Here is a 55,861-nt window from a genome sequence, read left to right on the forward strand (position 1 = left end):
CGCAAGCGCCATCATTTGCTTGTGTCGTCAATGAGTCGTTGGCTTTCTGAGGCAGTAATACCAAGCTCCAGAATTCACTGGTAGAATGGAGGGAAGGTGTTGTGGGGAAGAGGCGCTGAAGCGCGGGGAAGGGAGAGCCGGAGTCTTTCGAGCCAGCCCTGCGTTGCTCCTCGGTTACGGTGCCTGCACCACCACGAGGCAGCCGAGGGAGGACGTCTTGATCTTCCTCGCGCTGCCATCCCGAAACCGAAATTCTGAGACCCGATCGCCCATCCACCCAACCATTCTCCTGCTTGATCTGGCAACTTCGTTTCAAGTCAGAATATCCCTTACCCTTTCTTGCAATTTTCCCTCGCTCGGGAGAGGGGCGTAGGATGAAGGTCTTCACCAAAACCGGCTGCCCGTGGTGCCTCGATGCCATTGCTTGGCTGAAGGAAAATGACTACGACTTCACTGAAGTCAATGTCAGCCGCGACCGCGCGGCTTTCGAGGAAATGCATCGCCTGAGCGGCCAGACCAAGGCCCCCACCCTCGTCCTGGAGGACGGCCAAGTCCTGGCTGATTTTGGAGTCGCGGAACTCAAGCCCTTCCTGGCCTCCCTCTAGACCTCCCTGCCCCGTGTCCACGATTGCCGCCAACTTCGCCGAGGTTCGCCAGCGCCTGGCTCAAGCTGCCCAGCGCTCCGGCCGCGACCCGCAGGAAATCGAACTGTGCGCCGTTTCCAAGACTTGGCCCGCCCTTATCCTCCACGAAGCGGTCGATTGCGGCCAACGGCTCTTTGGCGAGAACAAGGTCCAGGAAGCGGAAGCCAAGCAGCCCGAGCTCCCGGGCCACTGCCGCTGGCACTTCCTCGGCCATCTCCAAAAAAACAAAGTCAAGAAGGCCCTCCCGCTCTTTGAGTGCTTTCATGGAGTCGACTCCTTGGAGCTGGCCGAGCGCTTCAATCGCCTAGCCGGCGAACTCGGCCTCCATCCTGAGATCTACCTCCAGGTCAATCTGGCGGACGAAGCCAGCAAGTTTGGCTTCTCGCCCGCTGGCCTTCGCGCGGTCTTTGAATCGATTCTGGAAATGGACCGGCTTTACCTTCAGGGGCTGATGGTCATTCCCCCGCCGGTCGAGACTCCCGAAGAGCAGCGCCCTCGCTTTGCCCAGACCCGAGAACTGCGCGACGCTCTCGTGAGCGAGTTCGGCGTTCCCCTGCCCAAACTCTCCATGGGAATGAGCGGCGATTTCGAGATCGCCATCGAAGAAGGCGCCACCCTGGTCCGGGTGGGCACCACTCTTTTCGGCCAGCGCAATTATAGCCAGCACCGCCGCGAAGCGGGCTAGTCAGCTTCGTCGCAGGAAGGTCGGCACGTCGAGGTCCTCCCCATCCACTATGGTCGGCTCCACCTCCTTAAACCGACCTCGCTCCTTGGCCTCGAAAGAAAGCTCTTCTTGCAACTCGTCGTCCTTGCGAGCGCTCGGCTCCGGCTCCACTACCGGACGGGGTGCGGGAGCCACCGCGGCCTCGGGCTCCGTGACCGTCTCGACCTTTTCAAAGGGAGGCTCAATTCTGAAGGGAGGCTTGTCCACTGGGTCGGCGGCCAGTGGTTGAAGAACCGGGCGGGGGGGAGCCTTTTCTTCGATTGGCGGCCCTTCTGCGGCCCTGGCCCGAGGGCGAACAGGGCTGGCACTCGGTTCCTCGACTTGGGCGACCGGTGCCGCCGTCTCTTCCAAATCCAATTCCACCCGGAGAGGAGCCGTTCGCCTGCGCGCGGCTGGTCGCGGGGTCGAGAAAAGATCGAGGTCTTCGCTCTCATCGATTTCGACCCGGCGGGGGGCCCGGCGCGGGGTGACCGCCTCCAGCGGCTGGCAGCTCGGCAGATCCTCCACTACGGGCTCCTCGGCAAGAGGCCCTTCTCCCCGCAGCTCTTCGGCGAGCGGCTCTTCGGCGAGCGGCCTTTCCGCAGAAGGCTCCTCAGCAACCGGTTCTTCAGAAAAAGGTTCTTCCACTATGGCTTCCTCCACCACAGCCTCTTCCGCAAAGTCGGGCTCGACCTGCGGGATGCCCTTCGACTCCTCCTCCGTCTCTTCGACGATCTCAGCCACCGCTTCCTCAGCAGGTCTTTCCTCTTCCCCTGGAATCTCCACCGCCACCCCTTCCTCCTCGGGAAGGGTGGTGGCGATTTCTGGTTCCAGCATTTCCTCGACTGGTTCGGCAAGGCAGGTTTCCTCGTCCAAGCTCTCCTCCTCGAGCGCCTCCACTTCTTGGGCGAGCCCTTCCGAAGTCTCAGGCTCCTCGCGAGCCTCCGCCGTCTCCAAGGCCACCTCTTCGGCGACGCTCTCCTGCTCGACTTCCCGAAGCGCCTCCGGCTCCGAGGTCTCGACCGGAAGAGAGGAGATGACGGTCAGTTCAAGCATCGGCTCGTTGGTCTTTTTGTGGCCGGTTCCGAAATGAACTTGGGTCTCTTCTCCGCAGTGTTTCGCAATCGACTTCATGACCGATTGCACTTCGTGGAAAGTGAGGTCGTCTCCCCCAGAGATGTGCACCACCACGTCACGGGCTTCTTTCAGGACGGCACCGCCATCCAGCAGCGGGTTCTTAAGCAGTTGACGCAAGGCATCGTTGGCTCGGTTCTTTCCTTTGGAGCGACCAAAACCAAAGATTGCTCGGGAATCCGGTTGGCGGAGGGCCGACAGCAATTCGTCCAATCCGATCCGGATCAAGCCAGGGCGCGAAATGATGCCGGTGACCGCTTGAATGCTCTCGCTCACAATGCGGTCGGCCGCCGAGAGCGCTTCCTGAAGCCCCTGCTTCGCGAGCACCAGCTCGCCCATGCGATCATTCTCAAAAGTCACCGTGAGATCGGCGATCTCATCCAACTCCCCGAGCGCCTCCTCGGCTTGGCGCAAGCGACGCGCCCCCTCGAAGGAAAAGGGCATGGCCGCCACCACCACCACAAAAGCCTTTTGCGCCCGGGCGAGGCGTGCAATCTCAGGCGCCGCCCCCGAGCCCGTGCCTCCACCCAGCCCCACGCAGATGAAGACCATATTGTAATGGCGAACGGCGTCTTCGATTTCCTCTCTCGACTCCCGGGCCGCCTCCCGACCCAGAGCGGGATCTCCCCCGGAACCCATTCCTTTGAGAAACTCCTTTCCAATCTGGATCTTCTTGGTCGTAACGCAGCTGGCGAGGTCCCGGACATCCGTGTGCAAGGCGAGCAGCTCTCCCGAAGTGACTTCTTCCAAGGCCAGTCGATCCACAATGTTGGCCCCTGCCCCCCCCACGCCGATGATGCGAATGGAGTCGCCTGAGCCCTGCGGAATTTCCTGCTGCACTTCGCGGGTGTATTCGATCATAGCCTACCGTTTCCAGGTTCCGCTCACCTTGACACCCCTTGATTATTAAGAAAAGCGAAATTTAAGACGGGCTACCCTTGCCCAAAGGCTCCGGATCCCCCAGAAAGCGGGGCTGCACCCCCAAGAGGTGCACATCCAAGAGCATTTTCACCCGGGCCAATTGCTCTCGCAGATGAGTCGAAAAGCCTCGCGCCACCCCCACTCCCTGCGCGTGAAGGGCCACCGCTTGCTCCAGCCCGAAATGCTGGGCCAAGTAGAGCGCCCGTTTGTTATGGAATTCCTGAGAAACGATGATGGGATCGTCCACCCCGAAGATCTCCCGTGCCCGCACCACCGAGTCGAGCGTGCGGAGCCCGGCATAATCGAGAACGATCTGCTCGCTGGGCACGCCCAGCTCCACCAAGCGACGCCGCATGGCCTCGGGCTCGTTGTAAAAGCGATCCGGATTGGCCCCACTCACTAGCAGCCACTCCACTTTCCCGGCCCGCCAAAGCGCGGCGGCCGCTTCCATGCGATAGCGAAAAAAGGCATTCTCGCGCCCGTTGGCCACTAAGGGCGAGCAGCCAAGGACAAGCGCCGCCCGCCGTGCTGGCACCTCCTCGACTCTCGAGAAAGCGCGCTCGGCCGCCTGGAGCGAAACTAGCAAGTTGGCAGAGAGAATCGCCAACAGCGGGCTGAGCAGAAGCCCCAACCCGGACCACAGGAGCCAGCGCTTGCCGCGATTCACTGGGACCTCGGGCGTTGGCGAATCCAAGCTTCCCGCTCCTCGCGCAACCGAGCGAAGCGCTTTCGCATCTCGATTTCACGCAGCTCCTTCATTTTCACGAAATGGTTGTTCGTCCCAAATTTCCCCCACGGTCCATAGGGGATTTCGTGCAGCTCGACGAAGCGCCAATCGCACTCCTCTCCGCTCTGGAGCCCCAGGTAATCCCGGACCGCAGGGGAGATATCGATGCCGGCGCCCCCGTTTTTGCTCTGGTTCTTCGGTCGCTTCTCGCCGAAGACATACTCCCAGTCGTCAGTGTGGAAAGGTCCACAGTCAGACCATTGGGCATAGCAAATTTTTCCCGCATGCCGGATCGCGACCCAGCGATTGTGGAGAACCGATCGCCCGGGCCGTCGAAAGGTCGCCTCGAACCAGGGAATCTCCTGGTAGGCCTCGGACTTGGTGCGGGCCCAGCCCGCCAGGTCATTGTAGGGGAGGGCAATGTAAAAAGGATTCTCCTGCGGCTCGAAGGCGCGTGGCCGGTAGTCCCAAGCCCGCGCGGCCGGGTCGGGATCATCGTAGCCGCCAAAACTCTCCTCCCACCACTGGTCCCAGGAACTGGCCCGATTGTGAACCGGATTGTTTTGAGTCGCGTCCTCCCCCACCCAGAAAATGGTGGCCACGATCTTCTTTTTCCACGGATAAACCGGTGAATCGGAGAGCGAGGGCCCGGCCACCTCGCCCACCCCAAAGATCCTCGAGGGCAGGAGATGATTCTTGTAGCGCTTGTTGCTGAGCGGTCCCTCAGGCTGGCCCGGCGTTTCTTCGCCTCCCAAGGAAACGGGGCCCCAGAGGAGCAGGGCCACTAGGCCAAGGCGCGAAGGGAGGGAGGAGATCACGGTCTTTCGATCGACGCCAAAGCGTCGGAGGGGTGGAGAACAGTGCCTGATTCTACTCTGCTTTCGAGAAAAGGCCAAGCCAGGGCCTGCCTTCTCATTATACCAAGCTGCAGAATTGGCTGGTAGAATGGCCGAGTGGATTTCGGGCCAGACCAAGGCGCGACGAGGGCGCGGTGCAGGCACCGCAACCGAGGAGCAACGCTGGGCTGGCTCGAAAGACTCCGGCTCTCCCTTCCCCGCGCTTCAGCGCCTCTTCTCCACAACACCTTCCCTCCATTCTTCCAGTGAATTCTGGAGCTTGGTATTAGGCGGGCTTAGCGCCGGACCACCGTGGGACGGCCATAGCCCGGTTCGGTCTCGGGGGCATCCAGGGTGAAGTGGAGACCACGGCTTTCCCGACGCCGGGCCGCGCTTTCCACGATGATGGCAGCCACGTCCACCAGATTTCGCAACTCCAGCAACTCCGAGGTCACCTTGAAGTTCCAATAAAATTCCTGGACCTCCTGCCGCAAATTGCGCAGGCGGGTCGAGGCCCGTTGCAAGCGTTTGTCGGTCCGCACGATGCTCACGTAATCGGCCATCGTTTTGCGGATCTCGTCCCAGTTGTGATAGATCACGACCAGCTCATCCACATCGGTGACCTCGCCCGCTCGCCACTCGGGCAAGGGCGCAGGCTCGCTTCGCTCGGGAGGGACCTGCCGTAGCAACTCTTCCGCCGCCCGATGGGCCATGACGAGCGCTTCCAAGATGGAGTTGCTGGCCAGGCGATTGGCTCCATGCAGTCCCGTGCAGGCCGCTTCCCCAATGACAGAGAGGCCCGTCAGCTCCGTCGCTCCATTGACATCGGCCACCACCCCGCCGCATTGGTAATGGGCCGCCGGAATCACTGGGATGCGCTCCCTCGTGATGTCGATCCCGCAGTCGAGACAATGCGCATAGATATTGGGAAAGCGCTCGCGGATGAAGTCCGCCTCGCGGTGGCTGATATCGAGATAGACGCAAGGCTCCCCCGTCCGCTTGAGATGGGAATCGATGGCCCGGGCCACAATGTCCCGGGGAGCGAGAGAGCCGCGGGCATCAAACGGCTTCACAAAATCCTCGCCCTTGGCATCCAACAAAATCGCCCCCTCCCCCCTCATGGCCTCGGTGATGAGAAAGGACTTCCGGGCACTGTGGTAGAGGCAGGTCGGGTGAAACTGGATGAACTCCATATTGGCCACCGGCAGGCCCGCCCGCCACGCCATGGCCACCCCATCGCCCGTGGCAATGTCGGGGTTGGTCGTGAACTGGTAGACCCGACCACATCCCCCCGTGGCCAAGACCACCCGCTCGCAAGGGAGGGCCACCACCTCCCCGCTCTCCTCGTTGAGAGCGTAGATGCCGAGGCAACGATTCTCGGTCACGTAGCCCAGCTTGAGGGTCGTGATGAGGTCGATGGCATAATGGTTTTCCAGGAGGTCGATCTTGGCCTCCGCCTGGACGGCCGCGAGCAGTTTGCGACTGACCTCCCGGCCGGTGGTGTCACGATGATGCAGGACCCGCCGTCGCGTATGCCCGCCTTCCTTGCCCAAGTCCAACTCCTCCCCTCCGTCATCGGTGGCTCGTCGATCAAACTCCACCCCGATCTCGATCAACTCCTGGATACAGGCCGGACCCTCTTTCACAATCAAGCGGACCACCTCCTCGTCACACAAACCGACCCCGGCATCGAGCGTGTCCTCCACGTGTCGTTCAAAGGAATCCTCCGGACTCATGACGCACGAAATGCCCCCTTGGGCCCAGCGGGTGTTGGAATCCTTGCCCCGACGTTTGGTGAGGACCCCGACTCGTCCCTGCTTGGCCGCTTTCAGCGCGAAAAACAGGCCGGCCACTCCGCTCCCGACCACGATGAAATCATATTGAACCATTTTTCCCGTAACCGCGTCTTGGCCTAAAACAGGCTCCTTTCCCGCGTAAGCTGACAGATTGGGCACTTTGAACTTACAAAAATTATAGAAAGTAATGATTGAAATATTCCGCTGTATGGAAATAATCATCGTAAGTAGCAAAAACAACTCGCAATTCTGCCATGATTCTCCGTTTCGCGTCCTTGGGACTCCTTCTCCTTGTCAGCACCACGGCCCGCTCGTCGGCTCAGGGGGACATCCAAACTCTCCTGGATACTTTCAACGTCATCACGGGCGACTACTCTCTCCAAAGCAACGAAACGGAGGGCGCTACCTTCGTCTACGGCAGCTACATGCCGAGCAACAACGTCCGTTTTGGCTTCAACAGCGGGACCGCCGCCAATGATAGTGACAACATGCTCTGGCTGAACAACGGCCTGAGCGGCTCGGGCACGACCACTCTTTTGAGCGGCAGCCTTGTGACCCGCATTGACGTGGAAAACACCAAATTCGCCCTCAACGGAAACGCACCTGGCACCCCCATTCTCCGTGAGGGAGTCACCCTCTGGGACGCCGCCGTCAATAGCCTGGGCTTCAGCGATGCCTTCGAGATCCAGAGCACCTTGCAAGCGGCTTCCAGCCAGTGGGCCGCGCTCACCACCAACAGCTTCACGAGCACCCCGGGCAATGGCTCCCTCACCTTCAACGCCAGCCCCACCCTCATCGATGGCTTTCAAGTGGCGGTCTTTGACATCGATGGCGAGAGCGCCTTCGGCTCCGCCAGCAATGTCTACGACCGACTCGAACTCCAGTTCAACGGCGCCGAAACCGTCCTCATCAACGTGGCGGGCCAGAACATCACCATCAATGACAACTTCACCAACGGCTTCGTAAACAACGAATCCAAAATCCTCTTCAACTTCTTCGAGGCCGAGACCGTCACCATCAATCGCAACATTCGGGCCGGCATCTTTGCCCCCAACGCGACCGTCAACCAAGGCGGCTCGAACTTCGACGGCACCGTGGTCGCCGCCGTGCTCAATCAAAACGCGGAAATCCACAACGAGAAATTCGAAGGACCCCTCCCCTTCCAGCCCATCCCCGAGCCCAGCTCCGCCCTCCTCCTTCTAGGAGGCGCTACGCTCCTCCTGCGGCGTCGCCGCTAGCCCGCGGGCGGGAAAAGCTCGACGTTGTCAATGAGGCGCGCTTCGCCAAAAAACATGGCCACGGCCAAAAGCGAAGGGCCCGCCAAGCGCCTGACGGGCTGAAGCGACTCGGCCTCTACCAACTCCAGATAATCCAAGCGACCCAGCGAAGCGCGGGCCAACTCGGCCCTGGCCGCGCTCAGAATGGGATCCGCCGCGCTCTCTCCTCGGGCCACCCGTTCCTCCGCCGCGCCGAGAGCCCGGCGCAAGCAAACCGCCTCCTTTCGCTCGGCCGGAGACAGATAGCGATTGCGGGAACTCAAGGCCAAGCCATCCGCCTCCCGGACCGTCTCCAGCCCATGCAAAGTCACGGGCAGATCCAGATCGCGCACCATCCGTCGAAGAATCGCGAACTGCTGGAAATCCTTCTTTCCAAAAACCGCCTCCTGGGGCTGGACCAAATGAAACAGTTTCAAAACCACCAAACAAACCCCCGCAAAGTGCCCCGGACGGCTGGCCCCGCAGAGGGTCTCACTCAGGAGCGTCTCGGAAACTTGGAGAGAGGCGTCCTCAGCATAAAGCTGGCCCGCGCTGGGAGCGAAGACCCCCTCCACCCCTGCCGCCCGGCACATGGCCAAATCCTCGGCCCAGCTCTGAGGGTAGCTTTCAAAATCCTCTCCCGGCCCGAACTGAGTCGGGTTCACGAAAATCGACGCCACCAGATGGCCGCCGTCCCCGGCCAAGCGACGTCCCGCCTCCAGCAGCGCTTGGTGGCCCCGGTGGAGTGCCCCCATTGTGGGCACCAGCACGACCGGGCCGCTCACCTGCCCCCGCCAAGCTCGCAGGGACTCCTTGGACTGGAAAACCCTCATTTCTTACGACGCCACCAGCGCAGGACCTCGGAAAGAGAAACCACCCGGAAAAGCATGGTCCAGATGGCATAGACCGTCATCCCGAACAGCACCACCCCCGCCAGCGAAAGCGCTCGCTCGAGAAAGGTCCCCTCCAGCCACCCCGCCGCAAAGCGGAGCGCCCAGGCCAAGCCCGCGCCCATGAGACCACTGGCCAAAAGCATTCCGAAAATTCTCCCCCAGCGCTTCGGGCCGAGCTGGAGTTTGTCCCGGGCTCCGGCAAAAAGGAGCAAGACATTGACCCAGCCCGCGAAGGAGGTCGCCATCGCGATTCCCTCATGGCCGTGCCGCCGAAATAGCCAGAGGCTCAAGCCCACGTTCACCAAGACCGTCACCACCGCGAAGACCATCGGCAGCTTGGTATTCTCCCGCGCGAAATAAGTTGGCTGCAAGACTTTGACTAGGACATAGGCCGGCAAGCCGGTCGCAAACCAGAACAGGGCGGTGGCCGTTTCTCGCGTGCTCACGGCCGTGAATAGGTTTCTCTCAAAGAGAACTCTCAAAATCGGTTCGGCCGCCAGGCAGAGCGCGACCGCCGCCGGGATGGTCAGAAAAAGAGCGTTCACGATCCCATCGGCTTGCGTCTGGAGCGCTTTGGCCTCCTCCCCCTTTCGCAGGGCTCGCGTGATCTCGGTCAGGAGCACGGTGGAGAAAGCGATGCCGATCATCCCGAGCGGAAGCTGATTGAGTCGATCCGCGAAGTAGAGGTAGGAAAGGGCGCCTACCTGTTCCGAGGCAATCATGGTGCCCACCAGCAAATTGACCTGCTGCACCCCCGCGCTCAGCACCCCCGGACCCATCAACACGGTCAAGCGCTGCATCTGCGGCCCCCACTTCGGCCAGACCACCCGGACCGGCATGCCTTTCTTCCAACAGGCCACCCAGAGCACCGCCAGTTGAGCAAAGCCAGCCACAAAGACACACCAGACCGCCACGTAGCCAGCCTCAATCGGGCTTTGGGAAAAGCCCAAAAGGGGCACCACCACTCCCAAGCCCGTCAGAAAGACGAGATTCAGCAAGACGGGGGCCAAAGCCGGCATGGCGTAGACCCGCAGGGTATTCAGGACCCCGCTGAGATGGGCGGCCAAAGCCATGCAGAGAAGATAGGAGAAGGCAATCCGGCCGTAGGCCACGGCCAAGGCCATGGTTTCGGGTCGCTCGCGAAAGCCTTGGGTGAAGATCGCCATGATCCACTCCATCCCTGGCAGAGCCAGGGCGGTCCCCACCAGCAAGACCCCGCCCAGGTAAGTGAAACTGCGGCTGGCGAAAAGCTCTGCCTCCCCCGCTCCTTTCTCTTCCAATTCCCGGCCAAAGAGCGGGACGAAAGCGGCACTGAAGGCTCCTTCCCCAAAAATCCGGCGGAACATATTGGGGAAACGAAAGGCCGCCACGAAGGCATCGGCCGCCATCTTGGTTCCCAGGAAATTGGCCAGGAAAATGTCCCGGACAAAACCGAGCACCCGGCTCATGGCGGTGAACCCGCTCACAGTGGCCAAAGAACGTAGCATGGCTTCAGTGGTTGAGGGAGGCCCTTCGCAGCCGGTCCATCATGGCCACCCCCAAGCCCTTCTCCACGATCGGCTCGGCGATGATTTCATCCAGGCCCGCGGCATCCAACTGCCGCAGCACGAAAAAGAAGCGCACCGCGGCCTCCGCCAGCTTGCCAACCGTCGGGCTCAGCTCCGAAACGAGCGCCCAATCGGTCTTGTCCAGCAGGCCTGCCTTGGGATCCCCTTTGTAGCTGAGGAGTCCATAGCGTTTACCTGGCTCCGGCTGGAACTCCTCCGGGGTCTCTACCAAGCGGAGCGGGGTCCGGGGAGCGTAGTGGCTAGCCAACTGCCCAGGTGCGAGGGCGGCTTCCCCGGAACCGGACCGCTTTCGGGGCAGCTCCACCTTGCAGAAGCGCTTCAGGTCTTCGGGCGTGACGGGTCCCGCCCGGAGAATTCGGGCGAGCGGCTTGGTCTTGGGGCCGGGCTCGAGCTGGATGATGGTGGACTCGAGCCCATGGGAACAAGCACCCGCATCCAAAATGAGCGGGAGACGTCCCCCCAGTTCCTCCAGGACATGGGGAGCGCTCGTGGGGCTGATTCTTCCGAAGCGATTGGCGCTGGGAGCAGCAATCGGGCGACCCAGTTCCTTGAGCACCCGCCGCATGACCGGATGGGAGGGCGCTCGGACCGCCACCGTGGGCAAGCCCGCTGTCACGAGATCGGGAATGATCGGCTTCTTGGGCAAGAGAAAGGTCAGGGGCCCGGGCCAGAATTCCGAGAGCAAGAGGACCAAGGCTTCCTCGACCTCGGGCGGGACCTCGGCCACCTCCCGCAGCTGAGCCTCATGGCGCACGTGCACGATGAGCGGGTCAAAGGTCGGCCGTTCTTTGACCGCGAAGACTTGGGCCACGGCCTCCTGGTTGAGCGCGTCGGCCGCCAGTCCGTAGACGGTCTCGGTGGGAAGAGCCACCAATTCTCCGGCCGCCAAGAGCCCGGCTGCCCGAGCCGCCAGCAGCCCGTAGTTCTCTCCCTCTGGATCGATGGCCGCGACCTCGGTCTTGCTGCTTTCAGGATTCTCCACCATGGGCTAGTCTCAACGAACGTGGCTCTTAAACCAACAACGCCTCCGGTCCAAGGAAAACCCCATCTCATCCTGATCGGATTCATGGGCTGCGGCAAGACCACCCTCGGCAAACGAGTGGCCGAGACCCTCGGCTGGCCTTTTCTCGATACCGATGCCCTCCTGACGGCCGAGACCGGGCAATCCATCCCGGAGATCTTCCGGGAGCGAGGCGAAGCGGCTTTTCGCGATTTGGAAGAAGGGGTCTTGGCCGGTCTGCGGGATCGACCGGCCAGCGTCATCTCGACCGGGGGCGGCCTGGTGATCCGGGAAAGCAATCGTTCCCTTCTCCGGCAAATCGGCTATGTTGTCTGGCTCACCACCCATCCGGAAATCCTTTGGCAACGCGTCTCCCGTAATCAAAATCGTCCCCTGGTGCAGGGACCGGACGGACGCCAGCGGTTCGACGAACTCCTGGCCACCCGGCGCCCCCTCTATCATGAAGCCGCTGATCTTGCCATCGACACTGCCGAGCTCTCCCCCGAGGAGACGGTTGCCGGAATCGTCGCGAGCGCGGAATACCACTTCGCCAGCCGAGCTTGACCCCAAGGAACGGGTCCGCGAGTTGGCCCAAGCGCACGGCTTCGATGAATGCCGCATCGCCCGGGCCGCTCCCGCAGCCCATGCCGAGGCCTACCAAGAGTGGCTTGCGGAAGGTCGGCACGGGGACCTCGACTGGATGGCCCGCGACCCCAAGCGGCGGAGTGACCCTCGTCTCGTCTTTCCAGCCGCCAAAAGCGTCATCGTCCTGGCCACCAATTACTTCCAAGGCCGCGCTCCCAATCCCGAGTTCAAAATCGCCCGCTACGCCTGGGGGGATGACTACCATGATCTCGTGAAAAAGCGGCTCAAAGCCATGGCCCGGGACCTCGAGTCTCTCGGCGGCCAGCAGCGGGTCTATTGTGACACCGGGCCCATCCTCGAGCGGGACTTCGCGAACGAAGCCGGTCTCGGCTGGAGCGGCAAATCCACTCTCCAACTGCACCGCCGCCTCGGCACATGGTTCTTCCTCTCGGAAATCCTGACCTCCCTGGAGCTGGCCCCCGACTCGCCCGAGCGAAACAAATGCGGCAAGTGCACCGCCTGCATCACGGCTTGTCCCACCGGCGCCATCACTGAGCCTCACAAGTTGGATGCACGCCGTTGTCTCAGCTACTTCACCATCGAGCACAAGGGCCCGATTCCGGAGGAATTTCGCCGGGCCATGGGCGACCGCATTTACGGCTGCGATGACTGCCTGACCGCCTGCCCTTGGAATCGCTTTGCCCAAGCCAGTCGGGAGGCCTCCTTGCAAGCTCGCGAATATGTTCACGATTGGAAGCTGCGAGACTTCTTGGCCCTGAGCGATGCCGAATTCCGAACCCTCTTCCGCAAGAGCCCGATCAAACGGACCAAGCGCTCCCGCTTTCTTCGCAACGTCTGCGTGGCCCTCGGGAACACCGGCCGCGCCCAAGATCTCCCCGCCTTGGAACGGGCTGCAGCCGAGCCCGATCCACTGATCGCCGAACACGCTCGCTGGGCCATCCAGGAAATCCAGAACCGTTGCTCGGACTCCTCTTCTCATACCAAGCTCCAGAATTCACTGGAAGAATGGAGGGAAGGCGGAGTGGAGAAGAGGCGCTGAAGCGCGGGGAAGGGAGAGCCGGTGTCTTTCGAGCCAGCCCTGCGTTGCTCCTCGGTTACGGTACCTGCACCGCGCCCTCGTCGCGCCTTGGTCTGGCCCGAAATCCACTCGGCCATTCTACCAGCCAATTCTCCAGCTTGGTATTAGACCAGCTGTTCTGGATCGGGCTCGATCATGGGCTCGGGCTCGGGCACGCCCGTGGGGCGGGTCATGCGGCGGGGACGCGGGGTCAGGATTTCGGGCGCGTCTTTGCCGACCAGCACCATGTGCTCGAAGTGGGCCGAGGGCCGGCGGTCGAGCGTCTCGACCGTCCAGTTGTCGTCCAACATGCGGACCCCGGCCGTCCCCATGTTGACCATGGGTTCGATTGCCAAAACCATCCCTTCCTTGAGGCGCGGTCCGGTTCCCGGGGTCCCGTAGTTGGGGACTTGCGGCTCTTCGTGCAAACGACGGCCCACCCCATGGCCCACAAACTCACGCACCACGGTGTAGCCATATTGCTGCACCAAATGCTCGACCGAAGCGCAGAGATCTCCCAGCCGGAAGCCTTCGCGGGCGTACTCAATGGCTGCGTAGAGGGACTCCTCGGTCGCCCAGAGGAGCTTCTCCGTTTCGGCGTCGATCTCCCCCACGATGACGGTGACCGCGTTGTCACCGATCCAGCCATTGTGGATGATCCCGACGTCGATTTTCACGATGTCCCCCGGCTGGATTCTCCGCTTGCCTCCAATCCCATGGACCACCTCTTCATTGAGAGAAATGCAGACCTGTCCGGGAAAGCCGCGGTAGCCATAAAAGGCGCTTTTGCAGCCGGCTTCATTCATGAACTGGAGGGCCGCGTCATCGACCTCCTGGGTGGTCCGGCCCGGCTGGATTTCCTGGGCGACTCGGCGGAGAATCTCCGCCCCCAAGCGACCGGAAGCACGCACGTGCTCGATCTGCCGACCTCGCTTGATGGGTATTTTCTCTTTTTTCATGCCGTCTCGCTGGCCGCGGCCAACACTTCCCGAAGCTGGGCAAAGACCTCGTCTGCTTCCCGCGCTCCCGCAAGCACTCGCAAAAGCCCTCGCTCACGATAAAAGCCGATCAGCGGTCTGGTCTTCTCTCGGTATTCGCCCAAGCGCCGCTCCAGGGTTTCCCGGGTGTCATCTTTTCTGCGGAGCAAGCGCCCGCCACAACCTGGCCGAGGGCAGGGGCCTCCTTCAGCGATCGGGTTTTTCTTTTCAGAGAAACTCCTCCCACAGCCCGGGCAACCCACTCGATGGAGGACGCGATCGAGCAAGACCTCCTCCTCGACATCGAGGTGGAAGACGTGATCGAGCGGCTGGCCAGACTCTTCCAAAAGCCCCTCCAAGGCCTCGGCCTGCGGGAGGGTCCGGGGGAAGCCATCCAAGACAAAGCCGTCCGGCAGCTGGGCCAAGCGGGCCGCGATCATCTCCCGAACCAAGTCATCCGCCAAGAAGGCCCCGGCCTCGATTCCGGCCTGCGTCGCTCGCCCGATCTCACTTTGGCGCCGGATCTCTTCCCGGATGAGTTCTCCGGTCGAGACGGTGGGCAAATCGAAGTGCTCCTTGAGAAACTGCGCTTGGGTGCCCTTCCCGGAAGCGGGCGGGCCCAAGAGAATGACACGCACCTTCACTGGAGGGGGAGAAGAAGGCCTCAGTTGGCGAGGTAGGCCACCATCCCAAAAATCGAGAGAATGGCGATCGTGACCCAGAGCGTGATGAGGGTGCGGGAGCTGGCCGCTTGTCCCGAGGCCTGCTTCCGTTCGAAGCGGCCCCGAATCTTGCCCTTGCGCAGGAAGCCATCGTAATTTTTCTGCAAGAGGTGGGTCTCGATCTGACGCATGATGTCGAGCACCACCCCCACCAGAATCAAGATGCTGGTGCCCCCGAAGAGCTGGCCCGCGAGGTAGGGCACGCCCATGACGTAATTGAGGGCGGCCGGGAGCGCATAAATCAGGGTCAGGAAGAGGGCTCCGGCGAAGGTCAAGCGCCCCATGGTGAAGTCGAGGAAATCAGCGGTCGGCTTGCCAGGACGAACTCCCGGGATGTAGCCGCCATTCTTTTTGAGATCGTCGGCGATCTGGGTCGGCTGGAACATGGTGGCGACCCAGAAGTAGCTGAAGAAGAAGATCAAGAGCGCCGAGACCACATAGTAGACCCAAGAGGCGGGGCTGAGGTGGAATTGCAGGCTTTGCGTCCAATCGGCGTTCCGCGCCACCATCCCCAAAATCTGGGCCGGGAAGACCACAATGGCTTGGGCGAAGATGATCGGCATGACCCCGGAGTAGTTCACCTTGAGGGGCATGTATTGGGTCTGGCCCCCGTAGACCTTCCGGCCCACCACCCGCTTGGCATACTGGATGGTGATCCGCCGCTGGGCTTCGGTGATGGCGATGACTGCCGCCACCACCGCCACCAGGAAGACGATCAAGAGGACCAGGAGGGCGGGGTCGAAGGGGTTGAATTCCATGCCCTCGGCCGGTTTCAGGTAGGTATTCCAGAGGATGACGAGAGCCCCCGGGAGGGCCGAGATGATATTGATGGCGATGATGAGGGAGATCCCATTGCCGATCCCGCGTTCGGTGACCTGTTCCCCTAACCACATCAAAAGCATGGTCCCGCCCACGATGGTGGTCACGGCTACCAGGTAGAACCAAAAGTCCGGGTCGGGGACCAAGGGCCCGAACTCTTCCACGCTGTAGCCTGAAAGGAAGGGGTTGGTGGAGGGGTTTTCCAGAGACCGCACCAGCATGAAGCCTTGAAAGAGGGCCAGGATGATGGTGACGATGCGGGTGTACTGCGTGATTTTCTGACGCCCTCCGTCCTCCCGGGAGAGCTTGCCGAGCTGCGGAATGACGGCAGTGCCCAGCTGTAGCATGATCGACGCGCTGATGTAGGGCATGATCCCGAGCGCGAAGATGGCGCAGTTCTGGAGACCGCCCCCGCTGAACATCGTGAGAAGCGCGTTGATGGCGGCCGCCCCACTAGTGGCATTCTGTGCCTCGAGGGAGGCATCCACGTATTTTTGAAGGTTGATGGAATCGACGCCCGGCAGGGTGACGGCTGCGCCCAAGCGCACCACCACGATGATGGCCAGGGTGAAGAAGATGCGTTGCCGAAGCTCGGGAACCTTGAGGCAGTTAGCGAAAGCGGAGATCATTCGAGAAGGGAATCAGCGAGGGGAGCGTGGGAATAACACAGTTTCGCTGCTCTTCAAGCCTCGCCCTGGGGGGCGACCGCCGGGGCCTCGAGGGAGCCTCCCGCTTTCTCGATTTTCTCCTTGGCTCCCGCGGAAACCTGGTCGACTGCCACCACCAGTTTCTTGGTGAGTTCGCCTTTGGCCAGGACCTTGATGCCATCGCAGACCCCACTCACCAGTTGGCAGGTGCGCAGGCTGGCTTCGTCCACCCGGGCGCCCTCGGCGAATTTGGCTTCCAGCTGGCTGAGATTCACAATGGCGATCTCCTTGCGGAAGCTGCCATTGGTGAAACCCTTGCGGGGCAGGCGGCGGTAGAGCGGCATCTGACCCCCTTCGAAGCCGGGCCGGAGCGAGCCGCCGGAACGGGATTTCTGTCCTTTGTGACCTTTCCCAGAAGTCTTGCCCAGGCCGGAGCTTTCTCCGCAGCCGAGACGTTTTTTGCGGTGCTTGGCTCCCTCGTTCGGTTGCAGATTGTGTAAGCGCATGATGTGACGAAGTGAAATGAAGTGGATTTAGATGGCCTTTTGTTCCGCCATCTTTTTGCCGCGTAGTTTGTAAACCTGCTCGCGGGTGCGGAGGGATTCGAGGGCGTTCAGGGTGGCTTTGACCACGTTGGCGTGGTTGTTCGAGCCGAGCGATTTGGCGAGGACATCACGCACGCCAGCGGCTTCCACCACGGCTCGCACGCCGCCTCCCGCGATGACGCCCGTTCCTTCAGAAGCAGGGCGGAGGAGGACCTTTCCCCCTCCGTGCACGCCAATGACTTCATGGGGAATGGTGTTGTCCTTGAGAGAGACCGGACGGAGCTGGGTTTTGGCCGATTCGCTGGCCTTGCGGATGCAGTCGGCCACCTCATTGGCTTTGCCGAATCCATAGCCGACCTGACCTTGCTGGTCGCCGCAGACGACGAGGGCACTAAAGCTGAAACGGCGCCCGCCTTTCACGACTTTGGCGCAGCGATTGATGAAGACGACCTTTTCGGTCAGTTCGGGGCCGTCTCCCTCACCGCCGGGCGCATCCCGTCGGTCGCGGGGACCGCGGTCACGTCGATCCGAGCGGGGACGATCTCCTCTCTCTTCCTTGGACTCGACCGGCTTGGGGCCTTCGGCGGCGGAAGCGTCTTCGACCGAGATTTTCTCGGGGACTTCTTCCGGTTGCGATTCGTTTTCAGTTACCATGGTGATCAGAATTGGAGTCCTTTTTCGCGGGCGGCGTCGGCCAGCGCCTTGACTTTGCCGTGGTAGAGAAAGCCGCCTCGATCGAAGACGACGCCTTCGACCCCGGCTTTCTTGGAACGCTCCGCGATGAGCGCGCCGATTTTGGAGGCGGTGGCGACGTTCGCTTTGCCCTCCTGGCCCTTTTCCATGGTGGAGGCGGCGGCCAAGGTCTTGGCGGCCACGTCGTCGATGAGTTGGGCGGAGATGTGCTGGTTGGAGAAGTGGACAGCCAGGCGTGGGCGTTCCGCGGTGCCTGAGACCTTGCGGCGGATTCGGAAATGGATCCGGTTACGGACCTTCTTGCGGTGGAGGGTGGTGGCCATGTCGGAGAAAGTGGGTGTGGGCTGAGGTGGTTACTTGACGGCCTTGCCTTGTTTGCGCTGCACGTGTTCGTCGCTATAGCGGACGCCTTTGCCTTTATAGGGCTCGGGGGGATAGAAGGCCCGGACGTCGGCCGCGAATTGGCCGACCAGTTGTTTGTCGATCCCCTCCACCTTGATTTTGGTGTTTTCGCTCACGGTCACCGTGAGGCCTTCGGGGATGTCCATGATGGTGGGGTGGGAGTAGCCGAGGATGAGGTCGAGCTGCTTGCCTTTGACGGCAGCCCGGAAACCCACTCCGTGAATTTCAAGCTCTTTGGAGAAGCCGGCCGAGACGCCTGCGATGAGGTTGCTCAGAAGGCTGCGAGTGGTGCCGTGCATGGCCTTGAAGTAGCGCTCTTCACTTTGGCGCTGGACGCTTAAGACGCCCTCCTCCTGCTCGACCGTGATTCCTTCGGGAAGCTGCCATTCGAGCGCGCCCTTGGGGCCCTCGACTTTCACGGCTCCCGAATCGGACACCGCCACGGTCACCTTCTCAGGAAGCTGAATACTTTTGTTTCCAATTCGTGACATGGTTTGATTTGGTTTGCGTTGGATCGGGAGGGGTTACCAGACGAGGGCGAGAAGCTCCCCGCCGAGCCGTTCCTTGCGGGCGCGGTGGCCGGTCATGAGCCCCCGGGAGGTGGAGAGGATGGAGATGCCGAGTCCGTTGAGCACCCGCGGAATCTCGTCCGCACCGACGAACTGCCGGAGGCCCGGCTTGCTCATGCGCTTGACGTCGGAGAAGGCGGGGGTGGCGGAGTCGCTGTATTTCACTTTGACCTTGATTTCAGGGAACTTGCCCTCGGTCACGACGTCATACTGCCAAATATAGCCTTCCTCTTGAAGGATGCGTGCGATGTTTTCCTTCATCTTGGAATGAGGGGCCAGGAAGCTTTCCTTACCGGCGCGGCTGGCATTTTTCAGCCGGATGAGGAAGTCGGCGATGGGATCAGAGATATTGCTCATAGCGGATGGGTCAGGCGGCGGCTTTGGCAGGGTTGGCGGGCTTGCGGAAGGGCATGCCCATGAGGCGCAGCAGGGCGCGGGCGTCCTCGTCTTGGTCGGCCGAGGTCACGATGATGATGTCAAAACCGATCTGGCGCTTGATCTTGTCCAGTTCGACCTCGGGGAAGATGCTCTGGTCATTGATTCCCAGGCAGTAGTTCCCGCGTCCATCAAAGCTCTTGGGCGAGACGCCGCGGAAGTCGCGAATCCGGGGCATGGCCGTGAACATGAAGCGCTCCAGAAATTCATACATCTGGCGGCCGCGGAGGGTGACCTTGGCCCCGATTTGCTCGCCTTCGCGCAGCTTGAAGTTCGCCACGCTCTTTTTGGCCACGGTGGGGACGGGCTTCTGCCCGGTGATGAGCGCGATCTCATCGAGAACATCTTCCACCGCTTGCTTGCGATCGGGTTCCCGACCGACGCTGCTGTTGAGCACGACCTTTTCGAGCCGGGGGATCTGGTGAACATTCTGGTAACCGAGTTCTTCCTTGAGGGCGGGAACAACCTGTTCGCGGTAGTGAGTGAGGAGGGCAGGTGCCGACATGACGAATCCTTTCTGAGTGCTTCTGGTGGCCTTTAGGAGCCGAGGCGTTGGACTAACTTGACGTTGGAAATGTGGATGGGGCCCTCCCGCTCTTCGATGCCGCCTTCCGGCTTTTCCTGGGTGGGCTTGATGTGCTTTTTGATGAGACGAACGCCGGTGACATAGACTTGGTCTTTGCCGACATCGACCCGCTGGATGGTGCCGCTGGCTCCCTTGTGGTTGCCAGCAATGACTTCGACGGAGTCGCCTTTGCGAACGTGGGTTTTGCTTTTCATCTTCAGAGGACCTCGGGGGCCAGGGAAACGATTTTCATGAAGTTTTGCTCGCGCAGCTCGCGGGCGACGGGGCCAAAGATACGGGTGCCCTTGGGGTTTTTGTCCTTGTCGATGATGACGATGGCATTGGAGTCGAAGCGCAGGATGCTGCCGTCTTCCCGGCGGATGGGAGCAGCCGTTCGCACGACCACGGCCTCGACGACCGAGCCTTTCTTGACGGCGGCGGTCGGTGAGGATTCGCGCACGTGGGCCTTGATGATATCGCCCACCCCAGCACTCCGGGTGCGCTTTCCGAGGACGCCGATCATCTTGGCCATCTTGGCCCCGGTGTTGTCGGCCACGTCCAGTTTGCTTTCCATCTGAATCATTTGAGTGAGTTCCCTCGGTTGAAAGGTGTCGGTAAAGGTCGGTGGTCAGTGGGCGAGGACTTCCGTCAGCTCCCAGCATTTGGTTTTGCTCATGGGGTTGATCTCGCTCACGCGGACCTTGTCCCCGATGGCGGCTTCGCCTTTTTCATCGTGGGCGTAGACCTTCTTCGTTTTGCGAATGATCTTGCCGAACTTGGGGTGGGGCACGCGACTCTCGATGGCCACCACGATGGTTTTCTCCATCTTGTCCGAGACGACGACGCCGACCCGGGTTTTGCGGGTGGCAGTTTGAGGTGTTTCAGTAGCTTCGCTCATGGTTCACAAGGGGAAGTCAGTTAGGTGGCGGCAGCGCGCTTCTTTTCGTTTATGAGGGTCTCGATGCGGGCGATGTCTCGGCGCACCAGCTTGAGGCGGGCCGGGTTTTCCAGTTGCCCGGTTTGTTGCTGGATTCGGAGGTTCAAGGACTCCTCCTTGAGCTCACGGCGTTTCACGGCCAGCTCTTCAATGGTGTTTTCACGTAATTCCTTGGCTTTCATGGGAGAGTCGCGGGCGAGATGGTTCAGTTGCGGGTCACGAATCGACAACGGATGCCGAGCTTGTTCGAAGCGAGGCGCATGGCTTCGCGGGCGGCGCTTTCGGAGACGCCGGATACTTCAAAAAGCATGTTGCCAGGGCGAACCACGGCCACCCAACGGTCGAGCGGCCCCTTGCCCTTCCCCATCCGGGTTTCCGGCGGACGGGCGGTCACGGGCTTGTGAGGGAAGATGCGAATCCAGACTTTCCCGCGTCGCTTGAGGTAGCGGTTGATCGCGATCCGGCAGGCTTCGATCTGATTGTTGGTGACCCAGGCGCGACCGAGCGATTGCAGCCCGAAGTCTCCAAAGCTGACTTTCGTCCCGCGCTGGGCCGTACCTCCGCGATTCCCCCGTTGGGTTTTGCGGAACTTCACTCGTTTCGGCATCAAAGGCATGGCGTGTCTTCTCTCGTGTTAAAATTAGGTGGCAAGCAAATCGGTCTCAACGGCGGCCTCCTCCACCACCACCGGGGCGGCGTCGGCTATTTTCCGCACCCGGCTTGGGCTTGGCGTCGTCGCGCTTGTTGATCCAGCATTTCACGCCGATGATGCCGTAGACGGTCCGGGCTTCCGCGAATCCGTAGTCGATCGGCACCCGCAGGGTCTGCAAAGGGACTTTGCCTTTCCGATACCATTCGGCTCGAGCGATGTCGGCCCCGCCGAGGCGACCTGCGCAGCGGAGTCGAATGCCATCCGCGCCGAAGTCCATGGTGGTCTGGACCGAGCGCTTCATGGCACGACGGAAGGAAACCCGGCGTTCCAGCTGCAAGGCCACGCTTTCAGCGACCAGTTGGGCGTCCAGCTCAGGAGACTTGATCTCCACGATGTCTAGCTTGACGGCGCTCTCGCTGATTTTGCTCAGCTCCTGGGTCATGCGCTCGATTTCCGCGCCTTTGCGACCGATGACCAGACCCGGGCGGGCGGTGTAGAGGGTGACGCGGACGCTGTTCCAAGCCCGCTCGATCATGACTTTGGAGACGGCTGCAAAGTGAAGTTCCTTGCCCAGCCAGCGGCGGATCCGAAGGTCCCCGTGGAGGTGCTTGGTGAACTCCTGCTTGCCGGCGAACCACTTGGAGCGCCAGTCCTTGTTGACGGCCAGGCGGAAGCCGATCGGATTTACTTTTCTACCCATGGTCGATTCAGTTGGCGGATTCTTCGGTTTCGGCGGCCACCGGTTCTTTCGAGGCGGCTTTCTTGGAGGGCTTGGGGGGGCTGGCTTGGGCCGACTGGGCGGCCTCGCTGAGGTCGAAAGAAGTGCGCTCCTCGGCCTCGGGCGCCTCATCGCTCAAAACCACTTTCAGGTGGCTGGTGCGTTTGTGAATGGGAGAGGCGCCGCCGCGGGCGCGAGGTTTCCAGCGCTTGAGGACGGGGCCACTGTCGACCACGGCTTCCTTCACGATGAGGCTGTCTCCATCCAGTTCGTGGTTGTTCTCGGCGTTGGCGACGGCCGACTTGAGCACCTTGTTGAGCAGCTGGGCGGCTTTCCGCGGAGTGAACGTCAAGACGTCGATGGCAACCGAGGCCGGCAGGCCCTGGATTTCGCGCGCGACGTCTCTCGCCTTGAGGGGCGAGATGCGCGCGTATTTGTGAATGGCTCGGACTTCCATGGTGGTGTGTGAAGAGTGGTTTAGAAAATCTGTTCCACGGAGACTTCCGCGAGGTCGTTGTGGGCGATGGCGACTCCGGCCAAGCGGTCGACGATGATGCAGCCGGCAATGTTGTCGCGGACTTCCACCGCCAAGACCTTGGCGATGTCCCTCCCATCCCGCTTGATGGTGAAAGGGATATTCGGGGAGACGCCGTCCAGTCGTCCTGTGCCGACCACGACCACTCCCAACTCGCGATTGACGCCCAGCACCCGGGCCTCGCCCCGGCGGCGCGCCGTGGCCTCCTCGGGCTGCAAGGTTCTTTCCAAAAGGGCCTCGCTCTCAATCAGCTGGACTTGCAGGCGCTCTTTGGCGTCGTCTCGCAGAACCGGCTCAGCCGCCCGCAGGTAACCAAAGACCGCTTCGCTCAAGGCCAGGAGCTGCTCGGCGAGAAGGTCACTCTCGGATTCCTCCTCCATGACCCGGGCCAAGGATTGCAGGAGACGCTCTTGCAAGGTCTCCAATCCCTCGCCCGACGCCGCCAAGCCGAGGGCTTCCATCCGCAGACGGAGAGCCGTGTAGCGCTCGGTCATTTCTTCTTTCTGGAGGTTGGCCGCGGCCAGGGATTCGCCAAAGCTTTCCAGCCTCTCCTGGGCCTGTTGGAGTTGCCCCCGGAGTTCGACGTTTTTGCGGAGCGCGTCTTCCACCACCATGTTGAGATCGGCGATCTCTTGGCGCAAGAGCTCCGTGCCTCCCGCCTCCTGAGCACCCGCCTGCGCCACCGCGACCACAAGGGCGGTCGAGGCGAGAGCGAGGGCTCTGGAGAACGAAAGGGTCATCGGAACGATTGAAGGAAAGTTATTTCTTGGTGTGGGATCCGTGGGTCAGGAACTTCCGCGTGGGGGAGAATTCGCCCAGTTTGTGACCGACCATGTTTTCAGAAACATAGACGGTCACGAAGTCTTTCCCGTTGTGGACCATGAAGGTGTGGCCGACGAAATCGGGCGTGATCATGGAGCGGCGCGACCAGGTCTTGATAGGCCGTTTCTGCCCCGAGTCGGTCATGTCCTCAATTTTCCAGAGGAGCTTTTGATCGACGAAGGGACCTTTTTTCAGTGAGCGTGGCATGAGAGATCAGGGTGTCAGCGGTTAGCGCTTCTTGGTCTTGCGGCCTTGCACAATGAAGGCTCCAGAAGGTTTGTATTTCTTGCGGGTCTTCTGCCCCTTGGTGTGGCCCCAGGGGCTCTTGAGGTGCTGGCGTCCCCCACCCGATTTCGATTTGCCTTCCCCACCGCCGTTCGGGTGATCGACCGGGTTCATGCACATGCCGCGCACGGTCGGGCGGATGCCCTGCCAGCGGGTGCGCCCGGCTTTGCCCGAGACTTCGTTCATGTGATCGCGGTTTCCGACCTGGCCAATGGTGGCGAAGCACTCGACGCGGATCTTGCGGATTTCTCCGGACGGCAGTTTCACGAGGGCGTAGCTGCCTTCGCGGTTAGAGAGGATGGCCTCTTGCCCGGCGGCGCGGGCGATTTTTCCACCACGACCCGCGGTCAGCTCGACGTTGTGAATGGAAGTTCCCAAGGGAATGAGAGAGAGCGGCAGGGCATTCCCGACCTTGGGCTCGGCCTTTTCGCCCGACTGGACCTTGGACCCCACCTTGATGCCAACGGGAGCCAGGATGTAGCTTTTCTGGCCGTCTTCGTATTCGATGAGCGCGATGCGGCAAGTCCGGTTCGGATCATACTCGATGGCGATGACCTTAGCGGGGACGTCGTGCTTCTGACGCTTGAAGTCGATGAGACGATACTTGCGCTTGTGACCACCGCCGATGTGGCGGCAGGTGATGCGTCCGGTGTTGTTCCGGCCACCGCTTTTTTTGATGGGCTCAGTGAGCGACTTTTCGGGATCCTTTTTGGTGATCTCCTCAAAGGTCGGCCACGCCTTGTAGCGGTTGGAAGGGGTGACGGGATTAAAACGCTTGGTAGGCATGATGGAATCTCCTTGCGTGTTTCAGGAAAAGTTCAGAGGGGCTTAGACCAGTTCGAGGCTCTCGCCTTCTTTCAGTTTGACGATGGCCTTCTTCCACTTGGCGGTGGTGCCAAAGGCTTGACGGTTACGGCGTTTTTTCTTGCCGGCGTAATTGCAAGTGCGGACGCCATCGACTTGTTTGCCAAAGAGCTTCTCGACCGCTTGCTTGATCTCCAGCTTGGTGGAGCGGGGATCGACCTTGAAGACATACTCATTATTCAGCTCGCTCAGGAGAGTGGCCTTTTCGCTCAGCTGGATGGTCTTGATGACTTGAAAGAGGTCCTTCATGATTTCTTGCTCCTTTCGACGAGAGCGGTCAGGGCGCCCTGGGTGAGGATGATTTGGTCGGAGGCCAACAACTGCTCGACATTGACCTCGGCAGAAGTCATCAGCAGCACGTTGCCCACATTGCGCCCCGCTAAGTAGGTGGCCTCTTCAAAGCCCGTCGAGACGATCAGGACGGTGGCGGCCTTTGTCAGGTCGCTGACTGCGCTCACAAACTGTTTGGTCTTCGGCTCGCGCACCCCAAACTCGTCCACCAGGAGAATGTCTCCGGCAGCGATGCGCTCGGTGAGCACTTTTCTCAGGGCCAGACGGGCCGTGTTGCGGGTGACCTTTTTCGAGTAATCGCGGGGACGAGGGCCGAAAACCACGCCCCCACCTGTCCAGATGGGAGACTTTTTGGAACCAGCCCGAGCCCGACCCGTGCCTTTTTGCTTCCAAGGCTTTTTGTCGCTCCCGCGAACTTCGCCACGGGTCTTGGTGTTGGCGGTTCCCGAGCGTCGATTGGCGCGGAGAGCCACCACCACGTCGTGCACCGCCTGGGACCCTTTGTCGCCTTCCACGACCTCGAGTTGGGCCGACTTGGCGTCATCTAAAGTAAGAACGTTGGCTGCCATGATTTACAATTCCTTCCTATTTCAGGCCTTGGCGGCGGCGGGTTTTTTCTTGGCCGGGCGGACGATGACGTAGCTGCCGCGAGAGCCGGGGACGCAGCCGCTCACCAGAATGACGCCGTCCTCGGGGCGGGTTTCCACGATCTTCAAATTTTGCACGGTCCGGCGAGCGCCACCGTCCCGACCTGGCATTTCCTTGCCTTTCCAGACCCGACCCGGCCAAGCACAGCCACCGATGCCACCTGGGCGACGATGCATCATGGAGCCGTGGGTCATCCGTTGGCCTGCGAAGCCGTGGCGCTTGACCACTCCTTGGAAGCCTTTGCCCTTGGTCGTCCCGATGACGTCGACCCATTGGTCTTTCTGGTAGAGCGCGGCCCCGGGATTTTCGGCCCCTTTTTCGGGCAGCTCCTCAGCGTTCACCCGAAACTCGCGCACCAGGTATTTCGACTTTCCGCCTTGGGCCTTGAAGTGGCCTTGGAGCGGCTTGCTTACGCGTTGGTCTTTTTTATCGTCGTAACCGACTTGGACCGCGCTGTAGCCATCGATCTCTTCGGTCCGGCGCTGAAGGTATTCGTTCCCTTGCACGTCGATGACCGTGACTGGAGTCATGACTCCCGAATCCTTATCATAGATTCGAGTCATCCCGATTTTCTTACCAAGTAGTCCTAGGCTCATGAGGAAGTTCCCTGCGGTGATTAGATTTTGATGGCGATGTCGACCCCGGCCGGAAGGTTGAGCTTTTTCAGCTCGTCCACGGTCTGGGCGGTCGGGTCCACGATGTCGAGCATCCGCTTGTGCGTCCGGATCTCGAACTGCTCAGCCGATTTTTTGCTGACGTGGACCGAGCGATTGACACTGAATTTTTCGAGGCGCGTGGGAAGCGGGATCGGGCCCGCCACTTTGGCGCCGGTTCGCTTGGCCGTTTCCACGATATCGCCAGCCGACTTGTCCAGGACCGTCGAGTCGTAAGCCCGGAGGCGAATGCGTATTTTTTGATTCTGCATGACCATGGTGTGAGGGGAAAAGGTTCAGTAGCCGCCGCCGCGTAGCTCGACGATTTCGTTGACAATGTTTTGGGGGACTTCCTCGAAGTGGGAAGGCTCCATGGAGTAATCGGCCCGCCCGCTTGAGAGGGTCCGAATGACGGTGGAGTAACCAAACATCTCGGCGAGGGGGACTTCGGCCCGGACTACGCTAAGATTTCCGCGCGTTTCCATGGAGGAAATCTTGCCGCGACGGCGATTGAGGTCTCCCATGATGTCGCCCTGGTAGTCCTCCGGGGTATTGCATTCGACCGCCATGAGCGGCTCCAAGAGAATGGTCTGGGCCTTTTTGAATCCGTCCTTCATGGCGAAAATGGCTGCCATTTTGAAGGCTCCTTCATTCGAGTCGACTTCATGGTAAGAACCATCGGTGATCTCGACGTGCAGATCGATGACCGGGCTGCCCGCGATGGGACCATTGATGGTGGCCTCTCTCACGCCGGCAAAAACAGCGTTCATGAATTCCTTGGGGATGGCACCACCAACGACCTTGTTTTCCGTAGTCAAGCCCTGCCCCCGTTCGTTCGGGCGCATGCTGAGGACGACGTGCCCGTATTGCCCACGGCCACCGGATTGTTTCACCAATTTGCCCTCGCCCTCGGCTGCCAGGGTGATCGTTTCCCGATAGGCAATCTGGGGCTTGCCGGCGTTGGCATCCACTTTGAATTCGCGGAGTAGCCGGTCTTTGATGATTTCCAGATGGAGTTCTCCCATGCCGGAAATGATGGTTTGCCCGGTTTCCTCATCGGTCTTGACGACAAAGGTGGGGTCCTCCTCGGAAAGGCGCTGGAGGGCGGCCGCCATTTTTTCTTGGTCGGCCGTGGTCCTCGGCTCAATCGCCATCGAGATGACTGGCTCGGGGAAGGAAGGCGGCTCCAGGAGGATATCATGGCCGATGACTGTCAGCGTGTCCCCTGTCTGGACGTTCTTGAGTCCCACCATGGCGGCGATGTCTCCGGAATGACAGGCTTCGACATCGGTTTGCTCGTTCGACTGGATGCGAATGAGACGCCCGACCCGCTCTTTCTTGCGAGTGCGCGGGTTGTAGACGGCGTCGCCCTTGGCGATGCTCCCTGAGTAGACCCGGAAGAAGACCAAGCGGCCGAATTTGTCACTCCAGAGCTTGAAGGCTAGCGCCACAAATTTCTCACTGTCGCCGGTGACGATCTCAAAGGTCTTCTCTTCCTGGTGGGCATCGTGAGCCACGGTCGCGGCCACGTCCAGCGGGCCGGGGAGGTAGTCGATGACGGCGTCCAAGAGATACTGAACCCCCTTGTTCTTAAAGGCCGAGCCGCCAGCTACCGGGACAATCCGATTGGCGATGGTGGCGCGGCGGATCGCCGCTTTCAAGTCAGCGGAACCGATCTCCTCTTCCAGGAGGAATTTCTCGCCGAGTTCCTCGTCCTCATTGGCGACGGTATCGAGCAATTCCTGGTAGGCGGCCTCGGCTTGCTCTTTCAAGGTCTCGCTCAACTCTTCCACGACATAGGTGGACCCAAAGACGTCGTCATCGCGGTAGAGAATGGCCTTTTGATTGATGACGTCGATCTGGCCTTTGAGCTGTTCCTCCGCCCCAATCGGGATCAAGATGGGAACGGCAATCGCCCCCAGCTTTTCACGAATGTCACTCACCACATGAGCGAAGTTGGCCCCGGTCCGGTCCATTTTATTCACGAAGGCGATCCGAGGAACCTTGTATTTGGTGGCCTGCCTCCACACGGTTTCCGACTGGGGCTGGACTCCGGCCACTCCGCAGAACACGGCGATGCAGCCATCCAAGACCCGGAGTGACCGCTCGACCTCGGCTGTGAAGTCGACGTGTCCGGGAGTGTCGATGATGTTGACTCGGTGCTTGATGTCATCGCGAGACTTGAACACTCCCTCCTCCGCATGCTGCCACCATTCGCAGCTGACCGCGGCCGAGGTGATGGTGATACCCCGTTCCTGCTCCTGCTCCATCCAATCGGTGGTGGCGGCCCCATCGTGGACCTCACCGATTTTGTGGATCATGCCGGTGTAAAAGAGAATCCGCTCCGTCAGAGTGGTCTTCCCCGCATCGATATGGGCCGCAATCCCAATGTTCCGCGTGTGTTCCAAGGGGAACTTGCGGTTCGGGTGATTGACAGCCTGGTCTATCGACGCAGAGGACATCTGGAGGGTGGCGGAAATGGCGGGAGTGGGTTGGGTTTACCAGCGGAAGTGGGCGAAGGCGCGGTTGGCCTGGGCCATCTTGTGGATTTCATCGCGCCGACGGATGGCACTCCCTTGGTTGGTGGAGGCGTCCTTGATTTCATTCGCCAGCGCCACATGCATGGGGACGCCGCGACGTTTGCGGGCGAATTGCACTAGCCAACGCATGGCGAGTGATTCTTGGCGATCGGGAGCAACTTCCAGCGGCACCTGGTAGGTGGCTCCGCCTACTCGGCGGGACTTCACCTCGACCCGAGGCTTGGCGTTTTCGATGGCGCGGTTGAGCACTTCGATGGGATCGACGGCATCGGTCCCTTGATTGGAGCGTTCGATGGCCGCGTAGACGATGCGCTCGGCGAGGGCTTTCTTCCCTTTCGCCATGACCCGGCTGATGAGGCGGGCCACCATGGAGCTGTCGTAACGAGGGTCGTGGACCTCTGGCTTGTGGTGAACTTTGCGTCGGCGTGACATAAAAAGATTCCGGTTGAGATAGGATTACTTCGGTCGCTTCGCTCCATACTTGGACCGGCCCTGGCGACGCTTATCGACTCCCAGGGTATCGAGGGCACCTCGGACGATGTGATAGCGCACCCCTGGCAGGTCCTTGACCCGGCCCCCGCGGACCAGCACGATAGAGTGCTCTTGAAGATTGTGCCCTTCCCCCCCGATGTAGGCGATGACCTCAAACCCATTGGTCAAGCGCACCTTGGCCACCTTTCGGAGCGCCGAGTTCGGCTTTTTGGGCGTCCGGGTCATGACCTGGAGACAGACGCCGCGCCGTTGAGGACAATTGCTAAGTGCCGGAGATTTTGACTTCTCCACCGGGACATGACGTCCTTTTCGAACGAGTTGATTGATCGTTGGCATTCCGTGTCTGCGCAGTGATTAGGGGCGGGACGGGCGCAGTCGGAATCGCGGTCGCGAGTTCGATCAACAGCAGCCTCTTTTCCGGAGCTGCACCCGATAGTTCCTGATGGTGTTGAGTCCCAGAAGCTTCAGGAAAGATCCCGATAAAGGATCGCCGCTGAGACTGAGGGCGGCGAATCTACGCGCCAAGGCCAAAGTGACAAGCTCTTTGTGAAAGTTTTTTCCGGCGAAACGAGGGAGAGAGACTGGTAGCAGGGGCGGGAATTGAACCCGCGACCAAAGGCTTATGAGTCCTCTGCTCTACCACTGAGCTACCCTGCCAGCTTGGCCCCCTTTTTTGGGGAGGGAAAGAGTAGCCAGAGAGGCGAGTTCGTCAATCAAGAACCCAAGCTAGCCCCCAGCACAGCCGGCTCCGCTCCGCCTATTTGCGGATGACCACTTGATCGACATCCAATCCCTCTTCGCCCTCGCCCAACACCAGCTCCTTGCGGACCACCAGGCCACGAAACAGGCCCTGCCCCGCCCCCGAGGCCTGGGCGTGAACTCCTGGACGAGAGTTGAGAAAATTGAGATTCACCCCGACGGCCTGGCCCTGGCCCACGCGGATGCCATCCCCGTGGCGGGTCGCTGTGAGGTTTTGCAGGACGAGGGTCCCACTTTCGACCTCGGCCAGGTGGTCCGGCGTGCCCCAGACCATGGTGTTGATGAGGACCGCCTCTGCTCCAAATTCCGGCCCCACTCGGATGGCCGTTTTGTCCTCTGACGACATCGCGACCAATTCCGAATTGATCATGGTGATGGTCTCACTCCCATGTTCAAAAAACACGCCAATCTTCGAGCCATCCGTGCCGTGCCCATGGCAGATGAGGTTTTGAGGGCCTTTTCCTTGGGATTCGGTGAAGCGAATGCCGTAAAGCGAGCCATAAACGAAGTTCTGGTAGAGAAACTGATCCACGCAGTCGGAGAGGACGAGCGCATCCATGTTGGCTTTTTGGTATTCCCAAAGATCGTTGCCCGTCCCTGATTTGATGCCTCCCGCCGTCTTGTTGGCAAAGAAGGGATTATTTCGTGGGCCGCGCGACCAATAATGGGGATTGAATTGGAGATTGCGGAGTTCCCCGCCGCGACTGCCCCCTCCGATGCGGACCCCTTCTCGCAGGGGGGAACCGCTCAGGTAATCGACGAAATGGCGGTCGCACCGATGGGTCGAAAGGTCGAGGTAGCGGTAGGGGTTGGCCGCATTGACATTGATGATGTAAAGCTCCGCCCCCGCCCCCTGGATCAAGAAAGGGAACTCTTTGAGGTCATTGATGTCTTGGTCGGGATAGTTGAAAGAGAGGCCCCGCAGCCCGCTGGCTGCCTCCATCACGATGGTTGGCTCCCCATCTGGAGGAGAAACGTGCAGGATGCTTCCCAGCGCCATGGTGTGGTGGGGAACGTCGTGAATGCCTCGCAGTTCCACGCCACTGGGAATGCGCAGGCGACCTCGCAGAATGTAGTCCTCTCCCGGCAGCAAGACCACCCCCCCTCGGGAAGCCAAAGAGTCGAGAGCTTGCTGGATTTTTCCGCTGCTGTCCTCGCCTTCTTCCGGCCAGACGAGAACCAACTCCGTCGAGGCAGGACGAAAGGCCTGCTCCTCCCGAAAAGGATACTCAGGGATCCCGCGCAAAGGGAGACGATCTTCGAGCACTTGGAGCTTCTCGGCCGGCGAGCCCGAGCCCAGCGCCACCGCGTCTCCGGAAAAGTCATGACCAGAGATGACCACGCCATCCACGTCCGAGCCGAAGTGAAGGCGGCTGCCCACCGAAGCCAGTTCGGAGCTGACGATCGAGAGCACGCCCCGATCGACTTCCAGATCCCCCCTCAAAACCCGGCACTGCTCCAGAAAGACCACGCCGTTCCCACGGGACTCGAGCGCCCTCCCCGCTTGGAAAAGGCAGTGCGAGAAAAGCACCACCGAATTGAATTCCGGGCTGAGAAGGACCCCGTAGGAATCGCCCGCGAAGTAGCACTGCGTGAACACCATGCCATAGGGATTGGTCTTGTCGACGGCCAGCGCGACCGCGCAATCCCGCAGGATCAAGCGACGAAACTGAGCGTTGGCCGCCCCTCTCGCCCCCTCGGTCACCATGAACCCGGTCTGGTAGCCCTCCACATGAACGCGGTCGACATACTCCCAATCACTGCGCAGCATGTGAATCCCCGTCCCATTTGCCCGCAGCCAGCCTTCGAAGCCGCTGCCAGCCACCGGCGCCCCTCGGAGCCCGCTGGAACGCCAATAGCGCGGCGAGAAAAACACCCGCTCTAAGCGGCCAATATCGGTCGTGGAATCATAGCGGATCCCCACCTTCAACGGCGTGCCGAAAACATGATTCACGTAGTGGAGCTCGTTCGGCTGAGGGCCGATCTTGATCCCCTGGTAGGGATTGAGGAGAGTCAAGTTTTGGAAGGTGGCGTTGTTCATCCCGGTCTGTTCCAGGCAGAAGGGATAGGGCGTGGGATTGCCTGCCGATTGCTCGGGATACCAAATCGTGAGATCACGAATCCCCGCGCTGGTGTGCACGCTGACAAAAGCCGTCCCTTCTTCCTGCCCTTGATCCGCAAAAGGCATTAAGACGCTTCCCACCACTTTGCCATTCGTCTTGAAGGGGGAATGCCATTCTCCCCTGAGCGTGACCGATGTCGGAATCCTGAGTCGTCCATCGAAACGGTAAAAGCCTTCCGGAACAAAGACCGTTCCTCCGCCCGCCTCCCGCATCGCGTTGAGCGCCTCTTGGAAGGCAGCGGTGCAGTCGGTCCGACCATCAGGAACCGCTCCGAAATCGAGCACATTGAGTCCAGCCACCACCACGTCCTGGGTTGGATACCGGACGGGAATGACCTTCCAGTCAACCTCCGGAGCCGCCTCGAGCCCCATCCAGCTCCCAGCTAGGCACAGAAGCCCAGCGCACACGCCGAAGGCGCTTTGCTTTCCACTGAACTTACTGAGCCGCATCACGGTTTTCTTGAAAACGGAGCCAAGGGCCAATCCGAGTCCAGAGCAAGCCCTCAATGCAGGCAGTTCTTCCACCGAAAGACGGAAAAGCCGACCTTTCAAAGAGAGCGATCCAAAAGAACCTCTTTGCCTCGCATGACCAAGTCGATCCGTCCTTTGAGGGTCTTGTCGAGAAAGGGGGTGTTGCGGCTTTTGCTGCGGAAATACTCGGTCGTGAACTGGGTTTCGCCTTCCGGATCGAAGACGACTAGATTGGCCAGCATCCCGGGCTCAATCGCCGTTTCATGCAGGCCGAGAATCCGACGTGGAGCCGCGCTGTAGGCTCTCACCAAGGTGTCCCAACCGAGAAGCCCGAGGTCGATGAAGTGATGATATAGGGCAATGAGCGCCGTTTCCAAACCCGTGATGCCAAAAGGCGCTTCATCAAAGCTGCATCGCTTCTCAAAGTCGGTATGCGGCGCGTGATCGGAGACCAGCACGTCGATGGTGCCATCTTCCAGTGCTTCCAGGAGAACGGCGTTGTCGGCCTTGGTCCGCAGCGGGGGATACATCTTGTAAGCGGTATCAAAGTCTCCGATATCTTCCTCTGAGAAAATGAGATGGTGCGGGGTGACCTCACAGGTCACCGGGACCCCTTCTCGCTTATAGCGGCGGATCGTTTCCACCCCATCCGCCGTAGAGATGTGCTGCAAGTGAAGTCGCGCGCCGGTGTACTTGGCCATGCGACAATCCCGAGCGATGCAGATTTCCTCAGCGCAGCCGGGGATGCCCGGGAGCCCGAGCTTGTAGGAGACCCGGCCCTCGTTCATGGCTCCACGCCAGGTCAGCGCAGGCGTGTCGCAATGCTCCGTCACGATGAGCCCAAAGCCAGCCGCATACTCCAAGGCCCTTCGGAGCACCCGGGCGTCTTCCAGGGCCGCATTGTCATCGGTAATCATGACGGCCCCCATAGCCGCCATCTCCCCGATCTCGGCCAACTCCCGGCCCTCGCGATTTTTCGTGATGCAGCCCGCGGGATAGACCGGGATGCGGGCCTCCTCCGAAGCGATGTTGCGAATGGAGCGCACCATCCCGGCGCTGTCGATCGCCGGATGGGTATTGGGCATCACGACCACGCCGGTCACGCCTCCATTGATGGCCGCCTCCGTCCCGGAGCGAATGGTTTCCTCGTCCTCGCGGCCCGGCTCCCGGACATGCACATTGAGGTCGAACAAGGCCGGCAGAAGGATCTTGCCCCGGCAATCCACCACCCGGCATCCCTCGGGAATGGCCAAACCAGGCGCCACTTCCAAGATGGCCCCGCCCTCCACGATGACATCCGCCTCTTCGGGCGCAGCCATCTCACTGGCCACCCGCCCCCCTTGGAAAAAAATCACTTCACTCATCCCGACTTCCTTTCGGCCTCAGCCAATAAAGAACCGCCATGCGGGCAGCGATTCCATTTTCCACCTGCTGGTTGATCAGACTCCGTTCATACTCCATCACCGCATCGGCCACCTCCACGCCTCGGTTGACCGGCCCAGGATGCATGATGTGAATGCCCTCCGCGCGGACTTGTTCCAAGCGCTCGCCCGTCAGGCCGTAAATCCGATGGTACTCGTGTAGGGTGGGGAAAAACTGCTCGTCCTGCCGCTCCTTCTGGACTCGGAGGAGGTAGATCACTTCGGGAGACCACTTCATGGCGTCCTCCCAAGAGTCAAAGACCGGGCTGTCCTCTGGCACCCACGAGGGCATGAGCGTCTTCGGACCGAGTAAGCCGACCTCCACCTCCAACTTCCGCAAGATCAAGCGAACCGAACGAGCCACCCGGGAATGCAAAATATCCCCGATCAGGAGAACGCGCTTGCCGGTCGACTCGGGATGCACTTCGCGCAGCGTGAAGGCGTCCAGAAGGGCTTGGGTGGGATGAGAGTGCCACCCATCACCCGCGTTCAGAACCGAGGCGCCGGTGTGGCGAGCGATCAGGTTCGGGACGCCGGAGTGACCGTGGCGCACTACGATGTAATCGACCCGCATCGACTGGAGCGTATCGACCGTGTCGAGGATGGACTCTCCCTTGACCACCGAAGAAGAGGAGACGCTGAAATTGGTCACGTCGGCGGAGAGTCTCTTGGCCGCGATCTCAAAGGAAGAACGCGTCCGGGTAGAGGGCTCGTAAAAGAGCGTCAGGACTGACTTTCCTTTGAGGGGCGGGACCTTCTTGATCGACTTGGTGATGAGATCCTTGAAGGGCTTGGCCGCTTCCAAGAGGTATTCCAGCTCCTCCCGAGAGAGGTCCTCAATGTCCAAAAGATCCTTTCTCGGTTTCAGCTCACTCATGAGGTCAAATGCAATCGCTCGACCGAGTCGACTCCGTCGACTTCTTTTAGCTGCACACGGATGTGCTCATCGCGAGCTGTCTCGACTGTCTCGCCCACAAAGTCGGCCGCAATCGGCAATTCGCGATTGCCTCGATCGATCAGAACTGCCAGCCGGACCCGCGCCGGACGTCCGTACTCCATGAGCGCATCAATGGCCGCCCGAATCGTCCGTCCCGTGAAAAGAACATCGTCACAGAGAAGGACGTTGGCCCCATCGACCGGGAAAAAAAAATCGGAACTCCGCAGTTGGGGAGAGGTGCCGAGATTATCGAGATCATCTCGATAGAGAGAAATATCGATGCTGCCCCGCGCCACCGTGGCCCCGGCCGCCTCGAGAGCCGAGCGCAGTCGCTCCGCGATCGTGACCCCACGAGTGTGAATGCCCACCAGAGCGAGAGGCGCCTCCCCTGGTTGCTCGAGAATTTCCCAGGCCACGCGCTGGAGCTTGGTATCGATCTCCGAACCGCTAAGAAGGCTTTCAGGCTGAATCTGTTCGAGTGACAAAAGAGAGGCGACGGGCGTTTCGTCATCCTCCCGATTGCGGGAATGGACGCAAGCGGGAGTCTTCAGGAAATATCAGTCAAAGTGCAGACGGCCGATATCGCTCCGGACTTGCTTGCCGTCGAAGCGCACCTTGGCCATCTCGCGGTGGGCTCGTTCAAGCGCCTCCTGGCGAGACTCGGACCCTGCCACCACCGCCAAGACACGCCCCCCATTCGTCTCCCAGCCTGCCTCGCCCGAACGGGTGCCCGCATGAAAGACCTCCACCCCCTCCAATTCACCCAATCCACCAATGAGATCCCCCGAGCGGGAGCTAGCGGGATAGCCGGCGGAAGCCGCCACCAGACAAACGCTCCAGAGGGACTGCGTCCGAAGCAGCTCCTCGCGGATTTCCCCTCGCGTCGCTTCCAGAAGATACTGCGCGAGGTCCCCCTCCATGAGCGGCATCACGGCCTGGCACTCCGGATCGCCAAAGCGGCAATTGTATTCCAGCACCTGGGGCCCCTCTTCGGTCAGCATGACGCCGAAGTAGAGAAACCCTCGGTAAGGCAAGCGATCGGCTTGCAGGCCCGCCACTGTTGGCTGCACGATCTTGTTCTCAATCTCGGCCAAAAGAGAGGGCTCGATGAGATCGAGACTGGCCACCGCCCCCATGCCGCCTGTGTTGGGCCCCTCATCCCCATCGCCCAAGCGTTTGTAATCGCGGGCCGGTGAAAAGATTTGGTACGCTCCCCCGCTGACCGCCGCGAAAATGGAAACCTCTGGTCCAGCCAAACACGCTTCGACCAAAACCTGGCCCTCGCCAAAGCGCTTATGCAAGAAGACCTCTTCCAAAAAGGCCTCCGCCTCCTCCGGGTTCCCACAAACGGCCACCCCTTTTCCGGCCGCCAAACCATCGAATTTGAGCACCACCGGAAACCTCTCCAAGGCCTTCTTGCCTTCCTCGTAATCGCTCACCGTGAGGTAATCCGCGGTCGGGATGCCATGGCGCACGAGAAACTCCTTGGCGAAGACCTTGCTGGCTTCCAACTGGGCACTCTCCTTGGGCGGCCCCCAACAGAGCACGCCCTCCCGCTGGCAGAGAGCCGCCAAGCCGTCCCCTTCGACCAACCACTTCTCCTCGCCGGCGATCACCAGATCGATTTTCTCGCTGGCTGCGAAAGCGACCAGCTCCTCCATCGAGTCAGCCGGCACCGGCCGGGCCAGCTCGAAAAGAGCATCGCTTCCCGGCCAGACATAGAGCGCCTCGCAGGCCGGCGACCGCCGCAAACTCCAAGCCAAAGCATGCTCCCGCCCTCCTTTGCCAACCAAAATCGCCTTCATCCCCGTGCCCTAAAACAAGACCCGCATCCGCGCAAGAAAGCCGCGCTAGGATCGCTCCCAGCGGGCCAGGCGCGGGTCCACCACAAAAGGGCCGAAAGGCAGGAGCGCCGCCATCATGACCAAGGCCACTCGCCCGAAAGACCATCGCCGCCGAATCCAGACCGCCAGCAAAGAAAAGCCAAAGGCCAGGAACAAAACCCCGTGCACCCAACCCACCACGTGGACCATGCCCGGTCGATCGAGGAGATACTTGAGCGGCATGGCCACCAACAAAAGCAGCAAATAGGAAAGCCCCTCCGCCTTCCCCAGCCAGCGCAGGAGAGTCACCTCGCCTTGATCTCATCTTGCACCTCCCGCCTTCCCCCGCTTAGCTCTTAGGCCTTCCCTTTTGTCCTCCTCCTCCGATTCCCCCTCGCCCCCCCGCCGCTATCGCAAACGATGGTACGCCACCAAGCGCTTTCGCTTCTCCGCCTTGGCCCTGGTGCTCTCTCTCTGGATCAATGGTCCAGGCATCCGCTGGATCCTGGAAACCTACACCCTCTCCTTGGTGAAAAAACAGGGTCTGGAAGGCACACTCGACTTTAGCGGTTGGCTCCATTCCGGGCTGGGCCTGCGAGATGTTCGCTTGGTCGGTCAGGGCGAAGTGCGCCAAGTTCGCATTGAGCGCTTGCAGCTGAATTGGCGCCTCTGGGAAATCGTGACGGGCCAGCTCCGCGCGGTCACGGCACAAGGCCTTCACTTCGCAGGCCACCTCCCGGCAGGCAAGAAAGAGCCGGCGCTGGCCGAGGAAGCGACCCCGCCCCCAGATCCTCGCGAGACCGTCACGGCCCTCCTGAAAACCCTCTCCTCGCGCCTAGGCCCTCTTCAGCTCGACCTCCAGGACCTCTCCTGCCACCTGACCCAGGGCCAAGACCAGGTCTGGCAACTGGCATCGACCTCCCTCCGACACGAGTCAGGCAGCCGCCAAGTTCTCCTGGAGCTGGGAGAATTCCGCTACCCCGGGGGCCAGCCCCTGCCCGCCCAAACCATCCGGCTCACCTTGGCTGAAGAACGCTTCTCACTCGATCGGATGCAGCTCCCGGGGGCCTGGGTCTTGGAACAGTTTGAATTGACCGCCCCGAGCCCGGAAGCGCTCACCACCAGCCTGGACCTTCGCTACGGCCAGTCCACCTTGCTCTTGCAGAGTAGCGATGGCTTTGACAAGGCCCTCTGCCAACTCTCCGGCCCCCCTTTTCCCTTGAGCCGCGCCCTTTCTGAATTCGGCATACAGGACGTCCGCGGCCAAATCGATTCCCTCCGCCTGGTCGCGACGGGGCTCTTCCCCGATCTCGGCCAAGCCCGGGCCGAGGCGCGCTTGGCGGCCTCGGGCTTGGGCTATCAGGAATGGGAGGCCCCGGAGCTGAGCCTGGCCGGCACCCTGGCTGGGAAAGACTTGGACGGTCGTCTCGAAGCGCTCTTCGAGGACATCCCCCTCACGCTCACGGCCTCTGGAAATCTCGCTCAGCAGGTGGCCCGCCTTCGTCTGCAACTCCCCACTCTCCAGAAGGTGCAAGACTGGGTCGGCCGCCGTTTTCTCGACCTCTCGCCGACCCCGCCCCCGCTCCTCGGCCAAGGCGAGCTTCTGGCGCAAGTCCGCTGGGGAGAAACCATCCACCTTCCAGAAGCCAGCCTCGCCCTCACCTCCCTCAGCGTGGACGGCTCCCCGCTCTCCCCCCTCACCCTCAGCGGCAGCTTCCAAAACCCAGAGGAGTATGCAGGCGCGCTCCAACTCGGCCGCCCAGACGAGACCCTTCTCCAAGCCTCCTTTTCCCAGAGTGCCGCCGGCTACACCGCCCAGATGGCCCTGCTGGAAAAAGGCTGGCCGATCCTCCGTCAGCTCGCGACCGCCTTCGGAGCGAACGCCCTGCCCGAGGGTGACTTGCTCCTCTCTTTCGAGGGAAGCGGCCATCTTGCAGGCGGCAGGCACCGCGGTCAGCTTTCCGCCTCCAGCCCCTCTCTCACGCTGGCCACCGACCTCAGTCCCTCTCTCGGACTCGAGGCCGAGTTCGACTGGCCCCGTTCCGCCACCATCCACAGCCTGCAAGTGGGCCTCGAGCCCGGCACACTCTCGCTGGCCGGTCGCTGGAGCGAAGACCGCCTGCGTTTGAGCCAAGTCGAGGCCACTTTGGCCGATGGCAGCCTGCTCTTGCAAGCCTCCGCCTCCCTGCCCTGCGCTCTCGACGCCACCACCCTCGACCGTTTTCTCAGCCAAGAAGGGGACTTGGACTTGCAAGTGAAGGTGCCTCCCGGCGCCAACGCCCGCTGGGCCCAGTTGGCCCCCACTCTCCCCGCGCTGACCGGGACAGGCGGCCTGCAGCTGGCGCTGGGCGGGACTTGGTCGCGCCCCGAGATCGACGGTTCACTCGACTTGCGTCAGATCGCCCTCCCCGAAAAACCGGAAATCCCGCCATCGGATCTCTTCTTCGCCCTCCAGACCTCTCCGGCGGGCGACCTTCAAGTGACGGGCCGGGCCCAGGCCGATCGGCTCCCGCCGCTCACCCTCGAGGGCCGCTTTCCTCTCCGGCCCTTGGACTGGGTGCCAGGCGATCAGAGCCTCGCGAATTCCCCCATCGACCTCTCCCTCCAATTGCCCCGGGTTGAGCTGGCCGTCTTTCACGGGCTGGCCCCCCAGTTGGAAAGCCTGAGCGGCTCGGCCGAGCTCCAGCTGCGCGCTCGCGGGACCGTGGCCGAGCCTCTCCTCACTGGCTTTGTGAAGGCCGAAGACCTGGCCTACCGCAGCGACCTCGAATCCATCACCGACGTGACCGATGGCGACCTCCATCTGCTTCTCGACGACCGCCAGATCGAAATCGCGGAATGGGTCATCCGGGGAGCCGGCGGGCGGATGGAGATCACGGGCGGAGGTGATTTCACGGACCTGGCCGACCCCGCCTTCGACCTCACCCTCCTCGGCGATCACCTCCTGCTCTGGCGGGACGAGATCGTCTCCGCCCGCGCCAACACCCGGCTCCGTCTCGCAGGTCGTTTGAGCGAATCGCTCCTGAGTGGTCGCCTCGCCCTCGTGGAATCCCTCCTCTTCAAAGACATCAACCTCATACCCTCTGGACCCGCCTTCGGCCTACCCAGCCAGCCCTCCCTCCCCGCCATCCAAGGACCCCCTCCCCCGTCAAGCGATCCCCCGCCCTTTCTCGCGGGCTGTCGCCTGGATGTCCAAGTATTAACCGAGGACCCCCTCCTCATTCGGGGGAACCGCATCCGCGGCCGCATCACCTCGTCCCTCCAAGTGGGCGGCACCCTGGCCGAGCCGCTCCCAGACGGCAGCATTCGCCTAGAAAACGTCTCCGCCCAGCTCCCTTTCAGCCCTCTCGAACTAAAACGAGGGCTCCTCACCTTCTCGCCCGAAGAAGGCTTTCTGCCACGCCTCCAGCTCCGAGCCAGCTCGGAACTCAAGCCCTACCTCATCAACATCTTTGTCGATGGACCCGCCACCTCCCCCGAGTTCACCCTAACCTCCGCCCCGCCCCTGCCCGAATCCGAAATCATGACCCTACTCGCGACCGGCACCACCACCGACGGGCTGACCGACCGGGACGCCGTCTCCGCCAAGGCCCTGCAATTTCTTATCGAAGAACTCCGCCAAGGCAGCTTCCCCTATGGAGGCCTTCTCAGCCAACTCCTCGAACCCTTTCGAGACGTGCAACTGCGGGTCGGCGCTGAAAACCCTTACTCCGGGCAGTCCTCCTCATCGGCGACCGTCGAGATCACCGAAAACCTCCAAGTCACCGGAGCCATCAGCGATGAAAACAGCCCCCGCGGGGTGCTCACTTACCTCTTCCGCTTCCGCTGAATGAAAGGGCTGGCTCTCTTCCTCTTGGCCGCCCTCGGGGCCACGGCTGCGGAACTGCAAGTGGAAGGCTTGCCCGAAGCCAAGGTCAACGCCCTGCGCCAGGAATTGGGCGGACGCTTGGACTTCATCCTGGAGCGCCCCGCCACCGCCTTCCGGGCCAGCGATGCCGCCTTCCTCTTCGAACGGCGGCTGCACCAGCAGGGCTATCGCACCACCGAAGTGGACTGGGACTTCGATGCCGCAGCCAACCTCATCCGCCTGAGCGTCGACCTCCAAACCCGTTACTCCTGGAAAGAAGTCCTGGTGGAAGGCGCGGCCACCCCTGAGGAGTCAAACCGCCTGAGAGGCCTCTTCCTCCTCCCGGCGAACGAACGCAACCAACTCGGCGGCGGCGACCCGCCCTTTCTCCCGGGCGATATCGATGAAGGCCTCTCCCTCCTGCGCGCGGACTTCAAAAGCCGCGGCTACTGGGAAGCCACAGTCGCGCTCCTGGAGCGCACCTTGGCAGAAAACGGAAGCGTCTCAGCCCGCCTCCAAGTCACCTCCGGCCCTCTTTTTTCCCTCAGCCGTCCCCAGATCAAAGGCCCCTCTGGCATTCCTCGGGCCGAGCTGGAAGCACCGATTCAGGACCTCATCGGCCAAGTCGCCGACACACCGAACCTGAATGCGCTCCGCTTCCGGCTCCAAAAGCTCTACGCCAATGCCGGCTACCAATTCGCGACCGTGGCTCTTCAAACCGAAAAAAAAGGCCAACAGCTCCAGCCAACTCTCCTCGTCGACTCGGGCCAGCAATTTGTCGTCGGCCAGATCCGCTTGGAGGGCCTCGCTCTCACGAATCCGAGACGCGTGCAGGCTCAATATGCCTCCCTCCCCGGCCAAGCCTACCAGGTGGAAGCCGTTCAGGAAATCGACCGTCGACTCCTCGGGACCGGGGCCTTTCGCTCGCTCAGCCGCCAACTTCAGCCCCAGGACGACGGCACCCTCGACCTCCTCGTCCAGTTCGAGGAATCCGAGACCACGAGCATCGCGCTCCACGGCGGCTTTGGCACCTTTGAAGGCCTCATCCTCGGGGCCGACTACCGCCTGACCAACTTGGCCGGAGAACTCTGGCGCCTGACCGTAGGCTTCGAAGTCACCAATCGCGGCCTCCTCGGCGAAACCCGCCTCACCAACCCCCTCTTCTTCAACACCCCGCTCCGCTTCGACGCCCGTCTCTTCGGCATCACCCGGGATAATGAAGGCTACACCAAAGCCGAGACTGGCCTCGACTTCCATTGGCGCTACGACTTCACCGCCGCGCACACCATCGACGCCGGTCTCCACGCCTCTTTTGTGACGGTCGAAGAAGACGGACTTCCCGCGAGCGTCCTCGGGCCGACCGACTTCGCAGACCTGGCCCTCTCACTCAGGAACATTTGGGATTGGCGAAACGACCCCATCTCCCCCAAAAAAGGCAGCTACGTCTCCTGGGACCTCGTGCTGGGCTCGACGCTCGCCAGCCGCTCCGCCCCCTACCTGCGCAGCGAATGGGAACTGGGTCACTACCGCCCGCTGACAGAGAAAAGCTACCTCGCCGCCAAAATCCGGACCGGGCTCATCGCGGGGAGCGACCTGGAGAGCGATCTGCCCATCGACCGCCGTTTCTTCCTCGGTGGCCCCGGCAGCGTCCGCTCCTTTCCCCAGCGCGAACTCGGTCCCCTCGTAAACAACCTCCCCACGGGCGGACTAGGTCACTGGTCCAGTAGCCTGGAATACATCCGCACCCTGGTCGGCCCGGTCCAAGCAGTCCTCTTCACCGACGCCGGGGCCCTCAGCGCGGACATGGCCTTCTGGGAGGCCGAGGAAATCGAGCTCGCCCTGGGGGCTGGCCTCCGGCTCGACCTCCCGATCGGCCCCGCCCGCCTTGAGTATGGTCACAACCTCACCCAAGACGAAGACGACCCCGAGGGCGCCATCCACTTCACCTTCGGCTTCGAGTTTTAAGGAGCGAATGGGGCGTTATACCAAGCTGCAGAATTGGCTGGTAGAATGGCCGAGTGGATTTCGGGCCAGACCAAGGCGCGACGAGGGCGCGTGCACTCCACCTCGTGCCACCCGGCCCCTGCTCGCCCCCCTCTTCCCCGGCCGAACTCTCAAAAGAGAGGTGGCGGGATCTCCACGCCATCGATCTCCGCATCCCGCCCTTTGCCAAAACGCTTGTCTTTCTGGTAGGTTTCGGGAAGCGCGGCTCGCCACTTGTCCGCCTTTTTCGCGAGCCGCTCCGTGATCTCAGGAAACGCGCTCGCCACATTCTGGCTCTCGCTAATGTCTTTCGAAAGGTCGTAGAGGAGCGGACCATTTTTGGACTCATGAAACTTCCAATCGCCGGCCCGGATGGAGACTCCTGCGCCGGGAGAGGAAGGGCGCCAATAGAGATCAGAGGCTCGCTCAGCTGGACCGCTCAACCAGACTCGGGAGAGGTCTTCCCCATCGAGATTTTCCGGCAGAGACGGCAGGCCCGTGATCCGGCCCAAAGTCGGCAGCCAATCGAGAAAAGAAGTCACACTCTCCTCATCGATCCGGCCCGCGGGGACCTTGCCCGGCCAGCGAATGATGAAGGGCACCCGAACCCCCCCTTCGAATTGATTCCCCTTGTAACCCCGCAAGGGACCGGCGTAGCCCAGCATGTGCTCAGCGAAGTCCCGCTCGCGATTTTCGTTCTGCGGCCCGTGGTCGCTTGAGAAAACCAAAATGGTGTTCTCAGCGATTCCCAAGCGCTCGAGGGTTTCCATGATGCGGCCCACGTTTTTGTCGATCCCGTAGACGTCCGCCACATACTGCGTCATGGAGTCTTGGAGATCCGGCTTCCAAGACTGGCTGCGATCAAAGCGTTCCTGGATCAGTTCCGAGAAATCAGCCCGATCAAAAGGGATCTCGCCGAACTCCGCGATCAGCTCGGGGTAGGCCTCCACCGGGTAGTGGGTGCTGTGCCCCCAGACGTTGGCGTAGAAAGGCTGGCCGGACTTGGCCATTCGCTCGATGAAATCGATTGCTCGGTCAGTGAGCGGCTCGTCGCGGGACGGGGTATGGAAGCTATTGCGGTTGTTGCTCTCCGAAAAAACCTCGTCGTAGCCGTAGGTTCCGGGCGACTCATCAGGTCCCATGTGCCACTTCCCGAAGTGCCCGGTGGCATAGCCATGGTCTTTCAAAAGCTGGGTAATGGTCGGCTGCTCTCCCGTTCCATAATGCCCGGGATAGTGAGGATACCTCGCGGGATGCACTCCCGTCATGAGCCCAGCTCGGCTGGGCGCGCAGGTGACCCCGGCCACATAATGCTGTAAGAAGGCGGTGCCTTCTTTGGCCAACTGGTCGATGTGAGGGGTTTTCGCGTAGGGGTGGCCCATGAAGGCGAGGTCGCCGTAGCCCAAGTCATCCGCGAGGTAGAGAATGATGTTGGGCGGCTGGGCAGCCCACACGGGCAACGCGCCGGCTAGCCAAGTCAGGGCCGCAGCCAAGCAGACACGGACAGGACGGAGGAAAAGGCAATCTGGGGGGGATGGGTTCATGGGATCCACCCCTATACCGCGGAAGACAGCCATTTTGTTCAAAGTGGCTTCATTTCTCGCCACCCAGCCCTACCAAGCGCTCTCCGTCTCCCAGCTCTCCAACAACTCCCCGGGGATGTCCTCTAGAAACGAGGAAGGCCGCTGGATGACGTCTCCACTAAAGCTGCCCGGCCACAGAAAGGGATAGGTCAGATACAGCTCATCCTTGGCCCGGGTCAGGGCCACATAAAAAAGCCGCCGTTCTTCTTCCATGCCCTCTTCGTCGCCCTGATCGGCCACTCGCGAGCTCGGGAACATGCCCTCGGCCAGCCAAACCAGGAAGACCACCCGCCACTCCAAGCCTTTCGCCTGGTGGACCGAACTGAGGGTCACGGCCTCCTTGTCCTGCTCTTTCTTACCGTCCGAGAGGGTGTCGGCCCCCGTGGTGAGCGAAAGCTGGGCCAGGAATTCGTCTAGCGTGGCGAACTGCTCGGCGTAGATCATCAGTTGCTCGAGGTCCTGGCGACGATTGTCGTAGTTGGGAAACTTGCTCCGCATGTAGTCGTCATAGCTGGCCTCGATCACCGAATAAATCATGGCGCGGGGCGGGGCCGGCTTTCCCCCGGGCACCAACTCGTCCATGGTATGAGCAAACTGCTCCCAACCCTTCCTGGCCTTCGGTGGCGTCTTGAAGCGGAGTAGGCTCTTGGAAAATGATTCGGGCAAGCCCTCCAGAGTCTCCGCGATCGCCAGCCAACTCGTCCAAAGCTGGTCGGCGGTTTTGCTGCCAATGCCCGGGAGCATGCGGGCAATCCGTTTGAAGCTCACTTCGTCCTTGGGATTGACCGCAAAGCGCAGGTAGGAGGCCACGTCTTTGACATGGGCCTGCTCGAAGAATCGCAAGCCGCTCGTGATCTGGAAGGGGATGCCCCGATTGGTCAGCTCCATCTGGATCTCCATGGAGTGGTAGTGCGCCCGGTAGAGCACCGCCATTTCTTCCAGCTCGATTCCCTCGTCCCGCAGCTCGAGAATCCGCTGCCCCACAAACTGGGCCTGAACCGTGGTGTCCGCCAGGGGCACGAGGGCGGGCTTGTTCTCGCCAGCTTCCCGCCAAGCCTTGAGGTTTTTGGCGAACTGGCGGGTGTTGACCGCGATGGCCGCGTTGGCGGCCGCCAGGATTTCAGGGCGGCTGCGATAGTTGGTCTCGATCTTGTGAACCCTCGCCTTGGGGTAGCGCTTCGGGAATTCCAGAATGTTCTCGAAGTTGGCCCCTCGCCACGAGTAAATGGACTGCGCGTCGTCGCCCACCACCATGAGACTCTCGTGCTTGGCCGCCAAGAGGTCCACCAGCTCACTTTGGATGCGATTGGTGTCCTGATACTCGTCCACCAGAAGAAACTGGAACTTCCGCTGGTAAAGCTGCCGGAGGTCCTCCTGCTCTCGGAGAAGCCGGTGGGGCAAAATCAGCAGATCATCGAAATCCGCGCTGTTGGTGGCCAGCTTCTTCTTTTGGAAGCGACCCGCAATGCCTTCGATGGCCGACTTGAAATGGGCAAAATACTCGTAGCGCCACTCCAAGACATCCCCGACTGCCTCTCCGCAATTTTGCGAGTAGCTCAGGAGATCGATGAGGACTTCAGGCTTGGGAAAGCGGACCGCCTTGGGATCAATCTCACTTTCGGCGATGCAGGCCGCCATCAAGTCCTTTTGGTCCTCTCGATCGAGGATGGAAAAATTGGGCTCGAGGCCGCAGCGCTCCCCGTGACGACGCAAAAACCGCGCTCCAAAACTGTGAAAGGTGCCGCTCACGAGCGAGGTGGTGTCGTGGGAAACCAGTTCCTGGACCCGTTCCAACATCTCGCGCGCGGCCTTGTTCGTGAAGGTCAGCAGAAGAATGGCATCCGGCCGAATGCCGTTGTCCAGGAGGTAGGCGACCCGGTAGGTCAGCGTGCGCGTCTTGCCGGAACCCGCGCCTGCGATCACCAAAGCCGGGCCCGGAGGCGACGTGACGGCTGCCAATTGCTCGTCATTCAGTTCCGCGCGGTAGTCAATGCCACTCGTCCCGCTGGGACGGGCCGGTTCGATCCGATAGCTGCGAGCCATGTCGTGCTCTACGCTTTCGTCTGGCGGTCTGCTTCGTCGATCGATTTTCCATCATCCACCTTGGCGGTGAATTCCTGGAATTTCGCCAACTCTTTCTTAATCACCGGCAGCAGCAGGTAGACGCCGAGCAGATTGGCGAAAGACATGCTAAAGAGCATGGCGTCGGAAAAGTCGATGACCTCGCCCGGAGACATGGCCGCTCCCAAAATGATGACGGCGCAGAAGAGAACCTTAAAGACTAGATCCGCCGTCAACGACTTGCCAAAAAGAAACTTCCAGGCCTGCAGCCCATAGTAGGACCAGGTAATGAGCGTCGAGAGGGCGAAGAGGATGACGGCCGCCGAGAGCACATAAGAAAACCAGGGAATGACGGAGGCGAAGGAATCCGAGGTGATGGTCACCCCATCCATGCCCTCGTTCAGATAATCTCCCGTCACCACCACCACCAGCGCCGTCATGCTGCAAATCACGACCGTATCCACAAAGGGCTCTAAGAGCGCCACCAAGCCCTCGCTGGCCGGGTAACGGGTTTTGACAGCCGCGTGGGCGATGGGAGCCGAGCCGATTCCCGCCTCGTTGGAGAAGGCGGCTCGTCGGATGCCTTGCAGCAGGGTGCCGATCAGACCACCCGCCAACGCATTCCCAGAGAAAGCGCTTGAGAAGATCAATCCCATGGTGGCCGGGATCTCGCCCAAGTGACTTCCGAGAACAATGAAGCAACCCACCAGGTAAACCACCGTCATCAGCGGAACCAACTTGGCGGTTGTCTTCCCAATGCGGGAAATGCCTCCGATGATGACCAAGCCCACCAAAATCGCCACCACCAGGCCCACCACCCAACGAAACCCTTCCACGCCCTCGCCGGCCACGTTCACAAACTGGGAGGTTGCCTGATTGATCTGAAACATATTGCCGCCGCCAAAGGAGGCTCCAATGGCGCACACACAAAAAAGAACCCCGAGGGTTTTCCCGAGCGGTCCCAAGCCCCGCTCGGCCAAACCACGGGTCAGATACATCATGGGACCCCCGTGCACTTTGCCATCGCGATCGATGCAACGGTATTTCACTCCCAGGGTGCACTCAGCGAACTTGCTCGTCATGCCGAAGAGGCCCATGACCAACATCCAGAAGGCGGCCCCTGGTCCCCCTACGCTGATCGCGATGGCCACCCCAGCGATATTCCCTAAGCCGACCGTGCCAGAGACCGCCGCCGTCAAGGCTTGGAAATGCGTGATTTCTCCCGGATCGTCTTCTTTAGAGTATTTGCCGCGGACCGTTTTTAACGCGAGACCGAAGGCCCGAAAGTTGATGAACTTGAAAAAGATCGTGAGAAAGATCGCCCCTCCTGCCAGCCAGAGCAACACAAACGGAATAGCCAATTCCACCTTCTCGCCATCCGCCTCCACCTCGCCCTTCCAGACATCAAAAAAGACCACCTTGGAAATGGCGGCGGTGTAGGGAGCCACCGCTTGATTGATCTTCTCATCGACCGTTTCGGCGGGAGCTTCTTCGGCCATGGAAGGGGTGGCCAAAACAAGGCTTGAAATACCGATAATGAGATTCATTCGCAATAGTAGATGCATATAAAAAGGACAGGATAATACAGTGAAAAATAGGGACGCAAGGGGTCTTTGGCAATCTAAGAGTCGAGGAAAACACAAAAGGGTCCCTTCCTGCAAAATTTGCACAACTTTCCCCTTCATCCCCTTGCATTCACGGCCCGTAATGGCTAATCAGACATAAGTGCCCTGCCCCCTTTCATGACGCTGATTCAATCCTCCCTCGCTTTTTGGCAGTCCTCGATCGGCAAGAAAGTGGTCGTCGCTCTCACGGGTGCCTTCTTGGTCTTTTTCCTACTGGGTCACCTTTCGGGAAACCTCCTTATTTATGCTGGCCCAGCCGCCTTCAATGACTACGCCTACTTCCTTCACCATATGGGCCATGGTGCTGGGATCTGGGCCTTTCGGATTATTTTTCTCGCGGCCATTGTAGCGCATATTGTGGCGACCGTTCAACTCACCAGAAAGAACCGAGGGGCCAGGCCCTCTTATCAGGTAAAGAAAACCAGCCGCACCACCCGCAATGCTCAAATCATGATCTGGAGTGGCATCACGATTTTGGTGTTTTTTGTATACCACATTCTTCATTTCACCGTTCGGGTGGGAAATGAATACAACGATCCCAGCATCTACGGTTGGGACCTCGAACACAAGGTGCCCCTCTCCGCCGAAGAGGCCGCCGCTTCCGACCATTCGGCTCACAATGCTTGGCTCATGGTGGTGCATGGCTTCCAATGGTGGCCCGCCAGTGCCTTCTACGTGGTGGGAATGACCCTGCTCTGCTCCCATCTCAGCCACGGGATTGCCTCCATCTTCCAGACGCTCGGGGTCCGCTCGCGCAAAAGCTCGGACCTCATCGAGAAAACCTCCAAATTCATTTCGATCGCGCTCTACCTCGGTTTCATCAGCATCCCGATCGCCATCCTCTTCGGCTTTGTCTCTGCCTGAACCCGTCTCACGAAACTTCTCTCATGATCGCCACTCGCCACGACTTCCCCAGCAATCGAACCCCGGTCGTGGCGCGAGAAGGCGCCGAAACGAGCGAAACCACCCGCCGTCTTTCGGATGTCCCCTCCTCGGCAGCGCCTTCCGGCCCGCTCTCCGACAAGTGGACCAAGCACCGCCAGGACTCCAAGCTCATCAACCCGAACAACAAGCGGAAATTCAAAGTGATCGTGGTAGGCTCCGGCTTGGCGGGCGGAGCGGCCGCCGCCACCCTGGCCGAACTCGGCTACCAAGTGTCCTGTTTCTGTTACCAGGACAGCCCTCGCCGTGCCCACTCCATCGCGGCCCAAGGCGGGATCAACGGGGCCAAAAACTACCGCAATGATGGCGACTCCATCTACCGGCTGTTCTACGACACCATCAAAGGGGGCGACTTCCGGTCACGTGAAGCCAATGTCCATCGGCTGGCCGAGGTCTCCAATAGTATCATCGATCAATGCGTGGCGGCCGGCGTGCCCTTCGCCCGTGAGTATGGCGGCCTGCTCGACAACCGCTCCTTCGGCGGGGCCCAAGTCAGCCGGACCTTCTACGCTCGTGGCCAAACCGGCCAACAGCTCTTGATTGGCTGCTACCAGGCCTTGGAAAAGGAAATTCAAAAGGGCGGGGTCAAGATGTTCCCCCGCACCGAAATGCTCGACCTGGTGGTGGTCGATGGCCACGCCAAGGGCATCGTCGTGCGCAACATGGTCACGGGGGAAATCTCCTCCCACGCGGCCGACACTGTCCTCTTGGCCACCGGAGGATATGGCAATGTCTTCTTTCTCTCGACCAATGCGAAGGGCTGCAACGTGACCGCCGCCTACCGCGCCTACAAAAAAGGCGCTTACATGTCGAATCCCTGCTACACCCAGATTCACCCCACCTGCATACCGGTGAGTGGAGACTACCAATCCAAGCTCACTTTGATGTCCGAGTCGCTCCGGAATGACGGCCGGATTTGGGTCCCAAAAGACGCCGCCATCGCCGACAAAATCCGGCGAGGTGAGATGACGGCGGCGGAGGTCGCCGAAGAGGAAAGGGATTATTACCTCGAGAGAAAGTATCCCTCCTTCGGCAATCTCGCCCCTCGGGACATTTCCTCCCGCTCGGCCAAAGAGGCCTGCGACGAGGGCCGAGGGGTCGCCCCCACCGGTCTGGGTGTCTACCTCGATTTCTCCGATCGCATTCGCGATTTGGGCGAAGACACCATCCGGGCCCGCTACGGCAACCTCTTCCAAATGTATGAGAAGATCGCCGGGACCAATCCTTATCAGGAGCCCATGCAAATCTATCCCGCGGTCCACTACACCATGGGCGGCCTCTGGGTGGATTACAACCTGATGTCGAACGTTCCCGGCCTGCACGTTTTGGGCGAAGCCAACTTCTCAGATCATGGCGCCAATCGCCTGGGCGCCAGCGCTCTCATGCAAGGCTTGGCCGATGGCTACTTCGTCATCCCCGTCACGATCGCCAACTACCTCGTGACGCAAACCCCTGGCACCGTCACGACCTCCCATCCTGAATTCAAGGCCGCCGAGGCCAAGGCCAAGGCACAGACCAGCCAACTACTGGGAATCAAAGGCCGACGCAGCGTGGATGACTTCCACCGCGAACTCGGCCTGCTGGTTTGGGACAAATGCGGCATGGCTCGCAACCAGGCCGGATTGGAGGAAGCCATCCAAAAAATCCCCGCCATCCGGGAGGAATTCTGGGAAAACGTGAAAGTCCCCGGCAGCGGAGAGCAGCTCAATCAGGAACTGGAAAAAGCGGGGCGCGTGGCGGACTTCCTGGAGTTTGGCGAGCTGCTCTGTCGCGATGCCCACATGCGAGAGGAGTCCTGCGGCGGTCACTTCCGCGAGGAACATCAATACACCGAGGACGATGAGATCGTGAAGTCCGGCTATCTCTCCCCAGGAGAGGCCAAGCGGGATGATGAAAACTATTCCTTTGTCTCCGCTTGGGAGCACGATGGCGAGAACCAAGAGCCCACCCTCCACCGGGAGTGGCTGGACTTTGAAGAAGTCGAAATGAGCACACGCAGCTACAAATAACTCACCCCATGGCCAAACTGAACCTCACGCTCAAAGTCTGGCGTCAAAATGGTCCGAGTGACCCAGGACGCATCCAAAGCTATGACGCCCCGGGTATCCCGCGGGAAGCATCCTTCCTCGAAATGCTCGACATCGTGAATGAGGGCATCATTCAATCGGGAGAAGAACCCATCCACTTCGATCACGACTGCCGAGAAGGCATTTGCGGGACCTGTTCTCTCACCATCAACGGCATCCCCCACGGACCCGAAAAGGCCATCACCGCCTGCCAGCTCCACATGCGCAAATTCCGGGATGGCGATACCATCTGGATTGAGCCCTTCCGAGCCAACGCCTTTCCCGTCATCAAGGACCTCGTGGTGGACCGGAGCGCCTTTGACCGAATCATCGCCTCCGGGGGCTACATTGACGTCCGCACGGGCTCCGCCCCGGATGCCAACGCCAACCCCATCCCGAAAAACGCGGCCGACGCCGCCTTCGACGCCGCCGCTTGCATCGGCTGCGGAGCCTGCGTCGCCTCCTGCCCGAACGCTTCCGCCATGCTCTTTGTCAGCGCCAAAGCCGCTCACCTGAACCTCCTTCCGCAAGGCAAGCCGGAGAAGGACAAACGCACCCTCTCCATGGTCCGCACCATGGACGGGGAGGGCTTCGGCAACTGCACCAACCACTACGAGTGCGAGGCCGTCTGTCCTAAATCCATCAGCGCGGACAACATCGCCAAGCTCAACCGGGATTACTGGGCCGCTTCTGGAAAAGAAGTCGCGCTCACGGTCTGAATCCAGACCGTCCGCTAGGGCTGCCCTTCCAGCAGATCGTAAAAAGCCTCTTCCTCCAAGGCTTCGCTACGACCGTCCGCGTAGACGACCGCCCTCTGGTTGTCCAAGGCCCGAGGGGAGGCCACCATCAACTCTTGCGGATCGCTCAAGGAAGAGCCGGCCGCGAAATAGAGGAACGCCTCTCCCTCCCTCGTCAGCCAGACCGCGGGATCCTCGATCAGCCCCGCCGCCTCGATTTCCCGTAGCGATTCCGGTGCCCGCCCCTCCTCCGCGGCGAAGACGATGATCGCGATCGCAATCTGGCGCAGCTTGGCTTCCTCCTCGCTCAGCTTGGCTCGTTCCGTAATCGAATTGTAGACCGGCCAGCTCAGCCCCGACAAGGCCGCCACCGAAACCAAGCTATTGAACCCGGGCTTGAGGATATTCCTCCGGTGGGAAAAGGGCGCGTTCGAAGCCGTGACAAAGCCCTCCGGCACAATGGCCGTGACGCTCGCGAAAAAGCTATCACGCCGGAAGACCGGCAGCAGCCGATCGATCAAAATGCTCTCGACCGCTCGGACACTCTCCTTGGAAACCGGCAGGGCCTCCTGGTAGCCCTGTTCATCCAAAATGGCCGAAAAAAGAAGCCACAGCTCCTCATTGAACGCTCGCGAAAGATAGACCAAAGAAAGCCCCTGCCCCGGCAAGCCCTCGGTCGCGGCCACGAAGTCGGCATCCTCGATCAGCGGGGCCTCTTTCTCGAGCGCCGCCTCCAGATATTCCTCTCTCGAGGCCAGAAAAAGTCGCTCCGTCCGGTGATCCCGCGCCAGCACCGGGGACCAGAAACCGGTCGGTCCGGGGAGAGGCGGCACACTCAGGGAAAGAAATTCCAGCTCTCCCTTCCGCCAATTCTTGCCCGCTCCCTCCCTCGTCTCCATCTGGACGATCTTGGGAAAGAGCGGCCCCAGGCCCTCCACCGCCACCAGCCCATCCAGCACCGGCATGCTGACATCAGCAAAGCCCGGGACACCCGCCGTCATGCGCTGGTCGAAATCCAGCACCATCGTGATGCGGGTGTTGGAGAAGGCATAGATTTCTTCGCGCGAGAAGGGGCTTTCTCCCAGATCCCTCTCAATCTGCGACCACAGCAAATCTTCCCCCCCTTCGATCCCCAGGCTCTCGACGTAGCGACTAAAGCGACCCAAGGCCTCTCCCAGCTTCAGCTCGAACTCCACAATGACATCCGCCCCACCGGGAGCGATCTCGTAGGCCGCGAAAGGTCGGGAATCCGTTCCGAAAAGCGTCTGCACCCCTTCAAAGCCTTCTCCGGTTAGCAGCATGGATCGGTTATGATACATACCATTTTCCATGCGACGGGAACTCTTCCCAAGCGCCTTCACTTCGGTCAGACCGAACTCGCGAAACAGCTCGATCGCGTCGAAACGATCGGCGACTGACTCCCGATACAAAAGCAAGGCCGGCTTCACGATGGCATTCAAGTCCTCTCCCAGTCGCTCGAACTCCCCTTCCACATCCGCGAAGACCAGCGCCGCATCCCCCATCTCGACGTACTCCAAAATCGCCTCCAGCGTGGGAGACAGTTTCTTCCGCTCGCTCTCAGGCACCCGCAGCACCTCGATGGTTTTGATAATGGGATCTTGGGGAGCCCAAGGCTCCCACAGCAAGACCCCACCCGCCAAGCCCAAAAGAGCGATCCCGAGGCCGAAATAAAAAGGCTTGGAACTCGGCTTGGCTACCGTGGATTGGTCGGCGCTCATTGCTCGAAAAAGGAGGAGACTTCCCCTGGATGAGACACCACCTGGGCGGCCCCGGACGCTAGCAACTCGGGCTTCTCTCGAAATCCCCACGTCACCCCCAGCGGCATCATCCCAGCTGAAACAGCCGTCTGCATATCGGTATTGGTATCACCCAGATAGAGAATTTCCGAAGGAGAGAGGTGCAGGTCGGCCGCCATTTGAAGGGCGCTCGTTGGGTCGGGCTTCCGTGGAACGCCCTCCCGCTGGCCCACCACGAAGGCAAAGCTCCACTTCGCCAAAAGACGATCCACAAACTGCACCGTAAACGCATGCAGCTTATTCGACAGCACGCAGATCGGCAGCTCGCGAGCCACCAGCTCGTCCAAAAGCTCGGGAATTCCCTCGTAAGGCCGGGAACTCGTCGGCCAAAAACGGGCATAACCTTCCTTGAAGGACTGAACGCATTCCTGAACAAGTGCTGGGTTGCCCTTTTCCGGAGGCAGCGCACGGGCCAAAAGTTCTCCCACCCCATCGCCCGCAAAAGTCCGGTAGGCCTCCCTGGGATGCGTCGGAAAGCCCTTCTCCTCGAGGACGGCATTGGCCGTGTCGGCGATTCCCTCCAGGGTATCCAGGAGGGTTCCATCCAGATCGAAAATGACCGCACGTGGAACCTTCATCCTAGGAGAGCGGTGCCAAAAAAGTCCTGCATGACCTCCGCATACACCTCCTGTTTGAATCGGGGAAGCCATTTCTCTTGGAAGCCCGCGGGCTCGATCCAACGGACGGCGCGAAACTCCGCTCCTCCCGTCTCGAGCTGGAAAATCGGATCCGGCTCCCGGAGACCACAAAGAAAGTAAGTCTGTTCCTGCCCGGCATAGGTTCCGAAAGCCAGTTGTCCTTCGGGAAAGCGATAGCGATACCCCCCTCGCTCTTCCAGGATTTCGTAGGCCGATGGCGAGAGACCCAGCTCCTCCTCCACCTCTCGCAGGAGCGCTTCCCGCCCCGTCTCGCCCTCTTCCACCCCTCCTTGAGGAAACTGCCAAGCACCCGCCACATCGATGCGTTCGCCCACCAAAATCTCCCCCCGAACATTTCGGAGGATGACGGCCACACAGGGACGGAATCGATCAATCATCACAGGACAGTGGGTTCTTCCTCTCCTTCCACCGACCGAAAGTGCAAGAACCATGCTGCTTTTCCGGGGAAAACGGTGCGCTCCCCCCCACCCGCAGCTGCCGGACGGGGCCGAACGGAAAGGTGCTTGCGCCAGATTGCCGCTCCGGCATAGTTCGCCCTGACTCGGAAAAGCATGATCATCGCAGTTGACGGAATGGGGGGCGACCATGCCCCCGAAGCAGTCGTGGGGGGAGTGAAACTCGCGCTCGATCGGCTGAAGGGGATCAAAAAATTGTTGCTCGTGGGCCACGAAACTCGCTTGCAGGCCGAACTCGACCGACAAAGCGTCCGCAGCCCGCGAGTCGAACTGGTCCCCTCCCACAGCGTCGTGGAAATGACCGACCTCTCGACGGCCGCCGTCCGCAGCAAAAAAGACTCCTCGGTCACCGTGGCGGCCGACCTCGTGAAAAAAGGCCAGGCTCAAGCGCTGGTGAGCGCGGGCCACACCGGCGCCTCGGTCGCCGTCACCTCCGTGAAATGGCGCACTCTCCCAGGCGTGGAACGCCCCGGAATCGCCTCTCCCATGCCGGCCGAACACGGCATCACCAGCCTTCTCGACGCCGGGGCCAATGTCGAAGCCAAGCCCCTTCACCTGCTTCACTACGGCATCATGGGGAGCGTCTATGCCCGCCAGATCTACGGAGTGGCCAAGCCGAAAGTGGGCCTCATGTCCGTGGGTGAAGAAGACCACAAAGGCAGCGACTTCACCCGGGAGGTCTTCCATCTGCTGAAAGAGACGGATCTGCATTTTGTCGGCAATGTGGAAGGCCGGGACATCCTCAACGGCGGCCTCGACGTCATTGTAACCGATGGCTTCACCGGCAATGTCGTCCTCAAAACCGTCGAAGGCACCGCCAAAGCCGTGGGCGGTTGGCTCAAAACCGAACTCCGCGCCAATCCCCTCCGCCTTCTGGGTGCCCTCCTCGCTCGGGGCGCTTTCTCGGCCGTCAAGGCGCGCGGCAATTACGAAACCTACGGAGGCAGCCCCTTGCTGGGGGTCCGCGGAGTCTGCATCATCGGACACGGCGGTAGTTCTCCCCTGGCCGTCATGAACGCCATCCGCGTGGCGGGCGAAGCCGTCCAGCAAGCCGTCAACCCCCAGATCGAAGACGAAATCCAACGATTCCATGCCTGATTCCGCTCTCCCCCCGGTCCAATTCGTCGGCACCGGTAGCTACCTCCCGGAGCAAATGCTCACCAATGGAGACCTCGAAAAAATGGTCGAGACCTCCGATGAATGGATCACCGCCCGCACCGGCATCAAGGAACGTCGCCTGGCCGCCGAAAACCAGGCCACCAGCGACCTCGCGACCCAAGCCGCCCTCGCCGCCCTCGATGACGCGGGTCTGACGGCCGAAGACCTCGACCTCATCCTCCTCGCGACCATTAGCGCCGACATGTTTTTCCCCAGCACCGCCTGCCTGGTCCAGAAGAATCTGGGGGCCACCCGGGCCTTCGCCTTCGACCTCTCCGCCGCCTGCTCCGGCTTCCTCTACGGGGTCGACCTCGCCAAACGCTACCTCGAAACCGGCGGGGCCCAGACCGTCATGGTCATCGGTGCCGAAAAGCTCTCCAGCCAAGTGAACTGGGAGGACCGCAACACCTGCGTGCTCTTTGGCGATGGCGCGGGCGCCGCCA

At 60.9% G+C, this 55,861-nt stretch carries 57 protein-coding genes and 1 tRNA gene (1 of these 58 cut by a window edge); 12 read left to right on the forward strand and 46 right to left on the reverse strand.

Features of this window, described 5'->3' with window-relative positions:
• Nucleotides 1–374 precede the first annotated feature (374 nt).
• Together AAF555_04130 and AAF555_04135 are read left to right on the forward strand one after the other, a co-directional pair.
• Complete coding sequence (locus tag AAF555_04130) at nt 375–605, forward strand: glutaredoxin family protein (GenBank protein MEM6910750.1); 231 nt, start codon at nt 375–377, stop codon at nt 603–605.
• 13 nt (nt 606–618) lie between these two features.
• Complete coding sequence (locus tag AAF555_04135) at nt 619–1,329, forward strand: YggS family pyridoxal phosphate-dependent enzyme (GenBank protein MEM6910751.1); 711 nt, start codon at nt 619–621, stop codon at nt 1,327–1,329.
• On the opposite strand, the gene AAF555_04140 is transcribed toward AAF555_04135, so the two are convergent.
• The 4 genes from AAF555_04140 to nadB all read right to left on the reverse strand — a co-directional run bounded on the left by AAF555_04140 (nt 1,330) and on the right by nadB (nt 6,854).
• Nucleotides 1,330–3,342, reverse strand: coding sequence for a hypothetical protein (locus AAF555_04140; GenBank protein MEM6910752.1), 2,013 nt, complete (start codon nt 3,340–3,342; stop codon nt 1,330–1,332).
• Nucleotides 3,343–3,403: 61 nt separating this feature from the next.
• Nucleotides 3,404–4,009 carry an ElyC/SanA/YdcF family protein gene (locus AAF555_04145; protein ID MEM6910753.1) on the reverse strand — a complete coding sequence of 202 codons (606 nt, stop codon included), beginning with the start codon at nt 4,007–4,009 and terminating at the stop codon, nt 3,404–3,406.
• Nucleotides 4,010–4,065: 56 nt separating this feature from the next.
• Entirely contained in the window at nt 4,066–4,947 is an 882-nt protein-coding gene (locus AAF555_04150; protein ID MEM6910754.1) for a hypothetical protein, read from the reverse strand.
• A gap of 314 nt (nt 4,948–5,261) precedes the next feature.
• A complete protein-coding gene (nadB, locus tag AAF555_04155; GenBank protein MEM6910755.1) occupies nt 5,262–6,854 on the reverse strand; it encodes an L-aspartate oxidase in 1,593 nt (530 codons plus the stop codon).
• A 161-nt stretch (nt 6,855–7,015) separates the two neighbouring features.
• Between nadB and AAF555_04160 the strand changes: the two genes are divergently transcribed.
• A complete protein-coding gene (locus tag AAF555_04160) occupies nt 7,016–7,999 on the forward strand; it encodes a choice-of-anchor A family protein (protein ID MEM6910756.1) in 984 nt (327 codons plus the stop codon).
• On the opposite strand, the gene panC is transcribed toward AAF555_04160, so the two are convergent.
• From panC to AAF555_04175, 3 genes are read right to left on the reverse strand one after another with little or no spacing between them, the layout of a single operon-like run.
• Nucleotides 7,996–8,850: a pantoate--beta-alanine ligase gene (gene panC / locus AAF555_04165; GenBank protein ID MEM6910757.1), complete on the reverse strand. Its 855-nt coding sequence runs from the start codon at nt 8,848–8,850 to the stop codon at nt 7,996–7,998. The two genes, AAF555_04160 and panC, sit on opposite strands and share 4 nt — an antisense overlap.
• A complete protein-coding gene (gene murJ / locus AAF555_04170; GenBank protein ID MEM6910758.1) occupies nt 8,847–10,397 on the reverse strand; it encodes a murein biosynthesis integral membrane protein MurJ in 1,551 nt (516 codons plus the stop codon). The genes panC and murJ overlap by 4 nt, the downstream gene beginning before the upstream one ends.
• Nucleotides 10,398–10,401: 4 nt before the next feature.
• Nucleotides 10,402–11,463, reverse strand: a complete 1,062-nt coding sequence (locus AAF555_04175) for an L-threonylcarbamoyladenylate synthase (GenBank protein ID MEM6910759.1) — start codon at nt 11,461–11,463, stop codon at nt 10,402–10,404.
• A gap of 18 nt (nt 11,464–11,481) precedes the next feature.
• Between AAF555_04175 and AAF555_04180 the strand changes: the two genes are divergently transcribed.
• Nucleotides 11,482–12,042, forward strand: coding sequence for a shikimate kinase (locus tag AAF555_04180; protein ID MEM6910760.1), 561 nt, complete (start codon nt 11,482–11,484; stop codon nt 12,040–12,042).
• The gene (gene queG, locus AAF555_04185; GenBank protein MEM6910761.1) at nt 11,993–13,123 is read left to right on the forward strand and encodes a tRNA epoxyqueuosine(34) reductase QueG; all 1,131 of its coding nucleotides are present in this window, start codon (nt 11,993–11,995) and stop codon (nt 13,121–13,123) included. Before AAF555_04180 ends, queG begins: the two co-directional genes overlap by 50 nt.
• Nucleotides 13,124–13,266: 143 nt before the next feature.
• Here queG and map read toward each other — a convergent pair whose 3' ends face one another.
• The 33 genes from map to AAF555_04350 form a co-directional block, all read right to left on the reverse strand.
• A complete protein-coding gene (gene map, locus AAF555_04190) occupies nt 13,267–14,100 on the reverse strand; it encodes a type I methionyl aminopeptidase (GenBank protein ID MEM6910762.1) in 834 nt (277 codons plus the stop codon).
• Nucleotides 14,097–14,756 (reverse strand): adenylate kinase, encoded by a 660-nt coding sequence (locus tag AAF555_04195; protein MEM6910763.1) that lies wholly within the window; start codon nt 14,754–14,756, stop codon nt 14,097–14,099. Before AAF555_04195 ends, map begins: the two co-directional genes overlap by 4 nt.
• A 26-nt stretch (nt 14,757–14,782) precedes the next feature.
• Nucleotides 14,783–16,288, reverse strand: a complete 1,506-nt coding sequence (secY, locus tag AAF555_04200) for a preprotein translocase subunit SecY (GenBank protein MEM6910764.1) — start codon at nt 16,286–16,288, stop codon at nt 14,783–14,785.
• Nucleotides 16,289–16,341: 53 nt separating this feature from the next.
• On the reverse strand, nt 16,342–16,812 hold the full coding sequence (rplO, locus tag AAF555_04205) for a 50S ribosomal protein L15 (protein ID MEM6910765.1): 471 nt from the start codon (nt 16,810–16,812) through the stop codon (nt 16,342–16,344).
• A 27-nt stretch (nt 16,813–16,839) separates the two neighbouring features.
• Nucleotides 16,840–17,505, reverse strand: a complete 666-nt coding sequence (gene rpsE, locus AAF555_04210) for a 30S ribosomal protein S5 (GenBank protein MEM6910766.1) — start codon at nt 17,503–17,505, stop codon at nt 16,840–16,842.
• Between the two features lie 5 nt (nt 17,506–17,510).
• Nucleotides 17,511–17,867, reverse strand: coding sequence for a 50S ribosomal protein L18 (gene rplR, locus AAF555_04215; GenBank protein ID MEM6910767.1), 357 nt, complete (start codon nt 17,865–17,867; stop codon nt 17,511–17,513).
• A 30-nt stretch (nt 17,868–17,897) separates the two neighbouring features.
• Nucleotides 17,898–18,437, reverse strand: coding sequence for a 50S ribosomal protein L6 (gene rplF / locus AAF555_04220; GenBank protein MEM6910768.1), 540 nt, complete (start codon nt 18,435–18,437; stop codon nt 17,898–17,900).
• Nucleotides 18,438–18,470: 33 nt separating this feature from the next.
• Nucleotides 18,471–18,872, reverse strand: a complete 402-nt coding sequence (rpsH, locus tag AAF555_04225; GenBank protein ID MEM6910769.1) for a 30S ribosomal protein S8 — start codon at nt 18,870–18,872, stop codon at nt 18,471–18,473.
• Between the two features lie 10 nt (nt 18,873–18,882).
• Nucleotides 18,883–19,455, reverse strand: coding sequence for a 50S ribosomal protein L5 (gene rplE / locus AAF555_04230; GenBank protein MEM6910770.1), 573 nt, complete (start codon nt 19,453–19,455; stop codon nt 18,883–18,885).
• Between the two features lie 32 nt (nt 19,456–19,487).
• Nucleotides 19,488–19,730 (reverse strand): 50S ribosomal protein L24, encoded by a 243-nt coding sequence (rplX, locus tag AAF555_04235; GenBank protein MEM6910771.1) that lies wholly within the window; start codon nt 19,728–19,730, stop codon nt 19,488–19,490.
• Nucleotides 19,731–19,732: 2 nt separating this feature from the next.
• Nucleotides 19,733–20,098 carry a 50S ribosomal protein L14 gene (gene rplN / locus AAF555_04240; protein MEM6910772.1) on the reverse strand — a complete coding sequence of 122 codons (366 nt, stop codon included), beginning with the start codon at nt 20,096–20,098 and terminating at the stop codon, nt 19,733–19,735.
• 45 nt (nt 20,099–20,143) lie between these two features.
• A complete protein-coding gene (rpsQ, locus tag AAF555_04245) occupies nt 20,144–20,413 on the reverse strand; it encodes a 30S ribosomal protein S17 (protein ID MEM6910773.1) in 270 nt (89 codons plus the stop codon).
• Nucleotides 20,414–20,433: 20 nt separating this feature from the next.
• Complete coding sequence (gene rpmC / locus AAF555_04250) at nt 20,434–20,634, reverse strand: 50S ribosomal protein L29 (GenBank protein MEM6910774.1); 201 nt, start codon at nt 20,632–20,634, stop codon at nt 20,434–20,436.
• Nucleotides 20,635–20,657: 23 nt separating this feature from the next.
• A complete protein-coding gene (rplP, locus tag AAF555_04255) occupies nt 20,658–21,068 on the reverse strand; it encodes a 50S ribosomal protein L16 (GenBank protein ID MEM6910775.1) in 411 nt (136 codons plus the stop codon).
• A gap of 46 nt (nt 21,069–21,114) precedes the next feature.
• A complete protein-coding gene (gene rpsC, locus AAF555_04260; GenBank protein ID MEM6910776.1) occupies nt 21,115–21,804 on the reverse strand; it encodes a 30S ribosomal protein S3 in 690 nt (229 codons plus the stop codon).
• 7 nt (nt 21,805–21,811) lie between these two features.
• Nucleotides 21,812–22,279: a 50S ribosomal protein L22 gene (gene rplV / locus AAF555_04265; GenBank protein ID MEM6910777.1), complete on the reverse strand. Its 468-nt coding sequence runs from the start codon at nt 22,277–22,279 to the stop codon at nt 21,812–21,814.
• Nucleotides 22,280–22,299: 20 nt separating this feature from the next.
• A complete protein-coding gene (locus AAF555_04270) occupies nt 22,300–23,097 on the reverse strand; it encodes a hypothetical protein (protein ID MEM6910778.1) in 798 nt (265 codons plus the stop codon).
• A 19-nt stretch (nt 23,098–23,116) separates the two neighbouring features.
• Nucleotides 23,117–23,386 carry a 30S ribosomal protein S19 gene (gene rpsS / locus AAF555_04275; GenBank protein ID MEM6910779.1) on the reverse strand — a complete coding sequence of 90 codons (270 nt, stop codon included), beginning with the start codon at nt 23,384–23,386 and terminating at the stop codon, nt 23,117–23,119.
• Nucleotides 23,387–23,407: 21 nt separating this feature from the next.
• Complete coding sequence (gene rplB / locus AAF555_04280) at nt 23,408–24,250, reverse strand: 50S ribosomal protein L2 (GenBank protein MEM6910780.1); 843 nt, start codon at nt 24,248–24,250, stop codon at nt 23,408–23,410.
• 42 nt (nt 24,251–24,292) lie between these two features.
• Complete coding sequence (gene rplW, locus AAF555_04285; GenBank protein MEM6910781.1) at nt 24,293–24,577, reverse strand: 50S ribosomal protein L23; 285 nt, start codon at nt 24,575–24,577, stop codon at nt 24,293–24,295.
• Nucleotides 24,574–25,188, reverse strand: coding sequence for a 50S ribosomal protein L4 (gene rplD, locus AAF555_04290; protein MEM6910782.1), 615 nt, complete (start codon nt 25,186–25,188; stop codon nt 24,574–24,576). Before rplD ends, rplW begins: the two co-directional genes overlap by 4 nt.
• Before the next feature lie 21 nt (nt 25,189–25,209).
• Entirely contained in the window at nt 25,210–25,863 is a 654-nt protein-coding gene (rplC, locus tag AAF555_04295; protein ID MEM6910783.1) for a 50S ribosomal protein L3, read from the reverse strand.
• 20 nt (nt 25,864–25,883) lie between these two features.
• Nucleotides 25,884–26,192, reverse strand: coding sequence for a 30S ribosomal protein S10 (gene rpsJ / locus AAF555_04300; GenBank protein MEM6910784.1), 309 nt, complete (start codon nt 26,190–26,192; stop codon nt 25,884–25,886).
• Between the two features lie 24 nt (nt 26,193–26,216).
• Nucleotides 26,217–28,382, reverse strand: a complete 2,166-nt coding sequence (gene fusA, locus AAF555_04305) for an elongation factor G (GenBank protein ID MEM6910785.1) — start codon at nt 28,380–28,382, stop codon at nt 26,217–26,219.
• A gap of 36 nt (nt 28,383–28,418) precedes the next feature.
• Nucleotides 28,419–28,892, reverse strand: coding sequence for a 30S ribosomal protein S7 (gene rpsG / locus AAF555_04310; protein ID MEM6910786.1), 474 nt, complete (start codon nt 28,890–28,892; stop codon nt 28,419–28,421).
• 24 nt (nt 28,893–28,916) lie between these two features.
• Complete coding sequence (gene rpsL, locus AAF555_04315; GenBank protein ID MEM6910787.1) at nt 28,917–29,288, reverse strand: 30S ribosomal protein S12; 372 nt, start codon at nt 29,286–29,288, stop codon at nt 28,917–28,919.
• Between the two features lie 246 nt (nt 29,289–29,534).
• Nucleotides 29,535–29,609: transfer RNA gene (locus AAF555_04320), tRNA-Met, on the reverse strand.
• Between the two features lie 100 nt (nt 29,610–29,709).
• Nucleotides 29,710–32,283: a glycosyl hydrolase family 28-related protein gene (locus AAF555_04325; GenBank protein ID MEM6910788.1), complete on the reverse strand. Its 2,574-nt coding sequence runs from the start codon at nt 32,281–32,283 to the stop codon at nt 29,710–29,712.
• A gap of 98 nt (nt 32,284–32,381) precedes the next feature.
• Nucleotides 32,382–33,668 carry a dihydroorotase gene (locus AAF555_04330; GenBank protein MEM6910789.1) on the reverse strand — a complete coding sequence of 429 codons (1,287 nt, stop codon included), beginning with the start codon at nt 33,666–33,668 and terminating at the stop codon, nt 32,382–32,384.
• Nucleotides 33,661–34,602: an aspartate carbamoyltransferase catalytic subunit gene (locus tag AAF555_04335; GenBank protein MEM6910790.1), complete on the reverse strand. Its 942-nt coding sequence runs from the start codon at nt 34,600–34,602 to the stop codon at nt 33,661–33,663. The genes AAF555_04330 and AAF555_04335 overlap by 8 nt, the downstream gene beginning before the upstream one ends.
• Complete coding sequence (gene pyrR, locus AAF555_04340; protein ID MEM6910791.1) at nt 34,599–35,147, reverse strand: bifunctional pyr operon transcriptional regulator/uracil phosphoribosyltransferase PyrR; 549 nt, start codon at nt 35,145–35,147, stop codon at nt 34,599–34,601. The genes AAF555_04335 and pyrR overlap by 4 nt, the downstream gene beginning before the upstream one ends.
• A gap of 72 nt (nt 35,148–35,219) precedes the next feature.
• The gene (purD, locus tag AAF555_04345) at nt 35,220–36,467 is read right to left on the reverse strand and encodes a phosphoribosylamine--glycine ligase (protein ID MEM6910792.1); all 1,248 of its coding nucleotides are present in this window, start codon (nt 36,465–36,467) and stop codon (nt 35,220–35,222) included.
• Nucleotides 36,468–36,512: 45 nt separating this feature from the next.
• Complete coding sequence (locus AAF555_04350) at nt 36,513–36,794, reverse strand: DUF3817 domain-containing protein (protein MEM6910793.1); 282 nt, start codon at nt 36,792–36,794, stop codon at nt 36,513–36,515.
• Nucleotides 36,795–36,855: 61 nt separating this feature from the next.
• Between AAF555_04350 and AAF555_04355 the strand changes: the two genes are divergently transcribed.
• Complete coding sequence (locus AAF555_04355) at nt 36,856–40,314, forward strand: translocation/assembly module TamB domain-containing protein (protein MEM6910794.1); 3,459 nt, start codon at nt 36,856–36,858, stop codon at nt 40,312–40,314.
• Nucleotides 40,315–42,297 (forward strand): BamA/TamA family outer membrane protein, encoded by a 1,983-nt coding sequence (locus AAF555_04360; GenBank protein ID MEM6910795.1) that lies wholly within the window; start codon nt 40,315–40,317, stop codon nt 42,295–42,297.
• 149 nt (nt 42,298–42,446) lie between these two features.
• Here AAF555_04360 and AAF555_04365 read toward each other — a convergent pair whose 3' ends face one another.
• The 3 genes from AAF555_04365 to AAF555_04375 form a co-directional block, all read right to left on the reverse strand.
• On the reverse strand, nt 42,447–43,859 hold the full coding sequence (locus tag AAF555_04365; protein ID MEM6910796.1) for a sulfatase-like hydrolase/transferase: 1,413 nt from the start codon (nt 43,857–43,859) through the stop codon (nt 42,447–42,449).
• Between the two features lie 69 nt (nt 43,860–43,928).
• On the reverse strand, nt 43,929–45,941 hold the full coding sequence (locus tag AAF555_04370; protein ID MEM6910797.1) for an ATP-dependent helicase: 2,013 nt from the start codon (nt 45,939–45,941) through the stop codon (nt 43,929–43,931).
• An 8-nt stretch (nt 45,942–45,949) separates the two neighbouring features.
• Entirely contained in the window at nt 45,950–47,458 is a 1,509-nt protein-coding gene (locus AAF555_04375; protein MEM6910798.1) for an alanine/glycine:cation symporter family protein, read from the reverse strand.
• Between the two features lie 243 nt (nt 47,459–47,701).
• Between AAF555_04375 and AAF555_04380 the strand changes: the two genes are divergently transcribed.
• From AAF555_04380 to AAF555_04390, 3 genes are read left to right on the forward strand one after another with little or no spacing between them, the layout of a single operon-like run.
• Entirely contained in the window at nt 47,702–48,448 is a 747-nt protein-coding gene (locus AAF555_04380; protein MEM6910799.1) for a succinate dehydrogenase cytochrome b subunit, read from the forward strand.
• A 23-nt stretch (nt 48,449–48,471) separates the two neighbouring features.
• A complete protein-coding gene (locus tag AAF555_04385) occupies nt 48,472–50,535 on the forward strand; it encodes a fumarate reductase/succinate dehydrogenase flavoprotein subunit (GenBank protein MEM6910800.1) in 2,064 nt (687 codons plus the stop codon).
• 8 nt (nt 50,536–50,543) lie between these two features.
• The gene (locus AAF555_04390; GenBank protein MEM6910801.1) at nt 50,544–51,311 is read left to right on the forward strand and encodes a succinate dehydrogenase/fumarate reductase iron-sulfur subunit; all 768 of its coding nucleotides are present in this window, start codon (nt 50,544–50,546) and stop codon (nt 51,309–51,311) included.
• Between the two features lie 14 nt (nt 51,312–51,325).
• Here the strand turns inward: AAF555_04390 and AAF555_04395 are convergent, their stop codons facing one another.
• Genes AAF555_04395 through AAF555_04405 form a run of 3 tightly spaced genes read right to left on the reverse strand, consistent with a single transcriptional unit; the run spans nt 51,326 to nt 54,182 of the window.
• Nucleotides 51,326–53,068, reverse strand: coding sequence for a hypothetical protein (locus tag AAF555_04395; GenBank protein ID MEM6910802.1), 1,743 nt, complete (start codon nt 53,066–53,068; stop codon nt 51,326–51,328).
• Nucleotides 53,065–53,724: an HAD family hydrolase gene (locus tag AAF555_04400; protein ID MEM6910803.1), complete on the reverse strand. Its 660-nt coding sequence runs from the start codon at nt 53,722–53,724 to the stop codon at nt 53,065–53,067. Before AAF555_04400 ends, AAF555_04395 begins: the two co-directional genes overlap by 4 nt.
• Entirely contained in the window at nt 53,721–54,182 is a 462-nt protein-coding gene (locus AAF555_04405; GenBank protein MEM6910804.1) for an NUDIX domain-containing protein, read from the reverse strand. The genes AAF555_04400 and AAF555_04405 overlap by 4 nt, the downstream gene beginning before the upstream one ends.
• Nucleotides 54,183–54,356: 174 nt before the next feature.
• Between AAF555_04405 and plsX the strand changes: the two genes are divergently transcribed.
• Nucleotides 54,357–55,358 (forward strand): phosphate acyltransferase PlsX, encoded by a 1,002-nt coding sequence (plsX, locus tag AAF555_04410; protein MEM6910805.1) that lies wholly within the window; start codon nt 54,357–54,359, stop codon nt 55,356–55,358.
• A protein-coding gene (locus AAF555_04415) for a beta-ketoacyl-ACP synthase III (protein ID MEM6910806.1) crosses the window boundary here: on the forward strand, nt 55,351–55,861 show its 5' portion. It continues 488 nt past the right edge of the window; 511 of the gene's 999 nt are visible here — the first part of the coding sequence; the start codon lies at nt 55,351–55,353; its stop codon lies off the right edge, out of view. The genes plsX and AAF555_04415 overlap by 8 nt, the downstream gene beginning before the upstream one ends.

Source organism: Verrucomicrobiota bacterium (assembly GCA_039027815.1).
Classification (GTDB): Bacteria; Verrucomicrobiota; Verrucomicrobiia; order Verrucomicrobiales; family JBCCJK01; genus JBCCJK01.

Coding starts and splice junctions, on each gene's coding strand:
- rplO (MEM6910765.1), bottom strand. CDS start 16,812: ATGCGCTTACACAATCTGCAACCGAACGAGGGAGCCAAGCACCGCAAA.
- rpmC (MEM6910774.1), bottom strand. CDS start 20,634: ATGAAAGCCAAGGAATTACGTGAAAACACCATTGAAGAGCTGGCCGTG.
- AAF555_04365 (MEM6910796.1), bottom strand. CDS start 43,859: ATGAACCCATCCCCCCCAGATTGCCTTTTCCTCCGTCCTGTCCGTGTC.
- plsX (MEM6910805.1), top strand. CDS start 54,357: ATGATCATCGCAGTTGACGGAATGGGGGGCGACCATGCCCCCGAAGCA.
- rpsL (MEM6910787.1), bottom strand. CDS start 29,288: ATGCCAACGATCAATCAACTCGTTCGAAAAGGACGTCATGTCCCGGTG.
- AAF555_04140 (MEM6910752.1), bottom strand. CDS start 3,342: ATGATCGAATACACCCGCGAAGTGCAGCAGGAAATTCCGCAGGGCTCA.
- secY (MEM6910764.1), bottom strand. CDS start 16,288: ATGATCTCCGCTTTCGCTAACTGCCTCAAGGTTCCCGAGCTTCGGCAA.
- purD (MEM6910792.1), bottom strand. CDS start 36,467: ATGAAGGCGATTTTGGTTGGCAAAGGAGGGCGGGAGCATGCTTTGGCT.
- rplX (MEM6910771.1), bottom strand. CDS start 19,730: ATGAAAAGCAAAACCCACGTTCGCAAAGGCGACTCCGTCGAAGTCATT.
- AAF555_04405 (MEM6910804.1), bottom strand. CDS start 54,182: ATGATTGATCGATTCCGTCCCTGTGTGGCCGTCATCCTCCGAAATGTT.
- rpsG (MEM6910786.1), bottom strand. CDS start 28,892: ATGTCACGCCGACGCAAAGTTCACCACAAGCCAGAGGTCCACGACCCT.
- rplW (MEM6910781.1), bottom strand. CDS start 24,577: ATGAAGGACCTCTTTCAAGTCATCAAGACCATCCAGCTGAGCGAAAAG.
- AAF555_04175 (MEM6910759.1), bottom strand. CDS start 11,463: ATGGTGGAGAATCCTGAAAGCAGCAAGACCGAGGTCGCGGCCATCGAT.
- rplN (MEM6910772.1), bottom strand. CDS start 20,098: ATGATTCAGATGGAAAGCAAACTGGACGTGGCCGACAACACCGGGGCC.
- rplB (MEM6910780.1), bottom strand. CDS start 24,250: ATGCCTACCAAGCGTTTTAATCCCGTCACCCCTTCCAACCGCTACAAG.
- AAF555_04375 (MEM6910798.1), bottom strand. CDS start 47,458: ATGGCCGAAGAAGCTCCCGCCGAAACGGTCGATGAGAAGATCAATCAA.
- AAF555_04385 (MEM6910800.1), top strand. CDS start 48,472: ATGATCGCCACTCGCCACGACTTCCCCAGCAATCGAACCCCGGTCGTG.
- nadB (MEM6910755.1), bottom strand. CDS start 6,854: ATGGTTCAATATGATTTCATCGTGGTCGGGAGCGGAGTGGCCGGCCTG.
- rplC (MEM6910783.1), bottom strand. CDS start 25,863: ATGAGCCTAGGACTACTTGGTAAGAAAATCGGGATGACTCGAATCTAT.
- map (MEM6910762.1), bottom strand. CDS start 14,100: ATGAAAAAAGAGAAAATACCCATCAAGCGAGGTCGGCAGATCGAGCAC.
- AAF555_04370 (MEM6910797.1), bottom strand. CDS start 45,941: ATGGCTCGCAGCTATCGGATCGAACCGGCCCGTCCCAGCGGGACGAGT.
- rpsC (MEM6910776.1), bottom strand. CDS start 21,804: ATGGGTAGAAAAGTAAATCCGATCGGCTTCCGCCTGGCCGTCAACAAG.
- murJ (MEM6910758.1), bottom strand. CDS start 10,397: ATGCTACGTTCTTTGGCCACTGTGAGCGGGTTCACCGCCATGAGCCGG.
- AAF555_04160 (MEM6910756.1), top strand. CDS start 7,016: ATGATTCTCCGTTTCGCGTCCTTGGGACTCCTTCTCCTTGTCAGCACC.
- panC (MEM6910757.1), bottom strand. CDS start 8,850: ATGAGGGTTTTCCAGTCCAAGGAGTCCCTGCGAGCTTGGCGGGGGCAG.
- AAF555_04400 (MEM6910803.1), bottom strand. CDS start 53,724: ATGAAGGTTCCACGTGCGGTCATTTTCGATCTGGATGGAACCCTCCTG.
- AAF555_04360 (MEM6910795.1), top strand. CDS start 40,315: ATGAAAGGGCTGGCTCTCTTCCTCTTGGCCGCCCTCGGGGCCACGGCT.
- rplR (MEM6910767.1), bottom strand. CDS start 17,867: ATGGCCACCACCCTCCACCGCAAGAAGGTCCGTAACCGGATCCATTTC.
- AAF555_04270 (MEM6910778.1), bottom strand. CDS start 23,097: ATGACCCTTTCGTTCTCCAGAGCCCTCGCTCTCGCCTCGACCGCCCTT.
- rplD (MEM6910782.1), bottom strand. CDS start 25,188: ATGGCAGCCAACGTTCTTACTTTAGATGACGCCAAGTCGGCCCAACTC.
- AAF555_04390 (MEM6910801.1), top strand. CDS start 50,544: ATGGCCAAACTGAACCTCACGCTCAAAGTCTGGCGTCAAAATGGTCCG.
- AAF555_04330 (MEM6910789.1), bottom strand. CDS start 33,668: ATGAGTGAAGTGATTTTTTTCCAAGGGGGGCGGGTGGCCAGTGAGATG.
- AAF555_04325 (MEM6910788.1), bottom strand. CDS start 32,283: ATGCGGCTCAGTAAGTTCAGTGGAAAGCAAAGCGCCTTCGGCGTGTGC.
- rplV (MEM6910777.1), bottom strand. CDS start 22,279: ATGGAAGTCCGAGCCATTCACAAATACGCGCGCATCTCGCCCCTCAAG.
- AAF555_04335 (MEM6910790.1), bottom strand. CDS start 34,602: ATGAGTGAGCTGAAACCGAGAAAGGATCTTTTGGACATTGAGGACCTC.
- AAF555_04395 (MEM6910802.1), bottom strand. CDS start 53,068: ATGAGCGCCGACCAATCCACGGTAGCCAAGCCGAGTTCCAAGCCTTTT.
- AAF555_04130 (MEM6910750.1), top strand. CDS start 375: ATGAAGGTCTTCACCAAAACCGGCTGCCCGTGGTGCCTCGATGCCATT.
- rplF (MEM6910768.1), bottom strand. CDS start 18,437: ATGTCACGAATTGGAAACAAAAGTATTCAGCTTCCTGAGAAGGTGACC.
- rplP (MEM6910775.1), bottom strand. CDS start 21,068: ATGCCTTTGATGCCGAAACGAGTGAAGTTCCGCAAAACCCAACGGGGG.
- rpsH (MEM6910769.1), bottom strand. CDS start 18,872: ATGAGCAATATCTCTGATCCCATCGCCGACTTCCTCATCCGGCTGAAA.
- fusA (MEM6910785.1), bottom strand. CDS start 28,382: ATGTCCTCTGCGTCGATAGACCAGGCTGTCAATCACCCGAACCGCAAG.
- rpsE (MEM6910766.1), bottom strand. CDS start 17,505: ATGGTAACTGAAAACGAATCGCAACCGGAAGAAGTCCCCGAGAAAATC.
- rpsS (MEM6910779.1), bottom strand. CDS start 23,386: ATGCCACGCTCACTGAAAAAAGGTCCCTTCGTCGATCAAAAGCTCCTC.
- rpsJ (MEM6910784.1), bottom strand. CDS start 26,192: ATGCAGAATCAAAAAATACGCATTCGCCTCCGGGCTTACGACTCGACG.
- rpsQ (MEM6910773.1), bottom strand. CDS start 20,413: ATGAGCGAAGCTACTGAAACACCTCAAACTGCCACCCGCAAAACCCGG.
- rplE (MEM6910770.1), bottom strand. CDS start 19,455: ATGTCGGCACCTGCCCTCCTCACTCACTACCGCGAACAGGTTGTTCCC.
- AAF555_04380 (MEM6910799.1), top strand. CDS start 47,702: ATGACGCTGATTCAATCCTCCCTCGCTTTTTGGCAGTCCTCGATCGGC.